The sequence below is a fragment of the Streptomyces sp. NPDC047869 genome, from assembly GCF_040704065.1.
Classification (GTDB): domain Bacteria; phylum Actinomycetota; class Actinomycetes; order Streptomycetales; family Streptomycetaceae; genus Streptomyces.
The window spans coordinates 1-57,671 of record NZ_JBEYRK010000029.1 but is presented as its reverse complement, the minus strand read 5'-3'; the positions used below and the strand labels follow the sequence as shown (position 1 = coordinate 57,671).

Below are 57,671 nucleotides of genomic sequence, written 5' to 3'. Positions count from 1 at the left end.
CGCCCCGGCCGCCCGCCCCGGCATCCCGCGCGCCGACCGGGACCGCCCGCTGCCGCTGTCGTTCGCGCAGCAGCGCCTGTGGTTCCTCGACCGGCTGCGGCCCGGCGACGCCCGCTACAACAGCGCGGTCGCGGTCCGCCTCACCGGCACACCGGACCACGAGGCCCTGCGGGCGGCGCTGAGCACCGTCGTGGCCCGGCACGAGGCCCTGCGCACCACCTTCGAGGAGACCGACGGCCGCCCGGTGCAGCGCGTGCACCCGGCGGCCCCCGTCCCGCTGCCGGTCCGTGACTGCGCCGACCTGGACGCGGACCTGCCGGCGGAGTACTCCCGGCCCTTCGACCTGAGGCACGGGCCCCTGCTCCGCGCCCTGCTGCTGCGCGAGTCCGCCACCTCGCACGTCCTGATGCTGACGGCCCATCACATCATCACGGACGGCTGGTCGATGGGCGTCGTCCTGGACGAACTGTGCACCGCCTACGACGCCCTCGTGCACGGCGCCGCACCGCAGCTGCCCCCGGTGGCCACGCAGTACCCGGACTTCGCGGTGTGGCAGCGCGACCTGCTCTCGGGCGCCCGCCTCGACGGCGAACTCACCCACTGGAAGGGGAAGCTGACCGGGGCGGTGGCACCCGAGCTGCCCCTGGACCGGCCGCGGCGCGGCGAGGAGGCGGGCGCGGGCGCCGTCCACACCTTCGCCGTACCGGCCCGCCTGACCTCGCGCCTGCGCGACCTCGCCAGGGAGCGGCACAGCACCCTGCACACCGCGCTGGTCGCCGCCGCCCAGGCGCTGCTGGCCCGCTGGTCCGGCCAGGACGACATCACCGTCGGCTCCCTCACGCCGGGCCGCTCCCGCACCGACCTCGAACGGGCCGTCGGCTTCTTCGTCAACACCGTCGTGCTGCGCACCCCGGTGGACACCTCCGGATCCTTCCGCGACCTGCTGGCGGCGGCGGCCGACACGGTGGGCGACGCCTTCGCCCACGGCGACACACCGTTCGAGCGGATCGTGGAGGCGGTGGGCGCGCCCCGCGAGGCCGGCCGCAACCCGCTGTTCGACGTGATGGTCCTGCTGCACCCCGACCCGCCCGCCGCCTCCGCCCCGCGCGGGCTCACCACCACTCCGGTCACCGTGCCCCGGCAGGCGGCCACCTTCGACCTGAGCATCGAATTCGTGCCGGACGGGGACGGCCTGACCGGCCTGCTGGAGTACCGCACCGACCTGTTCGACGCGGCCACGGCCGAGCGGATGGCCGGACAGCTGCTGCGCCTGCTGGAGGGGGCCTGCGACACTCCGGACCGCCCGCTGGGCAGCCTGCCCCTGCTGTCCGACGAGGAGACGCGGCGGGTCGTCCACGACTGGAACCCCGCCCCGCTGCCCGTCGCCGACACCACGTACCCCGGCCTGTTCGAGCGCCGCGCGGCCCGGACCCCTGCCGCCCTCGCCCTGGTCGCGGGCGGCGAACAACTGGACTACGGCACGCTCAACGCGCGCGCCAACCGGCTCGCCCACCACCTCGTCGACCGAGGCGCGGGCCCCGAACGGCTGGTGGCGCTCCGGCTGCCGCGCACCGCCGACATGATCGTGGCGATCCTCGCCGTCTGGAAGTCCGGCGCCGGCTACCTCCCGCTGGACCCGGCCCTGCCCGAGGAGCGCGTCCGGTTCCTGCTGGACGACGCCCGCCCGGCCCTGGTGCTCGACGAGGCGGCCCTGCGCGCCGTGCCCGCGACCGCCCCGGACACCGACCCCACCGACGCCGACCGGCTCGCCCCGCTGCACCCGGACCACACCGCGTACGTCATCTACACCTCCGGCTCCACCGGCCGCCCCAAGGGCGTCGCGGTGTCCCACCGTTCGGCGGTCCACCTGCTGGCCGCCCACCGGGCCGGCTTCGTCGCCGAGGTGGGTGGCGGCCCGCTGCGGGTCGCGCTCACCGCCGCCTTCTCCTTCGACACCTCCCTCGAAGGCGTCCTGCTGATGGCCGACGGCCACCCGCTGCACCTGGTCGACGAGGTCACCCGGATGGACCCGGCCGCACTGGTCGAGTACGTCGTCGCACACCGCGTCGACTTCCTCGACGTCACCCCGTCCTACCTGCGGCAACTGCTGCCCGCGGGACTGCTCACGGACCCCCGGCACCGCCCCCGGGTCCTCATGCTCGGCGGCGAGGCGGTCGGGCCCGCCCTCTGGCGTGAGCTGGCCGCCCACCCGGACGTGGCGGCCCACAACTTCTACGGCCCCACCGAGTGCACGGTCGACGCGTTGTCCTGCCGCATCGACGGCGGCGACCGCCCGCTGGTGGGCCGGCCCCTGCCCGGGGTGCGGGCCTATGTGCTGGACGACCGGCTCCAGCCGGTGCCGCCCGGCGTCGGCGGCGAGCTGTACCTCGCGGGCGCCCAGCTCGCCCGGGGCTACGCCGGCCGGCCGGGCCTGACCGCGGCCCGGTTCCTGCCCGACCCGTTCGGCGGCCCGGGGGAGCGGATGTACCGCACCGGCGACCTCGCCCGCTGGACCGCCGACGGCCGCCTCGACTACCTCGGGCGCGCCGACGACCAGGTGAAGGTGCGCGGCCACCGCATCGAGCCCGGCGAGATCGAGGCCGCGCTGCTCGCGGTGCCCGGCGTCGCCGCCGCCGCGGTCGCCGCCGTGCCCGACCCGCACGGCCACAGCCGCCTCGTCGCCTACGTCGTCCCGGCGCCCGGCGCGCCCCTGCCCGCCCCCGCCGACCTGCGGGCGGCCCTGCGCCAGGTGCTGCCCGACGCCCTGGTGCCGTCCTCGTTCACCGCACTGGACGCGCTGCCCCTGACCACCAGCGGCAAGCTGGACCGCCGCGCCCTGCCGGCCCCGGAGAACACCGCGGGCGAACGGGAGTTCGTCGCCCCGCGCACCCCCGGCGAGGAGACCCTCGCCGGCATCTGGGCCGAGGTGCTCGGGGTGGCCCGGGTGGGTGTCACGGACAACTTCTTCGAGCTGGGCGGCGACTCGATCCTCAGCATCCAGGCCGTCTCCCGCGCCAGAGCCGCCGGCCTGCACATCGGGTCGCAGGACGTCTTCCGGCACCAGACGGTCGCCGACCTGGCGGCCGCCGCGTCCCGGCGTACCGCCGCCGCGCCCGCGCCGCCCCGGCGCCCGCACCGGGACGGACCCGCCCCGCTCACCCCCGTCCAGGAATGGTTCCTCGCCACGCACGGACCGCTGCGGCACTTCAGCATGTCGATGCTCCTCGACCTGCCCCGCGACCTCGACGAGCGGGCCCTGGACCGGGCCCTGGACGCCGTGGTGGCCCGCCACCCGGCCCTGCGCACCCGTTTCACCCGCACCGGCGGCACCTGGCGGCAGCACCCCGGCGCCGGCCCGGCCACCGGACTCCTGACCCGCCACGACCCCGGCACCCCGCCGGCCGAGGCCGCGGAGGCCGCCCGCGCCGCCCTCGACCCGGGCACCGGCGCACTGCTGCGCGCGGCCCTGCTGACCGGCGGGGAACGCCCGCGCCTGTTCCTCACCGCCCATCACCTGGCGGTCGACAGCGTCTCCTGGCGGGTGCTGCTCGCCGACCTGGAACAGGCCTACCGGCAGGCGGCGGCGGGCGATGACCCGCGGCCGGAACCCGAGCACACCCCGTTCGCCGACTGGGCGCACACCCTGGCGGACCGCGTCCGGGCCGGCGACCTCGACGACGACCTGGCCCACTGGACCGGGGAAGCCGCGCTGCCGGGCGCCCCGCTCCCCGTCGACCTGCCCGGTACCCCGCTCGCCGGGTCCGTGCGCACCGTCCGCACCCGGGTGGACCGGGAGACCACCGAGGCCCTGCTGCGCCGCGTGCCCGGCGTGTACCGCACCCAGGTCAACGACGTGCTGCTGAGCGCGCTGGGCCGGGTGCTGGCGGACTGGACGGGCGCCGACCGGGTGACCGTCGCCCTGGAGGGCCACGGCCGGGAGGAGGAGCTGGCCGAGGGCGCCGATCTGTCCCGCACCGTCGGCTGGTTCACCACCCAGTACCCGGTCACCCTGACCCCGGCCGGAGCGGACGACTGGGGCGCCACCCTCAAGTCCGTCAAGGAACGGCTGCGGGCCGTGCCCCGCCGCGGCCTGGGCTACCAGGCGCTGGGCCACCTCGGCTCGCCCCGGCCCGAGGCCCGCGCCCTCGGCGAACGGCCGCTGCCGCAGGTGTGCTTCACCTACCACGGCCAGTGGGAGGCGCCCGCCGGAGGCGACTTCGCGCCGGTCGCCGACGTACCCGGCCGGGACATGGACCCCGGCGCGCCGCTGGACCACCTGCTCGACGTGTCCGCCCTGGTGGCCGACGGCGAGCTGGAGATCACCTGGCACTACAGCGACCAGGTGCACCGGGAGGGCACCGTCCGGGACCTGGCCGAGGGCATGGCGCGGGCGCTCGCCGCCATCGCCGCGCACTGCGCCCGTCCCGGCGCGGGCGGCCGCACCCCCTCCGACTTCCCGCTGGCCCGCCTCGACCAGGCCGCCGTGGACCGCCTCGCCGGCGACGGCCGGGACGTCGAGGACCTGCTGCCGCTCACCCCGCTCCAGGAGGGCATGCTCTTCCACCGGCTGGTCGGTGGCCCCGACGACCTGTACGTGGACCAGGCCGCGCTGCTGCTGGACGGGGTGACCGACCCCGACGCCCTCGCCCGGGCCTGGCAGCGGGTGACCGACCGCACCCCCGCCCTGCGCACCTCGGTGGTGTGGGAGGGCGTGCCGGTGCCGCTCCAGGTCGTGCACCGCCGGACCGAGGTGCCGGTCACCCGGCTGGACTGGCGGGAACTGGACGAGACGGAGCGGGCCGAACGGCTGGCCCGGCTGCGCGCCGACGACCTCGCACGCGGCCTCGACCTCGGCACGGCACCCCTGATGCGGCTCACCCTGGTCCGGCTGCCCGGCGCCCGGACCCACCTGCTGTGGACCTCCCACCACCTCATTCTGGACGGCTGGAGCCTGGCCCAGGTCCTCACCGAGGTGTTCGAGGAGTACGCGGCCCTCACCACCGGCGCCGCCTCCCGGCCCCCGGCGCGCCGGCCGTTCGGCGACTACGTGCGCTGGCTGGCCGGCCAGGACTCCGCGGCCGCGCACGCGCACTGGCGGACCGTCCTCGACGGGTTCGCCACGCCCACCGCGCTGCCCGCCGACCGCCCGCGGCGCCCAGGGCACGAGACCCGGTCCGCGGGCGTCCACACGGCCGCGCTGTCCGAGGAGGTCTCCGCCCGGCTGGCCCGCACCGCCCGGACGGCCGGCCTCACCCTCGGCACCGTGGTGCAGGGCGCCTGGGCGCTGCTGCTGTCCCGCTACAGCGCCGAGCGGGACGTCCTGTTCGGGACCACCGTCTCCGGACGCCCCGACGACCTGCCCGGCGCCGAGTCGATGGTGGGCATGTTCATCAACACCCTGCCCACCCGGGTGCGCGTGGACGGCGGCCGCGGCGCCGTCGCCTGGCTCCGGGAACTCCAGGAGGAGCAGGCCGAGGCGCGGCGGTTCGCGGCGGTGTCCCTCGCCGAACTGACCTCGCTCAGTGATGTGCCCGCCGGGAGCGCGCTCTTCGACAGCATGGTGGCCTTCGAGAACTACCCCTTCGACGACGCGCGTTCGGCCGGCACCGGGATACGCCTGGCGGACGTCTCCTCGCGGGACGCCACCAACTACCCGCTGGTGCTGCGGGCCTACCAGGGCGAGCGGTTCGGCTTCGACCTCGCCTACGACCCCGAGCTGTTCGACGCCACGACCGTCCGCGACCTCGCCGGCCGGCTGTGCCTGCTGCTCACCGAGCTGGCCGACGACCCCGGCCGGCCCGTGCGCGACCTGGCCTGGACCACCGCCGGGGAACAGCGTCGGATGCTGGCCGACTGGAACGGCACCGAGGAAGGACGCCCCGACGGCACCCTGGACGCCCTCTTCGCCGCCCAGGCCGCCCGCACCCCCGACGCCGTGGCCGTCACCTGCGGCGACGAGCGGCTCGACTACGCCACCCTGGAGGCGCGGGCGGGCCGCCTCGCCCACCGGCTCGCCGAACTCGGCGCCGGACCGGAGAGGTTCGTGGCCCTCGCGCTGCCCCGCTCCACCGATCTCGTCGTGGCCGTCCTCGCCGTCCTGAGAACCGGCGCCGCCTACCTGCCCATCGACCCGAACCTGCCCGCGGAACGCGTCCGGCACCTGCTCGCCGACGCCCGGCCGGTCGCACTCGTCACCACCGGGCAGGGCGCGCCCGGCCCGGACGTCCCCCGCCTGCTGCTGGACGACCCCGGCGTGCGCGCCGACCTGGCCCGCCGGCCGGCCACCGGCCCCGCCCGCCGCGCGCTGCCCGAGAGCCCCGCCTACGCCATCTACACCTCCGGCTCCACCGGCCGCCCCAAGGGCGTCGTCGTCCCGCACGCCAACGTGGTCCGCCTGTTCGGCCGCACCCGGCACTGGTTCGGCTTCGGACCCGACGACGTGTGGACCATGTTCCACTCCTACGCCTTCGACTTCTCGGTGTGGGAGCTGTGGGGCCCCCTGCTGCACGGCGGGCGGCTCGTGATCGTCCCCGAGGACACCGCCCGCTCCCCGGAGGACTTCCTGCGCCTGCTCGCCGACGAGCGGGTCACCGTCCTCAACCAGACCCCGTCCGCGTTCTATCCGCTGATCCGCGCGGACGCCCGGCTCCGCGACGTCGGCGCCCGGCTGGCGCTGCGCACGGTGATCTTCGGCGGTGAGGCCCTCGACGTCGGCCGGCTCGACGACTGGTACGCCCGCCATCCCGACACCGCGCCGCGCCTGGTGAACATGTACGGCATCACCGAGACCACCGTGCACGTCACGTACGCCGCGCTGGACCGCTCCACCGCCCGCCCGGACACCGCGAGCCCCATCGGCACCGGCATCCCCGACCTGCGCCTCTACGTCCTCGACGACACCCTGCGGCCGGTGCCGCCGGGCGCCGTCGGGGAGCTGTTCGTGGCCGGCGAGGGGCTGGCGCGCGGCTATCTGAACCGGCCCGGCCTGACCGCGACCCGCTTCCTGGCCGACCCCTTCGGCCGGCCCGGCACCCGTATGTACCGCACCGGGGACCGGGCCCGCTGGCGGGCCGACGGCACGTTGGAGTACCTGGGCCGCGCCGACCAGCAGGTGAAGATCCGCGGCTACCGCATCGAGCCCGGCGAGATCGAGGCCGTCCTGCACAGTCATCCGGGTGTCGCCGCCGCCACCGTCGGCGTCTACGAGGACACCGCCGGGACCCGCCGGCTGGTCGCCCACGTCGTCGGCACCGGCGACGGCGCCGCCCAGCCCCCGTCCGCCGCCGAACTCCGCGCCCATCTACAGGACTTGTTGCCCGCGCACATGGTGCCGGCCGCCTACGTGCCGATGGCCGCGCTGCCGCTCACCGTCAACGGCAAGCTCGACCGGCGCGCCCTGCCCGCGCCCGGCCCGGACGGCTTCGCCGCCGACGGCACCCGGACCCCGCCGCGCACCCACGCCGAACGGCTGGTCGCCGCCGCCTGGACGGACGTGCTGGACACGGACGAGGTCGGCGCCGACGACGACTTCTTCGCCCTCGGCGGTGACTCCATCCTGGCCGTCCGCGTCACCTCCCGGCTGCGTGCCGCCTTCGGCACGGACGTCTCGCCCCGGCTGCTGTTCACCCACTCCACGCTGTCCGGCCTCGCCGCCGCCCTGGGCGAACCCGGCGCCGGGGACACCGCCGACACCATTCCGGCCGCCGCCCCCGGCACGCCGGCGCCGCTGTCGTACGCGCAGCAACGCCTGTGGTTCCTCGACCGGTTCGAACCGGGCAGCACCGAGTACACGACCCTGTCCGTGCTCCGGCTGCGCGGGCCGCTGGACACCGCCGCCCTGCGGAGCGCCCTGGACGGCCTGGTCGTCCGGCACGAGGCGCTGCGCACCACGTTCGCCGAACAGGACGGCCAGGCACGGCAGATCGTCCACCCGCCCCGCCCCGTCGACCTGCCGGTGACGGACGTCCCGGACGGTGCCGCCCTGGACGGCCTCCTGGACCGGGAGGCCGCCGAGCCCTTCGACCTGGCCACCGGCCCCCTGCTGCGGGCCCGCCTGGCGCGGCTCGCCGCCGACGAGCACGTACTCGTCCTGGCCGTGCACCACATCGTCACCGACGGCTGGTCCACCGGCGTACTCGCCCGCGACCTGGGCGAGATGTACGCGGCGGCCCTGACGCACCGTGCCCCCGAGCTGCCCCCGATCCCCGTCCGCTACGGCGACTTCGCCGCCTGGCAGCGCTCCCGCGCCGACCGTGCCGAGGCCGAACTCGCCCACTGGCGCCGCGCCCTGGACGGTGTGACCCCGCTGGAGCTGCCCACCGACCGGCCCCGCCCGGCCGTCCGCACCCGCGACGGCGCCCTGGTGACCTTCACCCTGCCCGCCGCGCTGACCGAGCGGCTGCGCGAACGGGCACGGGAGTCCGACGCGACCCTCTACATGGCCCTGGTGGCGGCCTGCCAGACACTGCTCGCCCGCTGGGCGGACCAGGAGGACGTCACCGTCGGCACCGTCACCGCCGGCCGCGAACGCCCCGAACTGCACGACGTGGTCGGCATGTTCGTCAACACGCTGGTGCTGCGGGCCCAGGTCCGTCCCGACCTGTCCTTCCGCGAGCTGCTGGCCGAGGTGCGCACGACCGTCCTGGAGGCGTTCGCCCACCAGGAGGTGCCGTTCGAGCGCGTGGTGGACGCCGTCCAGCCCGAGCGGGACACCAGCCGCACCCCGCTGTTCCAGGTCATGGTCGCCCTGCACAACCTCGACGCCGAGCCGCCCCGGCTGCCCGGTCTGACGGCGGAGCCGGTCACCCCGCCGGTCCGCAGCGCCACCTTCGACCTCGCCTTCGACTTCGTGGAGGGCGACGACGGCCTCACCGGGCACCTGGAGTACAACACCGGGCTGTTCGACGCCGACACCGCGGCACGGCTGGCCGACCGGCTGCGCACCCTGCTGGAGGCCGCCGCCGACGACCCCGGGCAGGCCGTCGGCCGCCTGCCGCTGATGACCGGGGACGAGCGGCGCCAGGTCCTGCGCCACGGGCGGGGCCCCCGGCTGCCCGAGCCCGACACCACCTTCCCGGCCCTGTTCGAGGCCCAGGCCGCCCGCACCCCCGAGCACACCGCCCTGGCCGCCCGTGACACCACCCTGGACTTCGCCGCGCTGAACACGCGGGCCAACCGGCTCGCCCACCACCTCATCGCCCGGGGCGCCGGTCCCGAGGACGTGGTCGCCGTACGGCTCCCGCGGACCTCCGACCTGATGGTGGCGCTGCTCGCGGTCCTCAAGGCGGGCGCCACCCTGCTCTGCCTCGACCCCGGACTCCCCGACGAACGCCAGGAGTTCCTGCTCACCGACGCCCGCCCGCACACCCTGCTGACCGATCTCGCCGAGGTGCCCTGGGACCGGCTGCCCGGCCACGACCCGGCCGACGCCGACCGCGTCCGGCCCCTGCTGCCGCGGCACACCGCCTACATCGTCTACACCTCCGGCTCCACCGGCCGCCCCAAGGGCGTCGCCGTCGAACACCGCCAGCTCGTCAACCTCTGCCAGGACCACCGCGCGAACCTGCTCGCCCCGCACACCACCGGCGGACGGCGGCTGCGGGCCGCGCTCAGCGCCTCCTTCTCCTTCGACACCTCCTGGGAAGGACCGCTGCTCCTCGCCCTCGGCCACGAGGTCCACCTGATCGACGAGGACACCCGTCTGGACCCGGACGCGTTCTGCGGCCGGGTCACCGCAGACCGCCTCGACCTGGTCAACGTCACCCCGTCCTTCCTGCGCGAACTCACCGCCGCCGGCCTGCTCGCCCCCGGCCGTCACCACCCGGGCCTGCTGCTCGTCGGAGGCGAGGCCGTCACCCCGGCCGACTGGCGCGAACTCCTGCGCGCCGAACGGGAACTGGGTGTCGCGGTCTACAACATGTACGGTCCCACCGAGACCACCGTCGACGCCGTCTACGGCCGCCGCGCCGACCTGCCCGACCGCCCGGTCATCGGCCGCGCCGGCGGCAACCTGCGCGCCTACGTCCTCGACGGCGCCCTGCGCCCGGTACCGCCCGGGACACCCGGCGAGCTGTACCTCGCCGGCGCCCAAGTGGCCCGCGGCTATCTGAACCGCCCCGGCCTCACCGCCGCCCGCTTCGTCCCGGACCCGTTCGGGCCGCCCGGGGAGCGGATGTACCGCACCGGCGACCGGGCCCGCTGGGACCGGGACGGACTGCTCGAGTTCCTGGGCCGGGTGGACGAGCAGGTCAAGATCCGCGGGTTCCGTGTCGAGCCCGGCGAGGTGGAGGCCGCCCTCCTGGACCACCCCGACGTCGCCGACGCCGCCGTCACCGTCCGCGAGCACGCCGGCCGGCTCATGCTCGTCGGCTACGTGGTGCCCGCCGCCGGCCGTGTCCTGTCCGCCGACGCCCTGCGCCTCGCTCTGCGCCGCACCCTGCCCGACCACATGGTGCCCGCCGCGTTCGTCCCGCTCGACCGCGTTCCGCGGACCGCCACCGGCAAGACCGACCGGCGCGCCCTGCCGGCCCCGCCCGCGCAGCCCGACAGCGCCACCCCGTACGTCGCCCCCCGGCCCGGCACCGAGGAGCGGCTGGCCGGGATCTGGGCGGAGGTGCTCGGCGTCGAACGCGTCGGCGCCCGCGACAACTTCTTCGCGCTCGGCGGCGACTCCATCCTGAGCATCCAGATCGTCTCCCGCGCCCGGCAGGCCGGACTCACCGTCACCACCAAGGACGTCTTCCGCCACCAGACCGTCGCCGAACTCGCCCTGTGCGTGACCGAGTCGGCCCCGGACCAGGACGCGGCCGAGGAGCCCGCCGAGGCGCCCCTCACCCCGATCCAGCACTGGTACCTGGACGGCCGCGAGCCCGGCGGACCGCTCCGGTTCACCATGACCCAGCGCCTGGAACTCGCCCCCGGCACCGGCGAACCGGCGCTGCGGGCCGCCACCGACGCCCTCGTACGCCACCACGCCGCCCTGCGCACCCGGTTCCGCTCGACCGCCGACGGCCGGCGCCAGGAGGTCCTGCCCCAGGCACCGGACGCGGTCCTCACCCGGCACGACGTGACCGCGCTCGACGGTACGGCGCTGGAGGCCGAGGTCCAGCGGCTCACGGACGAGGCGCAGGCCGCCCTCGACCCCACCACCGGGCGGGTCGTGCGCGTGCTGTTCCTCGACCGCGGTCCGGGTCTGCCCGGACAACTGGTGATCACCGCGCACCACTTGGTCATCGACGGCGTCTCCTGGCGCATCCTGCTCGCGGACCTGGAGACCGCCCACCGGGCCGCGGCGGCCGGCCGGCCCGTCGAACTGCCCGCCACCGGTACGTCGTACGGCCGCTGGGCCGCCAGGCTCGACCGGCACACCCGCTCCGGCGCGCTCGACGCCGACCTGGCGTACTGGACGCGCACCGCGGCGGCCCCGGCGGCCCTGCCCGCGGGACAGCCCGGCCCGAACACCCACGGCACCGCGGACACCCTCACCGTCATCCTGGACGCGGAGACGACCGACGCCCTGCTGCGCAAGGTGCCCGGGACCTACCGCACCCAGGTCAACGACGTCCTGCTCAGCGCCCTCGGCCGCACCCTGGCCCGCTGGTGCGGACGGGACACCGTCCTGCTGGGCGTCGAGGGCCACGGCCGGGAGGAACTGTTCGCGGACGTGGACCTGTCCCGTACCGTCGGCTGGTTCACCGCCGAGTTCCCCCTCGCCCTGCGCGTCGCCCCGGACGCCGGCTGGCACGACACCCTCCGCTCGGTCAAGGAGCAACTGCGCGCGGTGCCGCTGCACGGCCTGAGCCACGGCGCCCTGCGCCACCTCGTGCCCGGCAGCCCGCTCGCCGACGCCCCCGCCCCGCAGATCGGCTTCAACTACCACGGCCAGTGGGACACGGCCGGCGCCGGCACCGGCGGCCTGCTCCGCGGCGCGCTGCCGTCGGCCGGCCGGGACACCGACCCGGACGAGACACGGCCCTACCTCCTGGACATCACCGGCGTGGTCCAGCAGGGCCGCCTCGAACTCGGCTGGACCTACCCGCCGGCCGTCTACGACCCGGCCACCGTCCACCGGCTCGCCGACGACACCCTCGCGGCCCTGCGGGAGATCGTCGAGCACTGCGCCGGAGCGGAGGCGGGCGGCCGCACCCCCTCCGACTTCCCGCTCGCCGGCCTCGGCCAGGACGAGCTGGACCGGCTCGTCGGCACCGGCCGGCACGCGGAGGACGTCCTGCCGCTGACCCCGCTCCAGTCCGGCATGCTCTTCCACGGCCTCGTGGACACCGAGCACGCCTACTTCGACCGCACGGCCGTGAGGCTTTCCGGAGTCGCCGACCCCCGGGCCTTCGCCGCCGCCTGGCAGCAGGTCGCCGACCGCACCCCGGCGCTGCGCACCAGCGTCCACTGGCACGGCCTGCCGCACCCGGTGCAGGTGGTCCACCGCCGCGCCGAACTCCCCGTCACCCGCCTCGACTGGCGCGCGCTCACCGCCGCCGAGCGCGCCGAGGCCACCGAGCGGCTGCTCGCCGAGGACCGCGCGGCCGGCATGGACCTCACCACCGCGCCGCTCACCCGGCTCACCCTGGCCGCGCTGCCCGGCGACGAGGTGCTGCTCGTGTGGTCCACCCACCACATCGTCCTCGACGGCTGGAGCACCGGGCAGCTCCTCACCGAAGTGTGCGAACGCTACGCGGCGCTCACCGGAGGACCGGACCCGGCGCCCCCGGTACGGCGGCCCTTCGCGGACTTCCTGCGCTGGCTGCGCGAGCAGGACGAGACGGCGGCCGAACGGCACTGGGCCGACGCCCTCGCCGGGTTCACCGCCCGCACCCCGCTGCCGTACGACCGCACGCCCGCCGAGGCCCACCGCGCCCGCTCCGCCGCCACCGTCCACCACGAGCTGGGATCCGGGGTCTCGGGGCGGCTGCGGGAGACCGCCGCCCGTGCCGGAGTGACCGTGAACACCGTGGTGGAGGGCGCCTGGGCGCTGCTGCTGGCCCGCATCGGCGGGCGGGACGACGTGGTGTTCGGCACCACCGTCTCCGGCCGCCCGGCCGAACTGCCCGGCGTCGAAGGCATGATCGGCATGTTCATCAACACCGTGCCGACCCGGGTCCGCATACCCGCCGGGCCGGTGCTGCCGTGGCTGCGCGACCTCCAGGAGAGGCAGAGCGACGCCCGCCGCTTCGACTTCCTCGCCCTGCCCCGCATCCGAGCCGTCGCCGAAGTCCCCGCCGGCGAGGCGCTGTTCGACAGCATGGTGGTGTTCGAGAACTACCCGGTGGACGAGTCGGCGACGGCCCGCACGGGCGTCCGGGTCGAGGAGGTGCGCGCCGACGACGCCACCACCTTCCCCTGGTGCCTCCGCGCCCACCTGGCCGAACGGCTCGGCTTCGACCTCGCCTACGACCCGGCCCTGTTCGACCCCGCCACCGCCGAGCGCGCCGCGGCCCGGCTGGCCGGACTGCTCACCGCCCTCGCCGACGGGTTCGACACCGATCTGGCCGACCTCGACCTGCTCACCGCCGCCGACCGCGAGCTGCTGGCCGCCTGGAACACCCCCGCCCGCCGGGCCGCCCCGCGCAGCCCCGTGGACCTGTTCGCCGAGCAGGCCCGCCGCACACCGGACGCGGTCGCGGTCCAGGACGGCGAACTCCTGCTGACGTACCGCCGGCTCGACGAGTGGGCCCACGCGCTGGCGGCACGGCTGCTGGCCGGCGGGCTCGCCCCCGAGGACCGGGTGGCGCTGCTGATGGACCGCTCCACCGAACTGGTCGTCGCCCAGCTCGCGGTGCTCCTGGCCGGCGGGGCCTACGTCCCCGTCGACACCCGCGCCCCCGAGGAGCGCAGGCGGACCCTGCTCGCCCATTCGGGCGCGACCGTCCGGCTCACCACCACGGAGGTCACGGCCGCGCGCGGCGGAACCCCGGAGGAGGGGACGCCACCCGTGCGCGCCATCGGCAACGGAACGGCGGACCGGCGGAACCCGCTCCCGGGCCCCGTCCCGGTGCCCCACGGCACGGGTGCCACGGATGAGGGGACACCGGCCGCGCCTCCCGCCGAGGCCGTACCGGCCACCGGCGCCGGCCGGGCGCCGCGCGGCACCGGGGCCGTGAAGGAGCAGACGCCGCCCGCGGACACCGCCGGCCCCCTGGCGGCGCCGCTGCCCGCCGCCGAGCCCGACCGGCTGGCGTACGTGATGTTCACCTCCGGATCCACCGGCCTGCCCAAGGCCGTCGCGGTGCGGCACCGTGACGTGGCGGCGCTGGCCACCGACAGCCGGTTCACCGACGGCGCGTGCGACCGGGTGCTGCTGCACTCGGCGGTGGCCTTCGACGCCGCCACCTTCGAGGTGTGGGCGCCGCTCCTCAACGGCGGCCGCGTGGTCGTGGCCCCGGGCGGCGGCGTCGACGCCGCCCTGCTGCGCCGGCTGGCCGCCGACGGCGGACTGACCGCGGTCTGGCTGACCGCCGGCCTGTTCCGGCTACTCGCCCAGGACGCCCCCGACTGCTTCCAGGGCCTCGCACAGGTCTGGACCGGCGGTGACGTCGTACCGGCACCGGCCGTGCGCCGGGTACTGGCCGCCTGCCCCGGCCTGACCGTCGTGGACGGCTACGGGCCCACCGAGACCACCACCTTCGCGACCTCCTGCGCCCTCACCGACCCGGCCGCGGTCCCGGACACGGTCCCCATCGGCCGGCCGCTGGACGACATGCGGGCGCTCGTGCTCGACGCCCGGCTGCGGCCCGTACCGCCCGGCTGCCCGGGCGAGCTGTACCTGGCCGGCGAGGGCGTCGCCCGCGGCTACCTGGGCCGCCCCGGTGACACCGCCGCCCGCTTCCTCGCCGACCCGCTCGGCCCGCCCGGCGCCCGCATGTACCGCACCGGCGACCTGGCCCGGCGGCGCCCGGACGGCACCGTCGAGTTCCTCGGCCGCGCCGACGACCAGGTGAAGATCCGCGGCTTCCGGGTGGAGCCCGGCGAGGTCGAGGCCGCGCTCGCCGCCCACCCGGACGTCGTGGACGTGGCCGTCCTGGCCCGCGAGGACCGCCCGGGCGCCAAGCGGCTCGTCGCCTACGTCGTGGGACCGGCCGGCCAGGACGGCGAGGAACTGCGGGCCTTCGCCGCCCGCACCCTGCCCGACTACCTCGTACCGGCCGTCGTCGTCCCGCTCACCGCCCTGCCGCTCAGCCGGAACGGCAAGGTCGACCGGGCCGCCCTGCCCGCACCGGACGCCGTGCCGGGCCGTACCCGGATCGAGCCGCGCACCGAGGCCGAGCGCCGCACGGCGGCCGTCTTCGGTGAGGTGCTGGGCAGTGAACCGCCCGGCGTGGAGGACGACTTCTTCCAGCTCGGCGGCGACTCGATCCTCAGCATCCGGCTCGCCTCCCGCCTCGCGGAGGACTTCGGCACCGACCTCACGCCACGCGCGGTGTTCACCCACCCGACGCCGGCCGCCCTGGCCCGCCTGCTCGGCGACCGGAGGGGCTCCGGCCGCCCGGCGCTCGTCCCGGTGGCCCGGGACGCGGTCGCGCCGATGTCCCACGCCCAGCAACGCCTGTGGTTCCTGCACGAGTTCGACCCGCATGGCGCCGAGTACGTCACCGCGCTCGCCCTGCGGCTGCGCGGCACCCTGGACACCGGCGCGCTCCGCGCCGCCCTGGCCGGCGTGGTGGCCCGGCACGAGTCGCTGCGCACGACCTTCGACAGCGTCGACGGGCACGGCATCCAGCGCGTCCACCCGCCGTCCGACGTGCCGCTGCCCGTGCACGACCTGTCCGGGCACGCCGACGCGGCACGGGAACCGGCGCTGCGCCGCCTGCTCGCCGAGGAGCGCGCCCGCCCCTTCGACCTGCGCGAGGGCCCGCTGCTGCGGGCCGGCGTGGTCCGGCTCACCGAGGACGACCACGTGCTCACCCTCGCACTGCACCACATCGTCACCGACGGCTGGTCGACCTCCGTACTGCTCGGCGACCTCGCCCACCTCTACCGCGCCGCACTCGGCGCCGAGCGGACGGAACTGCCGCCGCTGCCGGTGCAGTACGCCGACTACGCCCACTGGCAGCGCACGACCGGTGACACCGAGGCCGGTGAGCACCTCGCCCACTGGAAGGAGCGACTCGCCGACCTCGCACCGCTGGAGCTGCCCACCGACCGGCCCCGGCCGCCGGTGCGCACCAGCGCCGGCGCGACCACCCGCCTGGTGGTGCCCGCCCCGGCCGTGCGGCGGCTCACCCGGCTCGCCCGGGACCACGGCACCACCCTGTTCACCACGCTCGTCGCCGCCGCGCAGGCCTACCTCGCTCGGCTCTCCGGCACCGAGGACATCGCCGTCGGCACCGTCACCTCCGGCCGTGACCGGCCCGAGACCCAGTCCCTCGTCGGGTTCTTCGTCAACACCCTCGTGCTGCGCTCCCGCGTCGGGGCCGGGCAACCCTTCACCGGGTTCCTCGGCGACGTACGGCGGACCGTCCTCGACGCCTTCGCCCACCAGGACGTGCCGTTCGAACGGGTCGTGGACGAGGTGCAGCCCGTCCGCGACACCAGCCGCAGCCCGCTGTTCCAGGTGATGGTCGTCCTCCAGAACACCCCGGCCGCCGCCCTAGACCTGCCCGGCCTCGACGTCACCGACGTCGAGCCGGAGTCGGAGCACGCCGCGTTCGATCTCACCCTGGAGTTCGCCGAGAGCGGCTCCGGATCCCTGCACGGCCTGCTCACCTACAACACCGACCTGTTCGACGCGGCCACGGCCGAACGGATGGCCGGGCAGCTCGGCGCCCTGCTGCGCGCCGTCGCCGAGGACCCCGGCCGCGCGCTCGGCGCACTGCCGCTGACCTCGGACGACGAGGTGAAGACCCTGCTGGAGCAGGGCCGGGGAACCTTCCGCGCGGTGCCCGAGAGCACCCTGCCCGCGCTGTTCGAACGGCAGGCGGCCCGTACCCCGGACGCCGTGGCGCTGATCGACGGCGACCGTGAGCTGACCTACGCGGAGACCGACCGGGCCGCCAACCGTCTGGCCCACCGGCTCGTCCGGGACGGCGTCGGACCAGAGCGCGTGGTGGCCCTCGCACTGCCCCGTTCGGCGGCGGCCGTGGTCGCGCAGCTCGCCGTGGCCAAGGCCGGCGGCGCGTTCCTGCCCGTCGACCCCGGCTACCCGGAACAGCGGCGGGAGTTCATGATCCGGGACGCGGGCGCGCACCTCGTCCTCGGCGATCCGGCCGAGGTGTGGTCCGCCGACGGGCCCGGGACCGCGCCCACGGACGCCGACCGCACCACCGCGCTCACCCCCGCCCACCCCGCGTACGTCATCTACACCTCCGGCTCCACCGGCACCCCCAAGGGCGTCGTCGTCACCCACCGGGGACTCGCCTCCTTCGCCGCGGCCGCCGCCGAGCGGTACGCGGCGGGTCCCGGCGACCGGGTGCTCCAGTTCGCCTCCCCGAGCTTCGACGCCTCCGTGCTGGAACTGTGCGTCTCCCTGCTCAGCGGGGCCGCGCTGGTGACGGGCGAGGAGGGGCCGCTGGTCGGGGAGCGGCTGGCGGAGGTGCTCACCGAACGACGCGTCAGCCACACGCTGATCCCGCCCGCGGCGCTGGCCACCGTCCCGCCGGAGACCGCCGCCGGCCTGCCCCACCTGCGCAGCCTCATCGTGGGCGCCGAGGCCTGCCCGGCCGATCTGGTCGACACCTGGGCCCCCGGCCGCCGCATGATCAACTCCTACGGCCCCACCGAGGCCACCGTCGTCGCCACCTGGACCGGGCCGCTGACGCCCGGCGCCGGCGCTCCGCCCATCGGCCGCCCCTCCGGCGGCACCCGGGTCCTGGTGCTCGACGCCGCCCTGCGGCCCGTACCGCCGGGGGTGACCGGCGAGCTGTACATCGCCGGGCCCGGCCTCGCCCGCGGCTACCTGGGCCGGCCGGGACTCACCGCCCAGCGGTTCCTGCCCGATCCGTTCGGCGGGCCGGGGGAGCGGATGTACCGCACCGGGGACCTGGTCCGCTGGACCGCCGACGGCCGGCTCAGGTTCGCCGGGCGCGCCGACGACCAGGTCAAGCTGCGCGGCTTCCGCATCGAGCCCGGTGAGATCGAGGGCGCGCTGCGCCGCAGCCCCCTGGTGCGGGACGCCGTGGTCGTCGTCCGGGCGGGGGAGACGCCCGGCGCGCCGGCCCGGCTCGTCGCCTACGTCGTACCGGCACGGCCGGCCGGCCCCGAGCCCGTCCCCGGCGAACCGTCCGGGGCCGGGCCCTCCGCCACCGCACGGTCCGGGACCGAGGCCCCCGGCGGGGCCGCGTCCGCCGTCGCCCTGCCCGTCGGTGAACTGCGGCTGCACCTGGCCGGAGAGCTGCCCCCGCACATGGTGCCGTCCGTGTTCGTCCCCCTCGACCGGCTGCCGCTCACCCCGAACGGCAAGACCGACCGCAGGGCCCTGCCCGCGCCCGGGCCCACCCAGGCCGCGGACGGGCCGCGGACCGCGCCGCGCACCGACACCGAACGCCGTGTCGCCCGGATCTGGGCCGACGTGCTCGGCATCGAGGAGGTGGGTGCCGACGACAACTTCTTCGCGCTCGGCGGCGACTCCATCCTGAGCATGCAGGTCGTCTCGCGGCTGCGCCGTGACGGCCTGCACGTGGCCACCCGGGACCTGTTCACGCACCAGACCGTCGCCGAACTCGCCACCGTCGTCCGCACCGCGCCCCAGCGTGCCGCCGAAGGTCCGGTGACCGGCGAGGTGCCGCTCACACCGATCCAGGAGTGGTTCCTGACCACTCCCCGCGCGGCCCACCACCACTTCAACCAGTCCGCGCTGCTGGAGCTCGACGGCACCCCCGACCCGCGGGCGCTGAGTGCCGCGCTCGACGCCCTGCTGGAACACCACGACGCCCTGCGCATGCGGTTCACCCGGCACGAGCACGGCTGGCGGCAGTTCAACCCGCCGCCCGCCGGCGGTCACGACCTCCTCGGCCGGCACGACCTGTCCGGGCTGTCCGCCGAGGACGCCGACGCGGCCATGGCGAAGGCCGCCGACGAGCTGCACGCGAGCTTCGACCTGGCCCACGGCCCGCAACTGCGGGCGGCGCTGTTCACCGGGAGCCCGGACCGGCCCGCGTTCCTCCTGCTCGTCGTCCACCACCTGGTGGTGGACGCGGTCTCCTGGCGCGTCCTGCGCGACGACCTGGAGACCGCCTACCGGCAGGCGGCCCAGGGCGAACCGGTCACCCTGGGGGAGCGGGGCACCAGCTTCCGCGAATGGTCCCGGCGCCTCGCCGCCCACGTCGCCGAGGGCGCCCTCGACCACGAACTGGCCCACTGGGAGCAGGCGGTCGCCGTCGAACCGGACGCGGCGGTCCCGGCCCCCGCAGCCGAGGCCGGGCCGGCCGCCACGGTCGGCGTGGAACTCGACGAGGACGACACCACGGCCCTGCTGCGCTCCGCGCCCACCGCCTACCGCACCCGGGTCAACGACGTGCTGCTCGCCGCCCTGGCCCTGGCGCTGGCCCGCTGGACCGGACAGGACCGGGTCCGCGTGGACCTGGAGGGCCACGGCCGGGAGGACCTGCTCGACGGCGTCGACCTCTCGCGCACCGTCGGCTGGTTCACCACCGTCTACCCGGTCGCCCTCCAGGTGCCCGACCCCGGCGAGAGCGGAGCGGACCGCGACTGGCGGTCCCTGGTGAAGTCGGTGCGCCGCCAGCTGCGCGCCGTACCCGGCAACGGCATCGGCTACGGCGCCCTGCGCACCTTCGGCACCCCGGAAGTCCGCGGCCGCCTCGGCGCCCACGCCCACAGCCAGGTGGTGTTCAACTACCTCGGCCAGTGGGACGCCCGCCCCGAGACCGACGGCGGCGGCCTGGTCCGTGCCGAACACGGCTCCTTCGGGCAGGACCACGACCCCCGGGACCCCGGCTCGCACCCGGTGGAGGTGGTGGGCGCGGTGCAGCACGGCCGGCTCGCCTTCACCTGGCACCACCGGCCCGGCGTCCACGACACCGCGACCGTGCGCCGGGTGGCCGAGGAGTTCGCCGAGGCCCTGCGCCACCTCGCCCGGCACGCCCGGGGAGGCAGGTGACGACACTCCCGGCCCGCGAGGCACCGCCCCGGCGCACCGCCCGGCACGGCCCTCGCGCCCCACGCGCCCCGACCGCCCGCCACCACCGCGCCCCGACGACGACCGGGGCGACAGGCAGGCCGAAGACCGACCGAAGACCGACCGAAGACAGACCGAAACCGAGAAAGAAGGCGACATGGACGAGAACACCCGCTACCAGGTGCTGCGCAACGACGAGGAGCAGTACTCCCTCTGGCCCGCCGACATCGAGGTGCCCGCCGGCTGGCAGCCCGTCGGCAAGGAGGGCACCGAGGCCGAGTGCTCCGCCTACGTGGACGAGGTCTGGACCGACATGCGGCCCAAGAGCCTGCGTGAGCGCATGGAGAACGCCGGCGCCTGACCGGCGCACCCGCACCGACACGCCGGGCCGGCCGCACCCGCGCCGGCCCGGCACCCCCTCACCCCCACGCGTCGCCGTCCCGGCGCCCCACCGCCCTCGGCCCCACCGCACCGCAACTCACCCGAGGAGCCCTTCATGACCCCCGTCCTGCGCACCGAGCGCCTGGAATTCCTCCCCTACCGGCCCGAACACGAGGATCACTTCGTCGCGCTGTTGCGCAACGAGGAGGTGTGCCGCTGGATGGGGCAGGACCTCGTACCGGAACCGCAGCTGCGCGAGCTGTTCCGCGCCATCCTCACCGACGTCTACCCCCAGCGCCGCTTCGACGTGTGGGGCCTGTGGCTGGACGGCACCTACGTCGGGCACGCCGAGGTGAAGCCGACCGGCAACGTCGACGGCCACGAACTCGTCACCGCGCTCGTCCCCGGCCACTGGGGGCGCGGCCTGGGCGGCGAGACGGTGCGCGGCCTGCTCCGGCACGCCGCCGACGACCTGGGGCTGACCGAGGTGTACGGCATGGTCGGCGCCGAGAACACCGCCAGCCTGGCCCTGTGCCGCCGCCTTGGCTTCCGGCACGTCCGGGACGTCGTCGGTGACGACGGTTCCGTGACGAAGCTGATGGCCATCCGCACGAAGGATCCGGAGCCGGAGACCGGGGCTTCGACCGTGCCCCACGCGGCCGGGGCGGCGACCGCCGCGGACGGAGCCGGTGCGGCGGCCGTCGAAGACCCCGTGTGAGCCGGCCGCCGCTCGCCGGGTGAGCCGCCGAAGCGGCGGAGACCGGGCCCGCGCCGGAACCGAGGCGCGAATTCGGTCCGCCGCCGTGGTGACGGCCACCCCCGGCAGGGGCCCGCGGAGCCCGTCCGCTTTGTCCGCGTCCGCAGGGGCTGCGCAGTCGGCTCATACGCGCTGTAATGGCGAACGTGGCGAGTGAGGGTGCTGTGGTGCGCAGATCGAGGAGCGAGCGTGCCGGACTTGCCCTCGACACGCTCGCGGACGTGCCCGCTTCGCCGGACCGGCTGCGGCGTGTCCTGGAACAGGCACTGGTGTTCGCCGGGGCCGCGTTCGCCGGCGTGTACACGCCGTGCGACGACCCCGCGACGCTCTGCCTTGCCGAGTCGGCCGGTCTGCCCCGCACGCTGTACGGACTGCGCGACGGCTATCCGGCCGCGGGCGGCTCCCCGATGGCCGAGGCCCACCGCACCCGGCGGCCGGTGTGGCTCGGTCCGGCCGAGCTGGCCGGGTGCGCCGAGGCACGCCGGGCGCCGTCCCCGGACTTCTCGCTGGCCGCCCTGCCGCTCGGCCCGGCAGGCGGCTGTCTGCTCGCCGTCACCGAGCAGCCGGGCGGCTTCGGCACCGACGACCGCGACTGCCTGGAACTGGTCGCCCGGGCCGTCGCCGTACCCGCGCCGGCCGGGGCCGCCACCGAGACGGGCGAGCTGCCCGCCGACGCGTTCAGCGTGGTCATGGACACCGGCCGGGTCGAGGTCGGCGACGGGATCCTCGGCCTGTTCGGCATCGGCCGGCCGGAGTTCGACGGCAGGGTGGAGACACTGCTCGGTCTCACCGTCCCCGAGGACCTGCCCTCCCTGATGTCCGTCGTCGAGGCCGACCACATGTCGATCGGCGAACGCGAACTGGAGTTCCGCATCCTCCAGCACTCCGGCCCGCCCAAGTGGGTCCGGCTGCGCGGCCGGCTGGTGCCCGGCGGCGAGGGCCGTTCCGCCCGGCTCGCCGGCACCGTCGCCGACGCCTCCACCCTGCGCTCCGACGTCACCGACGTGGCCCGGGTCCAGCGGCTGGCCGCCGCCCTCGCCACGGCCGGCACCGTCAAGGACGTCGGGCACGCCGTCGTCGCCGCCCTGCGCGTCCCCCTCAACGCCGACCGCATCGCGCTGGCCGAACTGGAGAACGACCGCCTCGTCGTCACCGTCCTCGACCCGCCGGAACCCGAGGCCTGGCCCGAGCTGTGGCGCACCGAATGGCGCACCGAATGGCCCGACGCGCCGGTGCGGGCGATGCCCACCCTCGCCGCCGCGCTGCGCGAGGGCCGCTCCCGCATCTGGCCCGCCGGCACCCCGCTGGAGCCCGCCCTCGCCGAGGTCGGCCCCGGCGGCCTCGCCGTGCTGCCGCTGCCGGCCGGCGGCCGCATGGCCGGCGCCTGCCTGATCGGCTGGGACCAGCCGCACGAGTTCGCCCCCGACGAGCGCGCCCTGCTCACCGCCTGCGCGGGCCTCACCGGACAGGCCTTGCTGCGCGCCCACGCCTTCGACGCCGAACACGAACTCGTCGGCATGCTCCAGCGCACCCTGCTGCCCCGTCGGCTGCCCCGGCTGCCCGGCGCGGTCGCCGTCGCCCGCTATCTGCCCACCACCGCCGGTCTGGAGGTCGGCGGCGACTGGTACGACGTGATCCCGCTCGCCGACAACCACGTGGCCCTCGTCATCGGCGACGTGCAGGGCCACAACGCGGGCGCCGCCACCCTCATGGGGCAGATGCGCACCGCCCTGCGCGCCTACGCCGCCGAGGGCCACTCCCCGGACGTCGTCGTCTCGCACGCCAACCGGCTGCTGCTGGACATGGAGACCGACCTCTTCGCCACCTGCGCCTACGTCGACGTGGACATGGAGCAGGGCACCGCCCTGTGCGTGCGCGCCGGCCATCTGCAGCCCGTGCTGCGGCACCCGGACGGCAGCACCGAGATCGTGCAGGCCGAGGGCGGCCCGCCGCTCGGCGTGCTCGGCCAGGCCGAGTTCCGCATGACCCCGCTCCGGCTCCAGCCCGGCACGGTCCTCGCGCTCACCACCGACGGCCTGGTGGAGTCCCCGGGCGTTGACATCGACGAGGGCATGGACCGGCTCGCCGCCGAACTGGCCGCCGCCGACCCGGGCCACCTCGGTCTGGTCGCCGACGCCCTGCTCACCGGCGCCCACCGCGGCGACGACGTCGCCCTGCTGCTGATGCGCTACGACGGCATGGCCGTACGCCCGCTGCGCGAGAGCTGGACGGTGTGGCGGGTCCCCGAGGCCGTCCGGCACGCCCGCCGCTTCAGCCGGCGCACGCTGCGCACCTGGGGCGTCTCCCCGGACACCGTCGACGCGGCCCTCCTCGTCGTCTCGGAACTGGTCACCAACGCCCTCGTGCACACCGGCGGGCCGGTCCGCCTCGACCTCAGCCTGGTCAACCACCGGCTGCGGCTCGCCGTCGCCGACACCTCGCCGCGCAGCCCCGTCCAGCCGACCAGCATCGGCTGGGAGGCCACCGGCGGCCGCGGCATCCTGCTGGTGGAGGCGGTGTCGGCGGCCTGGGGGACGGTGCCGGTCAGCGGCGGCAAACAGGTCTGGGCGGATCTCGTACCGCAGGACTGACCCGCCACTCGGGTACCGGTGCCGCCCGCGCACGGCAGGTCAACAGGCGCCGCGCGCCGACCGTGCCTAAGGTCGGTGGGGTGGCACACACCTTCGAGGAACTGGTGGCGAAGCAGCGCGCCGCCGACGCGGCACACCGCATGGTCGAGGAACTCCGGGACGCGTACGGGCCGCCCGCCGGGCGCCAGATGACGGGCGCCCAGTCCGGCACCTACGAGACGGCGCTGCGCGCCTGGCGGGACCTGGACCGGGAGGCGCAGACGGCGGTGAGCGAGTACGCGAAGGAGACCGGCAGGCCGCGGGCCGACGTGGAGGCGGAGGTGGCGCGGGCGGCCGCACCCCAGGACTCGTGAGACCCGGCCCCCGCGCGGCCGCCCGCGGCGCCGAACGCCTCGCCGACGCGGCGGACGCCCGCCTCCCGGTGCTGGAGGGAGGCTCGCTGCTGCGCAAGGCGTTCCCCGAGCACTGGTCCTTCCTGCTCGGCGAACTCGCTCTTTACAGCCTGCTCGTGCTGATCCTGACCGGGGTGTGGCTGACGTTCTTCTTCCAGCCGGAGATGCGCGAGGTCGTCTACCAGGGCTCCTACGTGCCGCTGCGCGGGGTGCTCATGTCGTCCGCGTTCGACTCCACCCTGCGCATCAGCTTCGACGTCCGCGGCGGACTGCTGATGCGGCAGATGCACCACTGGGCCGCGCTCCTCTTCATCGCCGCGATCGGCGCGCACATGCTCCGGATCTTCTTCACCGGAGCCTTCCGCCGGCCCCGCGAGCTGAACTGGGTCATCGGGGTCACCCTGTTCGCGCTGGCCCTCGCGGAGGGCTTCGCCGGCTACTCGCTCCCCGACGACCTGCTCTCCGGCACCGGACTGCGCATCGCCCAGGGCATCATGACGTCGATCCCGGTCGTCGGGACGTACCTGGCCTTCTTCGCCTTCGGCGGCCAGGTGCCCGGCCACGACATCGTCACCCGGCTCTACCCGGTGCACATCCTGCTGGTCCCGGGCGCCCTCGTCGCCCTCGTCTCGGTGCACCTGATGCTGGTCTTCCACCTCAAGCACACCCAGTGGCGCGGCCCCGGCCGCACCAACCGCAACGTCCGCGGCAAGCCGCTCTTCCCGCAGTTCAGCGCCTCCTCCATCGGCCTGTCCCTGACGGTCGCCGGTCTGCTGGCGGTGCTGTCGGCCGTCGCCCAGATCAACCCCGTGTGGGTGTACGGCCCGTTCCGCCCCGACCAGGCCTCCACCGGCTCCCAGCCCGACTGGTACGTCGGCTTCCTGGAGGGCGCCCTGCGGCTGGTGCCGTCGTGGGAGACCACCTTCGCGGGCCACACCGTGATGTGGAACGTGCTGCTGCCGGCCGTGGTCCTGCCCGCCGTGCTGTTCGCCGTGCTCTACGCCTACCCCTTCGTCGAGCAGCGCCTGACGGGGGAGTGGCACCAGGAGCGGCATCTCGCCGACCGGCCGCGCGAGCGTCCCGTGCGCACCGGCTTGGGCGTGGCGGCCACCGTGTTCTACGCCGTGCTGCTGCTGGAGGGCGCCAACGACGTCACCGCCCAGACGTTCCGCGTCTCCGTCAACGGGCTGACCTACGTGTACCGCGTCGCCCTCGTGGTGGCGCCCGTCCTCGCCTTCCTGCTGACCTGGTGGCTGTGCCGGGCCCTGGCGGCGGCCGAGCGCGAACGCCTTGCCGAGGGCGTGCCGACCGGCGACATCCGGCAGAACGTCGCCGGGGGCTACGAGACCGACCACGAACCGGTTGAGTCGTTCCAGCCCGGAGCGCCGCGCAGGGAGCTCAGCGACGCGCGTACTGGAACACCATCCCGAACACCCCGCGCACCAGGACGGCGAAGCCGATGAGGAACAGCCACAGCCCGTAGACGACGCCGGTCGCCGTCACCGCGAAGCCCAGCGCGGTGACGACCGGCCAGGGGCTCTCGTCCGGGAAGAACGCCACCGGCCCCGCCCCGTCGGCCACTTCGGCGTCCCTGAGGTCCTGCGCCCGCCTCCCCTTGCGCCGGTACTGCACCAGGCAGAAGAACGACACCAGCGCCGCCATGCCGCAGGCGACCACCAGCGCCGCCGTACCGGCCGGCTCGCCCGACCACACCCCGTACAGGGCCGCGGTCCCGCCGAAGAACACCGCCACACCGCCGAACAGCATCGCCTCGGTCCTCATCGTTTCCCTTCCTCCTGGGCCTCGCGCACGACCTCCGGATGGTGCAGGTCGAAGGCGGGCGACTCGGACCGGACCCGGGGCAGCGCCACGAAGTTGTGCCGGGGCGGCGGGCAGGACGTCGCCCACTCCAGGGCCCGGCCCCACCCCCAGGGGTCGTCGATGTCCACGCGCTCGCCCTTGGCCGCGGTGCGCCACACGTTGTAGAGGAACGGCAGGGTGGAGACGGCGAGCAGGAACGCCCCGGCGGTGGAGACGCTGTTGAGCAGGGTGAAGCCGTCACCGGGGAGGTAGTCCGCGTAGCGGCGGGGCATGCCCTGCTCGCCGAGCCAGTGCTGGACCAGGAAGGTGAGCTGGAAGCCCGGGAAGAGCAGCCAGAAGTGCACCTTGCCGAGGCGTTCGTCGAGCATCCGGCCGGTGAACTTGGGCCACCAGAAGTAGAACCCGGCGAACATGGCGAACACGACCGTGCCGAACAGGACGTAGTGCAGGTGGGCGACGATGAAGTAGGAGTCGGTCAGGTGGAAGTCCAGCGGGGGTGAGGCGATCAGCACCCCGCTGAGCCCGCCGAGGAGAAAGGACACCAGGAACCCGCAGGACCACAGCATCGGGGTCTCGAACGACAGCGAGCCGTACCGCATGGTGCCGATCCAGGCGAAGAACTTGATGCCGGTGGGGACGGCGATCAGGAACGACATGACGGAGAAGAACGGCAGCAGCACGGCGCCGGTGGCGAACATGTGGTGGGCCCAGACGACGGCCGAGAGCATGGTGATGGCGATGGTCGCGCCGATCAGCGGGAGATAGCCGAACAGGGGCTTGCGGGAGAAGACCGGCAGGATCTCGGAGACGATACCGAAGAAGGGCAGCGCGACGATGTAGACCTCGGGGTGCCCGAAGAACCAGAACAGGTGCTGCCACAGCAACGCGCCCCCGTTCGCCGCGTCGAAGACGTGCGCGCCGAACTTGCGGTCGGCCTCCAGGGCGAGGAGGGCGGCGGTCAGCACGGGGAAGGCGGGCAGCACCAGGATCGAGGTGAACAGCACGTTCCAGGTGAAGATCGGCATCCGGAACATGGTCATGCCGGGAGCGCGCAGGCACATGATGGTGGCGATGAAGTTGACCGCGCCGAGCGTGGTGGAGACACCGGTGACGACCAGTCCCATGACCCACATGTCGCCGCCGGCGCCTGGGGAGTAGTAGGCGCTGTTGAGGGGGGCGTAGGCGAACCAGCCGAAGGAGGCGGCGCCGCCGGGGATGATGAAACCGGAGACCACCATCAGGCCGCCGAGCAGGTACATCCAGTACGACAGCGCGTTCAGCCGGGGGAAGGCCACGTCGGGCGCGCCGATCTGCAGCGGCATGACCGCGTTGGTGAACCCGGCGAACATCGGTGTGGCGAACAGCAGCATCATGATCGTGCCGTGGATCGTCACGAACTGGTTGTAACCCTGCTCGCTGAGCACCTGCAGCCCCGGCCGTGCCAGCTCCGTGCGCATGGCCAGCGCGAGGAGTCCGGCGAGCAGGAAGAAACAGAACGCCGTGACCATGTAGAGCCGGCCGATCACTTTGTGATCGGTCGTCGAGAGCCAGCGCAGCAGGACCCGGCCGGGCCGGGGAGCGGTGGCCGGGTACCGTGCGGTGATCTCCGCGATCTCTGACATCTCCGGTGTTTCGGTCATCGCGGGCGACGCTACTCCCGGGACCGATGGGCCCGCCCGCGCCACGCCCCGCACGCCCACGGTCGGGTCCGCCGCCCGCTGCGCCGATCGGTTGAAGCGCCCCGGGCCAGGCATCCGGCGTCCGGTCCCGGGTACCCGCAGGTCATGAACACTGCCATGTACGAAGCAGCCACAGGCGCTCAGGTGTTCGGGTACGTCCTCGTCCTCGTGGTCGGCGTCGCCCTCGTCGCCGGGCTGCTGTGGGCGTTCCGGCTGGGCGTCGCGGTGCGCAAGCGCGAACCGGCTCCGCCGCTGCCCGAGGAGCAGCCCACGCTGCCGCCGTCCGGTCCGGTCCGTGAGACGAGCGAGATGCGCGAGCCGCACGAGGTGCCCCGGACCGAGGACGGGAACGACCGGCTCACCCCCCATCAGCTCGGCAACGTCGGTTCCACGCGGGCCGAGGACCAGCGGCGTCCGCGCTGGTCGCCCGGGTCCAGCGGCTCCTTCGGCGGCGGTGGCGGCGGCCGGACCTGAGCCGCGCCGCCCGCGGGTTTACCCGTCATGGGCGCGGGGACCCGGGCGGACACACCGCAGACGCCGGGCCGGCTCACCGGCCGGCCCGGCGGCAGGGCAGAAGAGAGAAGATGAGACACCGTGACCGCGCACATCAGTGACAGGCCCGCACTTCCCTATGCCGAGACCGGCTGGTCCAAGGCCCGCGGCAGGCGGGGCGGCAGCGTGCGCACCTGTCGGCCGGCCATCGCCGAGCGCACCGGTCCGCGGCAGGAGAGCGCGGAGCGGGACGGCAACATAGTGCGGGGCGAGGACTGAGGAACACCGGGGCGGGCGGCGGAGCCCGGCGGGAATCCGGGGGCCGGCCCAATAAGGCGAACAAGGGTCCGGACCGGGCAGTCCGCCGTTAGGGTATGGCCAATATGAACCTCCTCGTCACCGGCGCCGCCGGGTTCATCGGCTCCCATTACGTACGCGGCCTCCTCGCCGACGACTCGCCCGACGCGCCGAGCGTCACCGTGCTGGACAGGCTGACCTACGCCGGCATCCGCACGAACCTCCCGAGCGGCCATCCCCGCCTCGACTTCGTGCACGGCGACATATGCGACGCCGCCCTCGTCGACAAGCTCATGGCCGGCGCCGACCAAGTGGTGCACTTCGCCGCCGAGTCGCACGTCGACCGGTCGATCGACGGGGCCGGCGAGTTCGTCCGCACCAATGTGGTGGGCACCCAGACCCTGCTGGACGCGGCGCTGCGAAACGGCGTCGGCACCTTCGTGCACGTCTCCACCGACGAGGTCTACGGTTCCATCGAGTCCGGCTCCTGGCCCGAGGAGCACCCCCTCGCGCCCAACTCCCCTTACTCCGCCTCCAAGGCCTCCTCCGACCTGCTGGCCCTCGCCCAGCACCGCACCCACGGCCTCGACGTCCGGGTCACCCGCTGCTCCAACAACTACGGCCCGCGCCAGTTCCCGGAGAAGGTGATCCCGCTCTTCGTCACCAACCTCCTCGACGGCCTGACCGTCCCGCTCTACGGCGACGGACGCAACGTCCGCGACTGGCTGCACGTCGAGGACCACTGCCACGGCATCGAACTGGTCCGCACCAAGGGCCGGGCCGGCGAGGTCTACAACATCGGCGGCGGCACGGAGCTGAGCAACAAGGAACTCACCGGACTGCTCCTCGAGGCCTGCGGCGCGGACTGGGGCCGGGTGGAGCACGTCACCGACCGCAAGGGCCACGACCTGCGGTACTCGGTCGACTGGAGCAAGGCCCGCGACGAACTCGGCTACCGCCCGCGCCACGACTTCTCGACCGGCCTCGCCGGCACGGTCGCCTGGTACCGGGACAACCGCTCCTGGTGGGAGCCGCTCAAGCGGCGGAGCGGCCGATGAGGTGGCTGGTCACCGGCGCGAGCGGCATGCTCGGCCAGGACACCGTCCAGGAACTGCGTGAACGCGGCGAGGACGTCACCGGGCTCGGCCGCGCGGCGCTCGACATCACCGAACCCGGCTCCGTGCGGGGGGCGTTGGAGACCCACCGCCCGGACATTGTCGTCAACTGCGCCGCCTACACGGCCGTGGACGACGCCGAGACCGACGAGGCACGCGCGCTGCGCGTCAACGGCGAGGGCCCGCGGCTGCTCGCCCGCGCCTGCGCGGCCCACGGCGCCCGGCTGGTCCACGTCTCCACCGACTACGTCTTCTCCGGCGACGCCCGCGACACCCCCTATCCCGAGGACCACCCTCCGGCTCCGCGCACCGCCTACGGCCGCACCAAACTCGCCGGGGAGCGCGCGGTGCTCGCCGAACACCCGGACGGCGCCGTCGTGTTGCGCACCGCCTGGCTGTACGGCGCCCACGGCCGCAATTTCGTGCGCACCATGCTCGAACTCGAGGCCCGCCGCGACACCCTGGACGTCGTGGACGACCAGCGCGGGCAGCCGACCTGGAGCGCCGACGTGGCCGGCCTCGTCGCGGACCTCGGCGCCGGGGACGTCCACGGCGTCCTGCACGCCACCAACTCCGGTGAGGCCACCTGGTTCGAGCTGGCCCGCGAGGTGTTCCGGCTGACCGGCGCCGACCCGGAGCGGGTACGCCCCACCGACAGCCGGTCCTTCACCCGGCCCGCGCCCCGGCCCGCCTACAGCGTGCTCGGGCACGCGCGATGGCGGGGGACCGGCCTGGAACCGCCGAGGGACTGGCGGTCCGCCCTGTACGAAGCCCTGCCTCACATCCGCAAGGAGATGTCCCAGTGAAACGGCACGAGTTCCTGCGGGAGCTCCACAAGGTCACCGCGAACCGCAACTACCTGGAGATCGGCGTCAACGACGGCCGCAGCCTGACGCTGTCCCGGGTACCCAGCGTCGCTGTCGACCCCGCGTTCAAGGTGGTCACGGAGATCCGCTGCGACGTGCACCTCGCCAAGGCGACCAGCGACGACTTCTTCGCCCGCGACAACCCCCTCGCGCACCTCAGGGGCGGCCGCCACCCGCTGCGCAACCTGGCCCGCAACCGCAGCCCGTTCGGCTACTGGAGGCGCACCACGCTGGACCTGTCGTTCATCGACGGCATGCACCTGTTCGAGTACGCGCTGCGGGACTTCATCAACATCGAGAAGCACGCGGACTGGGCGAGCGTCAGCGTCTTCGACGACATGCTGCCGCGCAACGTCGACGAGGCCGCCCGCGACCGGCACACCGACGCCTGGACCGGTGACGTCTACAAGCTCGTCGAGATCCTGAACCGTCACCGCCCCGACCTGGTCACGGTGCTGGTCGACACCGCGCCCACCGGCCAGCTGGTGGTCTTCGGCGCCGACCCGTCGAACACCGTGCTGAAGGACCGCTACGACGAGATCATCGCGGAGTTCGAGGTCCCCGACCCGCAGAAGGTCCCCGAGCCGGTCCTGGAGCGCACCACGGCCGTCAAGCCCGAGGACTTCCTCGGCGCCGGCTTCTGGAAGCCGCTGGCCGCGGCGCGCAACCGGGGCACCAAGCGGGCCCGCGGCTGGGAACCGCTGCGGCGCGCGCTGGAGCCCTACTCCGTCACCCGCTGAATCGGCCGCGCAGCCGCGCGTAGTGGGCGGAGCAGTCCGCGTAGGAGGGCAGCAGCCCGGACCGCTCCGCCTCGGCCAGCGTGGGTGCCTCGGCGTCCTTGGGAGACAGCACCGGCTCGATGCCCTCGGGCCAGGCGATGCCGAGACCGGGATCGAGCGGGTGCACCCCGTGCTCCCGGCCCGGCGCGTACCCGGCCGAGCACAGGTAGACCACGGTGGCGTCGTCGGTCAGCGCCATGAAGGCGTGCCCCAGACCCTCGGCGAGGAACACCGCGTGCCGGGTGTCGTCGTCCAGTCGTACCGCCTCCCACCGCCCGAAGGTGGGGGAGCCGACCCGGATGTCCACCACCACGTCCAGCACGGCACCGCGCACACAGGTGACGTACTTGGCCTGCCCGGGCGGTACGTCCGCGAAGTGGACGCCGCGCAGCACACCCCGCCGCGACACCGAGCAGTTGGCCTGGGCGAGGCCCAGGTCGTAACCGGTGGCCTCGCGGAACTCCGCGCCCCGGTACCACTCGTGGAAGCTGCCCCGGTCGTCCGGGAACACCTTGGGCTCCAGCACCCACGCGTCCGCTATCTCCAACTGCCGCACCGGATCAGGCCTTTCGTGTAGTCGTCGGTCCCAGCATTCCGCCCAGCACGCGCCGGGCCCTCCCGAGGATCCGCCGCAGCAGCCCGCGCGGCGCCACCCGGACCACCCGCACGTCGTCACGGCCCGCCCGCAGCAGCAGCGGCAGCGTCAGCGCGCGGCCGCCCGGCAGGCAGAGCGCCGTGCGCCAGGCGGCGTTCCGCAGCTCCCGCACCGGCACCCGGGCCGCGAGCAGGCCGTGGGCGCCGTCGGCGGGGGTCAGCACGGCCTCCGCGTCGAACGTGCGGCCGGAGGCGGTGCCGGTCAGCCGGAGGGTGATCGCGGTGCTGTCGGGGACGTACAGCGGCAGCGCCAGGGAGAGCACCTCGTGGTCCGACAGCGCCGCGTCGGCCGAGGTGAGCCGGTGCAGACCGAGGGACTTCACCGCCCGGTCCACGTCCAGCGAGAGGTTGGCGTGCGCCTTGGTCCAGTACGGCAGCACCACCCGGCCGGCCACGATCCCGGCGGGCGGCAGCGCATCGCCGTGCGCCGGCGCGGGCCCCAGCCGGCACTCCTTGGTCCAGCCGCCCAGCGAGAGGCGGACGTAGGTGTCCCACAGCCCGCCGGTGAGCGGGCCGCCCCCCGCCGCCGTGGCCGGGTCGACGGTGGCCGTGCCGCGCAGCACCAGCCGGGTCCGGCCGTCGGCGGCCGGGACGCGCTCCCGGTCGGTCTCCACCGGCTGGAAATAGGAGGCGCCGGTCTCCCGGTCGCGCAGGATCAGGTCGGCGGTCGCCCTGCCGAAGCCGTCGGCGGCGGCCGCGGTCAGCCGGGACACGGCCTCGGCGAGGTCCGCCGGCGCGTCGTCCGCCGGGGCCCGGGACCCGTCCGCGCGGACGGTCAGCGGGCCGTCGGCGTCGGTGTACTCGGCGGTGAAGCGCACGCGCAGGCTTCCGTCGTGCCATTCGACGGCGGCCGGGACGGCCCGGGGCAGGACGCCGGCCTCCCACTCGGCGTAGGCGACGAGGTCGTCGTAGCGGTCGTCCCGGATCAGCGCGGCGACGATCCGCTGGCCCGGCCGCATGCCGGGGGCGACACCCGGGCCGAAGCGCTCCTTGACCACCGCGTGGGTCTCCCGGAACACCTCGCGCCGGTAGTCGTCCGGCATCGCCAGCAGCCGGCGCCCGCTCATCCGGTCGACGATCTCCACCCGCAGCCAGCGGCGCAGCAGCCGGTCGCGCAGCGCGCCGGGCTCGGTGTACCGCTCGACGACGTCCAGGGCCTCGCGGAGGTTCTGGAAGTAGCCGACCGGGTCGAAGCTCTGGAAGCCGGCGTTGGCGGCGTCGTCGCGTTTGACGTGGTAGTAGCAGACGTAGTCGCTGAGCACGGAGACGTTGTCCGCGCGCAGATAGGCCTCGGTGACGAAGACGTGGTCCTCCAGGCGCCGCCGGCCCTCCGGAAAGCGCAGCCCGGTGCGGTCCAGGAAGGAGCGCCGGAGCATCTTGTGCGGGGTGAGGCTGTCGATCAGCGGGGCGTCGGCGACCGTGGCGCGCGGGTGGTTGCGGCGGAACAGCTCCACCGGCACCGGGCGGCCCTTGCCGGCCATCTTCCCGACGACCACGTCGGCCTTGTTGGCCACGCCGTACTCGTACATCCGCTCCAGGGCCTCGTCGCCGAGGTGGTCGTCGTTGTCGACGAACATCACGAACTCGCCCCGGGCGGCGTCGATCCCGACGTTGCGGGGCTTGCCGGACCAGCCGGAGTTCTCCTGGTGGACGACGTGGAAGTGCGGGTGCTCGGCGGCGAGCGCGTCCAGTCTGGCGGGGGTGGCGTCGGTGGAGCCGTCGTCGACGAAGACGACCTCGAACTCGTCGGGGGGCAGCGACTGGCGCAGCAGCGAGGCCACGCAGTCCTCGATGTACGGCCCGGGGTTGTAGACGGGTACGACGACGCTGACCTTGACCGGCATCCGGTTTCCAAGCCCCCTTGGTTCGCTTTCCGTTGCCTGAATGGCACGGCGCGTGGCCGAATGTTAACCCGCTGCCTTGTGCGGGCGAAGTCAAGCCCGCACAAGGCACCGTGGCGGGTGATCAGGCGTGGGTCTTGGCCAGCAGCTCCAGGATCTCGGCCGTCGTGCCGCTCTCGCCGAGCCGCGGGAAGATCCGCTCGACGCTGCCCGCGTGCGCCGCGGGGTCGCTGTCGGTCATGGCGTCCGTGGCCAGGGTGACGTGGTAGCCGTGGGCGTAGGCGTCGCGCGCGGTGGACTCGACGCCGATGCTGGTGGCGATGCCGGCCAGCACGATCTGCGTGATGCCCCGGCGGCGGAGCTGGGTGTCGAGGTCGGTGCCGTGGAAGGCGCTCCAGTTGTGCTTGGTGACGCGGATGTCGCCGGGGTGGCCGGCCAGTTCGTCGACGACGACGTCCCAGCCCTCCGGGAAGGCGAGGCCGCGCGCCTGCCGCTCGGTCCGGCCGGGGACGGCGTCCGCCCCGTCGGGTGCGAAGGACACCCGGACCAGGACCACGGGGAGGCCGCGGTCACGGAAGGCGCCGGCGAGTTCGGCGCCGCGGGAGACGACGTCGGCGGCGGAGTGCGGCTGGGTGGGCATGGCCACGATGCCGTTCTGCAGGTCGATCGCGACGAAGGCGGTGCGGGGGTCGAGCGTGGTGACGGACATGGGGTGGATCAGGCCTTTCGAGGGGTGAGCCGGCCGAGGGAACGGTCGGGGAGGGTCGTCGCCAGCAGCAGAGCCGAGCCGGCGAGCATGAACAGGGCCAGGCCGTGCAGCCCGGCGGTGTCGGCGCGGTGCGGGTAGAACGCCGCCGTGGCGGCGGACGCGCCCAGCGCCCCGAGGTACATGAAGGTCCGCAGCAGCCCGGCGGCCGACGCGATCCGTTCCGGATCGGCCTGCCGGTACAGGGCGTTCTGCGCGGCGAGGCCGACGAGGCCCTGCGGGACGCCGAGAAGGGCACCGACCCCGAGCAGCAGCCACGCCGGGCTGTCGGCGCCGACCAGCAGCAGGGCGGCGGATCCGCCGATCTGCAGCGCGGAGCCGGTGAGCAGCTTGGCGCGCACCGCCTCGCGCCGCCCGGTGAGGGCGGAGACGGTGAGCGCCGTGGCGGACAGCGGCAGCAGCACCAGACCCGCCGTGGCGGCGCTCAGTCCGCGGCCCTGCTCCAGCCACTGCGTGTAGCCGTACATGAAGGCGTAGGACGTGGTGTAGGCGAGGAGCTGGCGCAGATACGTGGCGAGCAGCGGGCCGTTGCCGCCGAGGACCCTGAGGTCGATGAACGGGTCCGGGGTGCGCAGCTCGCGCAGCGCGAACGCGGCGGCAGCGGCGGCGGCCAGCAGCGGCAGGTACCAGCGGTCGAGGCGCGGGCCCATCAGGAACAGCATCAGCGCGACCAGCATGGCCGCGAACAGCGCCATGCCGGGCAGGTCGGCGCCCCGGCGCCCGCCGCGTGACGGCCGGGTGCGCGGCAGCCGCAGCGCGCCGAGGACCAGACAGGCCGCGGACAGCGGCACGTTGACGGTGAACACGGCGCGCCAGCCGCCCAGCCCGATCAGCAGTCCGCCGAGCGCGGGCCCCACCACGGCCACCGTCTGGGCGGCGACGGCCAGTGCGGCCAACACACCCGCCGGACTGTCCCGCCCGGTGCGCTCGGCCTCGGCGCGGGTCAGCCGCATGGCCGCCGGATACGCGGCCGACGTACCGAATCCCAGCAGCACGCGGGCCGCGATCATGGCGCCGAGCGAGGGCGCGAGCGCGCCCAGCAGACCGGCGACGCCGACCAGGGCGGTACCGGTGAGATAGAGCCGGCGCGGCCCGTACGTGTCCACCAGCCGCCCGATCACGGGCTGGCCGACGGCCGTGGCCAGATAGAGCGCCGAGACCAGCCACACCGTCTCGGCGGGCGGCGCCCCGAACGCGACGCCGATCGGCACCAGGGCCACGGCGATCATCGAGGAGTTGACCGGGTTCAGCACCGAGCCGAGCACCATCGGCGCGATCAGCCGGCGGTCGAATCCGGCGGGGGAGGGACGGGCGGTCCGGCCGGTGCGCGGGGTGAGCCTCGGTATCACGGCCGCGAGAGCCGTTCCAGCAGCTCCAGTGCCGTCAGGACGGTTCGCCGCTCCTCCTCGGTGTAGCGGTCCTCGAAGGCGCGGGCCAGCCACTCCTCGCGGAGCGCCTTGTTGCCCTCGACTCGGGACCGGCCGCCCTCGGTGAGGGTGACCAGCTGGCGGCGGCCGTCGTCGGGGTCGGGGGCGCGCCGGATCAGGCCGTGCTGCTCCAGGGCCGCCAGCGTGGTCGCCATCGACTGCGGACGTACGCCCTCCGCGCCGGCCAGCGCGCTGGCCGTGGCCGCGCCGTGCTTGCCGACCAGGGAGAGCGCCGACTCCTGCGACGGGGTGAGGTCGGCGTCCTGCGCGACCTCGCGGATCCGGCGCCGCAGCCGGCTGAACACCACGCGCAGGTCCCGCGCGGCGCGGACGGCGGATTCGGAGATGACGGGCATGCCGTCACCCTAGGACCGGCAGGAGAAACTGTCCAGTCACAACTGTTCAGCTTTGCCTGTCGAACAGTCGGGTACTCGGCCGTTCCGGGCACGGGGCGGCACAGCACCTAGGCGAGTTCAGGGAGCGCGGATGACCGGGTGGGACATCTCCGGCCTGCGGGCGGCGCTGACGGGCGAGGTGGACGGCGAGGTCCGCTTCGACGCGGGGAGCCGCGGGGCCTACGTCACCGACGGTTCGAACTACCGGCAGGTCCCGATCGGTGTCGTCGTACCCCGCACGGTGGAGGCGGGCGCCCGCGGGGTGTCCGTCTGCGCGCGCCACCTGGAGTGGTTCCACGACCACGTCCGCATCGAACGGCTCCTCTTCGACGGCGTCCTCGACCCCGGCGGCGGCGCCGTCACGCCGGGCGCCGACGGGGCGCCGGGCCACGGACTGACCCTGGCCGAGGAGCGGGCCCGCCCCTACCGGGTGGACTGAGAGACCGGCACCCGCCGTACGAGAGGAGACATCATGCCCCCCACCGTCGTCATCACCGGTGCCAGCGCCGGGATCGGCCGCGCCACCGCCCGCCTCTACGGCCGGCGCGGCGCGAACGTCGTCCTGGTGGCGCGGGGCGAGGGCGGCCTGAACAACGCGGCCGACGAGGTCGCGGCCCTCGGCGGACGGCCTCTGGTACAGGTCGCCGACGTGGCCGACCCGGCCCAGGTGGAGGCCGCCGCGGACGCCGCGGAGAAGGACTTCGGCCCGGTCGACGTGTGGATCAACTGCGCCTTCGCGTCCGTGTTCGCGCCGTTCGACGAGATCGGCCCCGAGGAGTTCGCGCGCACCACCGAGACGACCTACCTGGGTTTCGTCAACGGCACCCGCTCCGCCCTGAAGCGGATGCTGCCCCGCGACCGGGGCACGATCGTGCAGGTCGGCTCGGCGCTCGGGGAGAGGTCCATCCCGCTGCAGTCGGCGTACTGCGGTGCCAAGCACGCCATCAACGGCTTCACGTCCTCCGTCCGCGTCGAACTCCTGCACCGCGGCAGCAACGTGCACATCACCGTCGCGCAGATGCCCGCGGTCAACACCCCGCAGTTCGACTGGGTGCGCTCCCGGCTGGCCAGGCACCCCATGCCGGTGCCGCCGATCTACCAGCCGGAGGTCGCCGCCCGGGGCGTGGCCCACGCGGCGGACCACCCGCGCCGCAAGCAGTACTACGTCGGCGCCTCCACCCTCGCCACGCTCTGGGCCAACCGGCTCGCCCCGGCCCTGCTCGACCGCTATCTGGCCCGCACGGGCTTCGGATCCCAGGGGACCGACAGCGTCCCGCCGACCGGCCTGGACAACCTCTTCGAGCCCGTCGACCGGGCGCCCGAGGACGACCAGGGCGCCCACGGGGCCTTCGACGACACCGCGCACGCGCGCTCCTGGCAGGAGATCCTGGTCCGGCACCCGGCCGCCACCGCCCTCGGCGCGAGCGCCGCCGTACTGGGCGCCGTACGCGGCGTCCGCCACCTCACCTCCCCGACTCCCTAGTGTGGCCGTGTGCGACTGCTCCTGATGTCCGACACCCACCTCCCCAGGCGCGCCAAGCGGCTCCCGGACCCGCTGCTCGCCCAACTCCCGCGCGCGGATGTGGTGTTCCACGCCGGGGACTGGGTCGACACGGCCACCCTCGACCTGCTGGAGGACCGCAGCCGCCGGCTGGTCGCGGTGTACGGCAACAACGACGGCCCCGAGCTGCGGGCCCGCCTCCCCGAGGTGGCGTACGCCGAACTGGGCGGCCTGCGCTTCGGCGTGGTCCACGAGACCGGGCCCGCGCGGGGCCGTGAGGCCCGGTGCGCCGCCCGCTTCCCGGAGCTGGACGTGCTGGTCTTCGGCCACAGCCACATCCCCTGGGACACCGTCGCCCCCGGCGGACTGCGGCTGCTCAACCCCGGCTCCCCGACCGACCGCCGCCGCCAGCCGCACCACACCTACCTCACCGCGGCCGTCACCGACGGCGCCCTCACCGAGGTGACCCTGCACCGCATCACCTAGGGCTCCGCGTCCCGAACCCCCCGCTGTTCCCCTGTGGCAGGATGCGGCGATGACCTCCCACCCCGGCGCGCCGGCCGCCGCATCCGCCGTCGTGCCCGCGGGCCGGCTCGCTGCCGGCGACCAGCCCGTACTGCCGCTGGGCGGCGGACTGGAGCTGCGGCCCTGGCGGCTCGACGACGCCGGTGCGCTGCTCGCGGCCGGCCAGGACCCGGACATCAGCCACTGGAACCTCTTCCGCGTCGACAGCCGTACGGAGGCCCGCGACCGGATCGCACGCATGCACCACCGCCGCACGGCCGGGACGGGCGCCGTCTGGGCCGTCGCGCCCCCCGGCGGTGCGGCGATCGGGCTGGCCGGGCTCAACGACGTCGACCCCGCGGACGGCTCCGCCGAGGTCGTCTACTGGGTGCTGCCCGAGGCCCGCGGCGGCGGCATCGCCGTCCTGGCCGCCCGGCGCCTCGGCCGGTGGGCCCTGGACGAGCTGGAACTGCGCCGGCTGACCCTGCGGCACTCGACCGCCAACCCGGCGTCCTGCCGGGTGGCGGAGAGGGCCGGGTACGCCCTCGAGGGCACCATGCGCGACGCCCTGGCACACGCGGACGGCCGCCACGACGTCCATGTGCACGCCTTGGTGGCCGGCGAAGCCTGACCACCGCTCCGGGGGACTGGCGGCGCCGTGTGGTCTCCGTGGACACTGCCCGCCCAGGGGCGGCACCTGACGCCTGGCGTGACCGCCGGGCCGTCTCCCCCGCGGCTTCCGTGCCGTGGCCGAGATTCGCGTGCCTTTGTACGGCGGCCGCGGTCGTCGCCTCGGCGCCGCTGCCGGGGACCCTGCTTTCCTCGCGGGCCGTCGCGGGAGGCGTCAGCGCCTGCCGCGGGGCCGGCGGGCCCTGCGGCCCCGCCGGGAGCGGCCGTGTCGGAGCCGGGTGGCGGCAAGCGCCAGCAGGGCCAGTGCCGCCGCGGCCGTGAGGGCGCGCTTGGCCACCGGGAGGCCCGCCGTGCGCAGCAGGTCCAGGGGTTTCGGCTCCTCCCGGCCGGCGGCCGGTGCGGCCTCCTGCGCGGGGGGCCCGGGCTCCGGGCCGCCCAGCCGGTCCGCGAGGCACGCCGCGAACTGCCCCACCAGGCGGTCGCCCACCTCTCCCAGCACCCCGCGCCCGAACTGGGCCGGACGCCCGGTCACCTTCAGATCGGTGGTCACGGTCACCGCCGTGCCGCCGTCACGCTCGCTCAGCACGGAGGTGACCGTCGCCCTGGCCGTGCCCTGTCCCCGGGTCTCCCGGCCGCTCGCCGCGAGCACCATCCGGTGGGCCGCCGCGTCCTGCTCCTCGAAGACAGCGGTGCCCCGGTACGTCACGGTGACCGGGCCGACCTTGACCTTCACCGAGCCGGTCACGGTCCTGCCGTCGAACTCCTCCACCACCGCGCCCGGCAGGCACGGGGCGACGCGTTCGATGTCGAGGAGCGCCGGCCAGGCCTCGTCGACGGGGACGGGGACGGTGAACTCGTGGTGCAGTTCCATGGGTTGCTCCTCGCACTCAGGGGGCGGCGGCCGGGTGGATGGCGCCGGCGGTCGTGGTCAGCGGCGCGCCGCTGCCGCCCCAGCGCAGGGCGACGATCTCGGCGGCGACGGACACCGCGACCTCCTCCGGCGTCCGGGCCCCGAGATCGAGCCCGAGCGGCGAGCGCAGCCGGGCCAGCTCGGCCTCGGTGACACCGGCCTCGGCGAGCCGTTCGCGCCGCTCGTCGTGGGTACGCCGGCTGCCCATCGCCCCGATGTACGCGGCCGGCCGGCGCAGCGCCTCCTCCAGCAGCGGCACATCGAACTTCGGGTCGTGGGTGAGGACGCAGATCACCGTGCGCCCGTCGGTGCCGGTGGCGGCGAGATAGCGGTGCGGCCAGTCGACGACGACCTCCACGCCCTCCGGGAAGCGCTTCGGGGTGGCGAAGACCGGGCGGGCGTCGCAGACGGTGACCCGGTAGCCGAGGAAGGCGCCGACACGGGCCACGGCGGCCGCGTAGTCGATCGCGCCGAAGACCAGCATCCTCGGCGGCGGCGCGAACGACTGCAGGAACACCGTGACGGAGTCCTCGCGGCGTTCCCCGTGCGGCCCGTAGTGCCTCAGCCCCGAGGCGCCCAGGGCGAGTTCACCGCGGGCGTCGGCGGTGACCGCCACGTCGAGCCCGGCAGCGCCGAGGGTGCCCCCGACGCCGTCCGGCCAGACCGCGCGGGCGGCCCCGCGCGGTGCGGGCCCGTCGACCACCATGGCCACGGTCACCGGATCGCCCGCGGCCACGGACGCCGCGACGCGGCCGAACGCCGGGTCCGAGCCGGGCGTCACGGGCCGTACCAGGAGCGTGATCTCGCCACCGCAGGTGAGCCCGACGGCGAAGGCGTCCTCGTCGCTGTACCCGAAGGTCACGAGCCGCGGCTCGCCGCTCGCCACGACCTCCTGGGCGAGTTCGAACACCGCCCCCTCCACACAGCCACCGGACACGCTGCCCACGACCTCGTCGTCCGGCCCCACGGCCATGGCGGCACCGGGGCCGCGCGGCGCGCTGCGGCTGACCGCGACGACCGTGGCGAGCCCGAACGGCACTCCCGCCCGGTACCAGCGCTCCAGCGCCGGGAGGATGTCACGCACCTTCCGCTCCCTTCACCGGGACCCGGCCGTCCGCGGCCCCGCGCACCACCGCCGCCGGCGGTTCAGGAACTCGCGCGGCGGCTCGCTCAGCGGGGTGCCGCCGTACCGTCCACATCGCCTTCGATGTGGGTCAAGCGCCCTCCGGACCGTGCGGGCAGGAGAGGGAGCCGAACAAATCCCTCAGACCGGTACGATGTAGATCACTCTAAGGCGGTGCACCGGCCCCGGCGAGTGCTACGGCGGGGGTTTGCCGAGTATGGCTCCATCGTCCCGGTGGGACCGGCCCCTGGTGCACGAGCCCCCGGCCGGAACCGGGAGCGGTCACGCGCGCGACGCCGGTCGGGGGGCCGGCCCGGGGGAGACGTGGCGGTCCTGTCCGCCGAGGTCCTTCCGGAAGACCGTGGAGCTGTGCCGGACCGTCATGCCGACCCGCAGGTGGAGGTCGAGCGCACCGGTGTCCGAGTGGGTCCACAGCGTGCAGGAGCGAAGGCCCGTCCGGTGGAAGGCCCGGAACGTGTGGCGCAGCAGCAGCCGGGCGATGCCGCGGCCGCGGTGGTCGCGCCGTACGGCGACCTGTTCGAGGTGGCCCTCGTCCGTGCCCGGCGCGTCCAGCGCCAGGACGGGTTCGACGAGCGGCAGGAGCGGCGGCAGGCGTACGAGGAGTGGGCCGCCCACACCGTGGAGCGGCGGACGTTCGCCCCTCAGTGGGTCGTTCGGTACGGCACCGGTCAGCGGCCCGGCGGCGTCTCCGCTCGGGAAACCGCATCGGCGTGGCACGGCCTCCGGGGTCATGGGGGCACCCCGGGGGCCGTACGCCGCTCAGTTTCCGCCCGGGCCCGTCCAGCCGTCCCGCACATGCCCCAGCCGGACGCGCTGCGGATGGTCGCCGACCGGGACCGACGTGACCTTCCGGCCGGTGCCGAAGTCGATCGCGGTGACCTGGTCCGCGCCGGACTCGGAGACCACGCAGTCCTTGCCGTCTCCGCTGACCGTGGCCCAGTACGGCTTGGACGCGGTGACGAGCGGGCCCTCCTGGAGGGTGGCGCGGTCGACCACCGTGGCGTAGTCGTCCATGGTGCCCGCCAAGCAGAGCTTGGTGCCCGAGGGATTCATCGAGAGCCCGTGGTGGCGGGAGTCGTTGACCCAGGTGGTGCGGTCCGCACTGGTCGCCGGGTTCTTCGGCAGGGTCTTCAGCCGGGTGATCCTGTCGGTGGCGACGTCGTATTCAAGGAAGCCGTTGAAGAACGACACCTGGAAGTACAGCTTGGACTCGTCGGGGGAGAAGACGGCGGGGCGCACGGCGTCGGAGAAGTCCTTCAGTCCGTACGCGTCGAGGCGCTGCCGCATGTCGACGACCTTGACCTGCTTGAAGGTCGTCGCGTCGACGACCGTGATGTGCCGATCGCCCTTCGTCCAGTCCCAGATCGGGTCGTCCAGGGCGGTGTTGACGTCACCGATGGACATGTTCCAGATGTACTTGCCGTCCCTGGTGAGGATGTTCTCGTGCGGTTTGTCGCCGGTGGCGAACGAGCCGAGCTGCCTGCCGGTCTCGATGTCCAGCACGTGCACGGTGTTCGCGGTCGACGCGGACACCGCGACGCGGGTGCCGTCCGGCGAGACCGCCATGTGGTCGGCCCGGTAACCGGACACAGGGAAGCGCCAGTTGACCTTCCCGGTGGCCAGGTCGATCGAGACGACGTCCGCGAAGCTCGGGCGGGAGACCACGACGGAGCGGCCGTCCGGGGTGGAGTACATGTCGTCGGCGAACTGGTCGTGTCCCTCGCCCACGCTGTTGCGGATGGCCTGGAAGTAGATCCACTTGATCGGGTCCGCGTTGATCTCCGCCATCCGCTGGTCCTTGTCCGGGACCACGTCGATCCGGCCGATCTTCGCGAAGTCGCCGGAGGACTTGATCACATCGGCGGTGCCGTCCCAGTTGTTGCCGACGAACAGCACCTCCCGCAGTCCTGCGGCGTCGGGGGCGGACGCGGACGCGGTGGCGGCGGTGGTCACCGGGCCGGCGAGGGTCAGCGTGAAGGCGGCGGCCATGGAGCAAAGGTGCCTGGTTCTGGAGGCAGGCATGACTGCTCTCTTTCCTCGGGGAATCTGAACACGGGCGCTTTCACTATGAACTTACTGAAAAGTAAGGAAGGGGCGGCCTTCTCGACAAGATGTGTGCACGACAAGATTGGGGGAGCGGTGGGAACGGGAGGGGACAGCGTGACGGGCAGGCTCAGGGCGCCGACGGGCCGTTACGGCGGCAGGTCCGCCGAGGAACGGCAGGCCGAGCGGCGCCGCCGCTTCCTGGACGCCGCGCTGCGGCTGTTCGGTGACACCCCCGGCTACCGGGCGACCACGGTCGCCGCCCTGAGTCAGGCCGCCGGCCTGTCCACCCGCCAGTTCTACGAGGAGTTCCGAACCCTGGAGGACGTCCTCGCCGCCCTGCACCTGGAGGTCAACGGCTGGGCGGAACAGGCCGTGCTGGACGCGCTCGCGGCGGCCGAGGGGCTGCCGCTGGCCGAGCGGGTCGCCGTGCTGTTCCGTGCCTACGCCCGCGACGTCACCAGCGATCCGCGCCGCATCCGTATCGCCTTCGTGGAGATCATCGGCGTCAGCCCCCGGCTGGAGGAGCAGCGGCTCGCCCGCCGGGCCCGCTGGGTCGACCTGATCCGCGCGGAGGCCGACGCGGCCGCGGCCCGCGGGGAGGCGGCGGTGCGCGACTACCGCCTGGCGGCCACCGCCTTCATCGGCAGCGTCAACGGCCTGCTGCACGACTGGAGCACCGGCTGGGTGGACGCGACCCTCGACGAGGTCGTCGACGAACTGGTCCGCCAACTGCTGGACATCCTGCGCCCGGAAGGCCGCCAGGCCCGGCGGGGATGAGCGGGGCGCGGTGAGGGGGACGGGGTGAGCGGGGCGCGGGCCTGAGGCCGGGATGGTCCTGGCCGGCCGGGCCCGGCCGGCCCACCGCGGGCAGACCGGAGCCGGGTGCCGGCCGCTGCCGCCAGCCGGGGCCGCAGGCCCGTCGGCCGAAGTCGCAGGCCGGTCGGCCGAAGTCGCAGGCCGGTCGGCCGAAGTCGCAGGCCCGTCGGCCGGGGCGGGACCGGCTCGACGCGCGGCATCCGGCCGTAGCTGGTCTGCTGGTTCAGGGGACCGTCGTATCCGTTCTCCGGAGATGCAGATGAGTACCTACCGAGTCGCGCAGGTGACCGCCCCGGACGGCACGTTCGAACTGGCCGAGCGAGAGGTGCCCCGGCCCGGGCCCGGACAGGTCCTGATCGCCGTGGAGGCGTGCGGGATCTGCCACAGCGACGCCCTCTTCGTGAGCGGTGGACTACCGGGCGTGTCGTTCCCGGAGGTGCCCGGGCACGAGATCGCCGGGCGGATCGAGGAACTGGGCGAGGGGACCGGGGACCGCGGATGGCGGACCGGTGACCGGGTGGCCGTCGGCTGGTTCGGCGGCAGCTGCGGCCACTGCGTGCCCTGCCGCGAGGGCGACTTCATCGTGTGCCGGAACCTCAAGGTACCGGGCTGGGCGTACGACGGTGGCTTCGGCGACAAGGTGCTGGTGCCCGTCGACGCCCTGGCCCGGATCCCCGAGGGGCTGGCGGCGGGCGACGCCGGGCCGATGGCCTGCGCCGGTGTCACCACGTACAACGGGCTGCGGCGCAGCTCCGCCAGGCCGGGCGACCTGGTCGCGGTGCTCGGACTCGGCGGCCTCGGGCACCTCGGGGTGCAGTACGCGGTCGCCATGGGCTTCGAGACCGTGGCGATCGCCCGGGGCGCCGAGAAGGCCGACTTCGCCAAGCGGCTGGGCGCCCACCACTACGTCGACAGCACCTCCGGCACCCCGGTCGCCGAGTCCCTGCAGTCCCTCGGCGGAGCCAAGGTCGTCCTCGCCACCGCCGGGCACTCCGAGGCCATCACGGCCACCGTGGACGGACTGGCGCACCGCGGCGAGCTGGTGGTCATCGGAGCGGACACCGAGCCGCTGGGCATCAGCCCGGTCCAGTTGCTCATGAGCGGCCGGGTCGTGCGCGGCCACCCCTCCGGCACCGCGAAGGACGTCGAGGACACCATGGCGTTCAGTGCCCTGCACGGCATCCGCCCGATGACGGAGTCCGTGCCGCTGGAGCAGGCGGACGAGGCCTACCGGAAGATGCTCGCCGGCCGGGCCCGCTTCAGGATGGTGCTGACCACCGGCTGAGGCGTCCTCCCAGCGGCCGGAAACCCCTGCTCGCCATGGTTCGAAATCACCCTTTCGGGGAGCGGGGACGAGGTTTCCGCGGGCGAAATACCGAACCCGACCGGAACGAGTCACCGCGCGGGTGAAGGAACGGCGGCTTCCGTTCCATTTCCCGCTGTTTCCTGGCTCGCGATACCGGCCGGAAAGCGGAACCCGGGCCGCCTCACGTGCTTTTCGGTCAAACTCCCGATGCCTTCTGTGGGCGGGTGACAGGTGTCCCCTAGCATCAATTGGGAGCGCTGCGGGGATGGGCCTGTGGTGCCCTGTTTCGGAGGGAGACGCAATGGGCGAGTCGAACACCGACCAGAAGATCCTCGAGGAGATCGAGGACCTCGACTCTCTGGAGGTCCTGGAGGCCGAGGACCTGGACGACAGCGTGGCGTTCCACGCGTTCCGGTTCCGCAGCTAAGGCCGGCCCGGACCGGACATGAGAACGGGTGGGCGGCCCGGTTTTCCGGCCCGCCCACCCGTTGTCGTCGTGCGGATCATTTTCGAGGAATGAATCCCGGCGTCATCGGCGAGAAAGGTTTTACGGCCCCCCGTGGCAATTTATGTACGGCTGTTGCGGCACCGGCGGTTCGCCGGTCTTTGTTTTGGGCAGATAGTCTCCCTTCTCGGTGACGCGTTTTTTCCTATCATCGTCGTGGTGGCGGCCGCGAAGGCGGGCACGCCCGCCGAGACCATCGGCGCCGTCTTCGCCGCACGCTTCGTCGCGCTCGGCGGAGTGGTGCTGTTCAGCGGAGCCCTCCTGGACCGGTTCGACCCGGTCCGCGCGGCCGTGGTCGCGGACTCCACCCGCGTCGCCGCGCTCGTCGCGCTCGCCCTGGTGTGGGACGGCGGGCTGGACGCCGTCGTCATCGTCGTCGCCGTACTGATCGGACTGTGCGAGGCGGTCAGCGAGCCGGCGCTGCTCGTCGTCGCGCCCCGGGTCCTCCCGGACCGCGATCCCCGGAGCGCCGCCGACGAGGAGGAAGCCGAGGTCACCGCCGCCTACGGCCTGCTGGAAGGCATGCGCAACAGCGCCGGCATGGTCGGCCCCACCCTGGCCGCCGCCGTCGTCGGCGCACTCGGCGCGCCCACGGGCGCCGTGCTCGCCGCGTTCGCCTTCGGCGTCTCCGCCGCCGCCACCCGCTGGGCGGGCGCGCACATGAGGACCCGGTCCCAGGCCGGCCCCGCGGTGGCCGAACCGGCGTCCGGGAAGTCCGGGCCCGATCCGGAGGGCCCGCCGAACGACCAGCGGGCCGGGGGCGCGGACGAAGCCGAACCGTCGCTCCTGCGCACCGCGCTCCAGGGCCTCGCCGTACTGTGGCGCATCCCCTGGCTGCGCTACGTGCAGCTCCTCGCCGTTGTGCACGTGGTGTTCGCCGTCGGCCCCTGGATGGTGGCCCTGCCCGTCTTCCTGATCGAGCGCGGTCACAGCGCCACCGTGTACGGGTTCGTCCTGGGCGCCTTCGCCGTCGGCAACGCCCTGGGCGCCCTCGTCGGCGGCCGGATCGGCGGCCGGCACCGCGGCCTGTACGCGCTCGCCCTGCTCGCCCTGTACGGCGTGACCGTGCTGGCGCCCGTGGTGACCGGGTCCGTCGTGCTGCTCGCCGCCGCCTTCTTCGCGGGCGGTGTCGGTCAGCAGGCATTCGACATCGTCAAGATGACCGGGCTGCGCCGGGACGTGCCCGAGGACCTGCACGGCCGTGCCTTCTCGGCGGACTTCTTCTTCTCCTTCGCCTCCCTGCCGCTGGGGCAGTTGCTCGGCGCCGCACTGCTCCGCTTCGCCGACGCCCGCTCGATCATGCTGTGGGGCGGCGCCCTCGTGCTCGTCTCCACCGCCGCGGTGGCCGTGCGGCCGGACGTCCGCCGGTTCGCCTCCGCGGGGCCCGCGGACACCGTCCCGGCACCGGGAACACCTCTCATGGAACGGTCGCAGGATGCCGGCACACGTTGATCTCTTCGAAGAGCACGGCGAGGTCGCGGCACTGTGGTCCGCCCGTCCCTACAGCGGCCGCACGGTCGTGTGCTTCGACCGTCACCTCGACCTCAAACCTCTGGCTCCGGGCGGCGCCGAGGCGCTGCGGGCCGCCGCCGAAGAGGGCCGCTCCCCGGCCCCGCTGGTGCGCCGGCTGCCGGTCCGCGGAGTGCCCGGCGCCTTCGGCCTCGACGACTTCTGGTCCGCCGCCGCGATCACGGCCGGCCTCACCGACCTGGTCTGGGTGCCCAGTTGGCGTTCCTCCGACGGCTGGGTGGAGCACGCGCTGGACGCCGTCTCGCTGATCAGCACCGCGGGCGCACCGGCCGAACCGCGCGCGGAGCGCTGCTGCCTCTCGGTCACCCTGTGCGGAGTACGGCTCTGCGTCGTGCCTCCCGACCTGCTCGTCGGCCACCTCGGCCGGCACGTGCGCACGGACGTCGTCACGGACATCGACCTGGACTGGCTGGTGGACGAGCAAGGCCGGTCCGAGCACAGCACGGACGAACTGGCCCGCCTGGTCGACGCCTGCGGGGGCGAACTGACCGCGATGACCTGGTCCACCCGGTCGGGGTTCCTGCCGTCCGAGTACCGCACCGTGGGCGCGGACGTCGCGGCGCGGCTCGGACTGCGCGCGCGCCGGTCCTCGTACCTGCCCGCGACGCCGTGGCCGGAGGACCTGATGCTGCGCGTCCACCAGGGCGCCGCACCGCCCGGACCCGAGGCGGGCGGCGACGGTCCGGAGGCGGGCATCGTCACCGCCCTGCGCGGCCTGGCGCACACGGAGCGGCAGCCCGAAGAGGCGGAGAAGTGCTTCGAGCGGGCCGCCGCGCACGGCTACCGCTCCAGCTGGCTCGCCTACCGCATCGGCGCCGCCCACTTCGCCCTGGGCGACCATCGCACCGCCCGCTCGTACCTGCGGGAGGCGGCGGCCATCGACCCCCAGGACACCCTCGGCGCACATGCCCGGATCATGGGCGCGCGGGCCACCCTGCGACTGGACGGCCCCGGCGCGGCCCTGGACGAGTTCCGCGCCCTCGCGACCGAACTGCCGCTGCGCGAAGGGGTCTGGAAGACGCTGCGCGTGCTCGCCCGCGCCCAGGGCGACCCGGACACGGCGGAGTCGGCCGAGCGGGAGCTGCGAGGCCTGGCCCGCCTGACCGGGCCCGGCGCCGCGGCCGGGCCGGAGGCGGACCTGCCATGACCGACGTACTCCTGGTGATGCCACCGGTCAGCGAGGCCGTGCAGTTCCCGTACCTGGCCCTGCCCCAGCTCACCGCGGCCTGGACCGCCCAGGGGCACCGGGTGCGCAACCTCGATCTGAACCTGGAGTACCGCGACGAGGTGCTCCTGCGCCGCCCGTCCGCCCCGGAACGGAGGGAGGCCGACGGCGCGCCGACCGCCGCCGCCATCTACCGCGGAGTCAGCGAGGACTACCGGGCCGCCCACGGGGACCTGCTGCTGCGCACCGCCCGGGACCGCTCCGCCGGGTTCGCCCAGGAGACGGCCATCACCGCGACCGGCCGCTACGTCCTGCAACAGGCCGCCCGGGACGGCTGGATCCTCCCCGGCACGCCCCGGCTGGGGCGGATCGACGAGCTGGTCCAGGCGTCCCTGGGTACCTGGTCCGCCCGCTGGTGCGCCGACCGCCTCGACGCGCTGCTCGCCGAACACCGGCCCCGCCTCCTGGCCTTCACGGTCCCGTTCTTCAGCCAGGTGGTCCCCACCCTCGCGCTGACCACACTGGTCAGGCGGCGCCGGCCGGACGTCCGGATCGCGCTCGGCGGACCGACCGTCCAGATGTGGGCCGCGCTGCTGCGCCGCCGGACCGCGGCGGCCGGCACGGTCGACCACTGGTGCGTGGGCCACGGTGAGGACTTCCTGACCGACGTACTCGGGACCGGCCGGGCCCGCGGCCGGAAGGTGCCGGAGCGGCCCGCGGACGGCCTGCGCGACGGCTTCGTGCTCAACGGCCAGCCGGCGCCCGACTTCCGGCAGTTCGACTTCGCCGACTACAGCAACCAGGCCCACCAGTTCCCCTACCGCCTGACCGTGGGCTGCTACTGGGGAAGGTGCACCTTCTGCTCGTACGGCAACCGCTACCGGGACGCCCGGGCCTTCCAGCAGATCGACCCGGGCACCGCGGCCCGGCACCTCGTCGGACTCGCCCGCCGGCTCGGCATCACCGACGTGGCCGTGGCCGACGAGAACACCGGCCTGCGGCACCTGTTACGGGTCATGGACGCCGTGCGCCGCGGCGGAGCGGACCTGACCTTCCGGGTCCGGGCCCGCCTGGAGCCGGAGCTGGCCGACCCCGGCTTCTGCCGCCGGCTGCGCGAGGCCGGCTGCGTGCAGATCTCGACCGGTTTCGAGACGGCCCACCAGGACATACTCGACTCCCTGCACAAGGGACAGGACGCGGCCCACGCCGAGCGGGCCGTGCTCAACCTGACCGGCGCGGGCATCGTCACCAACCTCTCCTTCATGGACGGCTACGACCACCTCCTGGCCGTCGAAGGCCATCACGACACGGTCGGCGTCATCCAGCGCCACCCCGCGGACATGGGCCTGGACACCCTGCAACTGGTCGTGGCGGAGCCCGGCAGCTACCTGTGGGCGGACCGGCGGCGCGATGACGACGACCCGCTCGTCACCAACGACGGACTGGCCTTCGCCGCTGGACGCGTCGGCGGCGCGGTCCTCGACGACACCGCGACCGGCGAGGCCCGCGACCGGCTGCTGCGGATGACCGTCGAGGCCGTACCCGACGCCGAACGCGCCGGCCGCCCCGACCTGCCGCAGCACACGGACGGCCGGCCGGACGCGACCGGTGACCGGGCGACGGCGGCCCGGCCGCGGTTCGCCGTCGCCCTGCGCCGGGTGGGCGGCCGCTGGTTCCTGGCCGACGTGGCCTGGCCGCGGATGGCGGCCGTGCCCGCCGGCCTGACGCCCGGCCCGGACGGCCGGTTCCGGGCCGAGGACCGGGACGGCCGGCGCTGGCTGCACCGGATGCTCGACAAACGCCTGCTGGAGCCCGACGGGCCCGACACGTCCACGGCACCCGGCCCCCGCCGGGCAGCCGCGGCGTCCGAGGCCCTCGGAGGGAGGAGCGTGTGATGGAGAAGCTCGGACTGGGGCTGGGCATGGACCTGGTCTGGGGGGAGCGGATCGGCTTCGAGAAGACCGGCCCCGGCCGGCCCACCGACCAGGTGGCCGCCTTCCTGAGACACAACGCCCCCGCCTACGACTACATGTTCGTCGCCTTCCAGCCCATCGACTACGGGCCCCTCGCCCCCGAGCGCTACTTCCCGGCCTACGACCGGCTCTTCGAGCTGTTCGGCGCCGACCGGCCCCGCGCCTTCCACCACACCATGCTCAACACCGGGAGCCCGGAGCGCTACGGCCGCGCCGAGATCGCGGACTTCACCAACGCGCTCATCGAACGCTACGGATTCCGCTGGATCATCGAGGACCTCGGCATCTGGTCCCTCGCGGGCCGCAGTCTGCCCTACCCCATGCCGCCCGTCCTCACCGCGGAGGGCCTGGAGCACTGCGTGACCGGTGTGGCCGACTGGGTGGGGCGACTGCGGGCGCCCCTCTCCGTGGAGTTCCCCGGCTTCACCGAGGGCGGCAGCTTCCTCGTCGGCGACCTGGACGCCTTCGCCTTCTACGACACGGTGATCCGGGAGACCGGCGCCCTGGCGACCATCGACATCGGGCACATCCTCGCCTACCAGTGGCTGACGGGGCGCACCGGGCCGCGGATGTTCGAGGGCCTGGACGCACTGCCGCTCGACCGCTGCCACGAGGTACACCTGTCGGGCTGCCAGATCGTCGGCGGACGCTTCCGCGACCTGCACCACGGAGTACTGCTCGACGAGCAACTGGCCCTGCTGGAGCACCTGCTGCCGCGGATGCCGAACCTGACCGGAGTCACCTACGAGGACCCCAAGTTCACCCCCGACGGACAACTCGTCCCGAAGTCGCGGCCCAACGCGGAGCGGCTGTTCGCGCTCGTGCGGTCCTGGAAGGAGGGCGGCGCCCGTGCCGCATGAGACCCCGGCAGCCGTCCTCGGTCCGCCCACACGGCACGAGCGGATCCTGAAGGTCCTCGACCGGCTCCTGTACGACCGGGACTTCCGCGACGCGTTCACCGCCGAGGGCCCCACCAGCGGCCGGCTGGCGCTCGACGCCGACCTCGTGGACGCCTTCGGCCGGGTGGACGTGCACGAACTGGCGCTGGTGGGGCGGAACATACGCTCCGAGGTGGTCTCCGGCGGTACCGGCACCGGACCCGGCCTCAAGGGCGCGTTCCCCCGCACCCTGGACGAGCTGCGGGAACGGCACGGGGTGGCGGTCAACCAGGTGGCGGAGCGGTTCATCGCCTCGCCGTCCTTCCAGCGGTTCCGCGACGTCCCGTTCTCCCCGTACGGCCGCGGCACGACCCTGCCCGAGTGCTTCCACCGCTTCATGGCGGGGCGGCCACCGGCGCTCGACCCGCTCGGCGAACTGGAGCCGCTCGTCCACCACGAGGCCGCCGCCGCCGTCGTCCGCGCGGTCGCCACCGGCGCCCATGCCACCTTCGACGTCACCCTCGCCCACATGGCCTTCCACGGCGGCGTCCTGTGCGGGTTCCGCGCGTACGACGAGGCGCCCGAGGCGTGGCTGCTGAAGCCGACGATGTTCCTGGCGGGAGGCGGCCGCTGCGTCGTCGGCCCCGCCCGCCGCCCGCTGTACGAGGCCCTGACCACCTTCCTGGACGGGCGCCTCGACGCGCTCGCACCACGGGTGCGGACCTCGCTGGAGGACCGAGTGCACGCATGGGGGCTGCGATGAACACCCGGCGAACCGAGCGGACGGACGGCCACCGGCCGGACGAGACGGACCGGCTCGACCTCGACCGCTTCCGACGCGACCACTGGCGCCGCCGGCCCGTCGTCCTGCGCGGCTGCGGCCCGCGGTTCCTGGCACCGGCGCTGACCTGGTCCGACGTCACGGCACTGGAAGCCCGCCTGGACGGGGACACCTCCGGAGCGGGCGTGCACCGGCGCCCCGACGGAACCGTGCTGTTCGTCAACCAGGCGCAGCACACCGTGCCCGAACTGGCGGCCGCCTGCCACAAGCTGGCCGGTCTCTTCGGCTGGGACGAGTGCACCGCCGATCTGTCGGTCACCCGCGGCGGCGGCGCCGGAATCGGCTGCCACTTCGACCACAGCGACAACTTCGTCGTACAGCAGCAGGGCTCCAAGAGCTGGCGCGTCGGGCTGCCCGGGCACACCAGCCGCGACCGGCAGCGCAAACGCATGCTGGAGACCAAGGGGTTCGTCCCCTCGGGCCAACTGCCCGGGCGGCCCTGGGAAGTGGTGCTGCGCCCCGGCGACGTGCTCTACCTGCCGCTGTTCGCACCGCACGAGGGCGTCGAGAACCCGGACGGCGCCGGCGAGGGCTCGGTCAGCGTCTCCTTCTCGTACAACGCGCGCAGCGCGCTGGGCACCCACCTCAAGCCGCTGCTGCGCGCACTGGCCGCCCAGGACGCCTGGTGGGAGCCGCTGCCTCTCGACGGCGCGGACCCCGAGCGGCTCGAAGCGGCACTCGTACGGGCCCTGCGCACCATCACGAGACCGGAGCCGGAACCGCCGGAACAGCGCGCGGAACCGGCGGCACTGCGGGCGGAACCGGCGGGACAGGGGGAAGCATGAGACTGAAGGAACTCGCGGCGGACAGGTCGGCGGCCGGACTGCCCGATCTGTCGCTGATCGTCCTGGCCGAGGACGACGCCGCCGTCGCCGCCGGCGAACAGGTGCGCCGGGTCGTGGCCCGGCAGTACCTCGTACGGCTCCTGCGCGCGGTCAGGGCGCTGCGCGAGGACCGTCCCGACGCCCCCGAGGTCGCCCGCGCCCTGGAACTGCTGGACGCCTGGGACGTCGACGAGGCCCTGGACCGGGCGCTGCGCCCGGACATGACCGGCTGGATCTGGCGCAGCACCAGGCCCGGCACCGACCCGGAGACCCTGCTCACCCAGCTCGGCCGGTGCCTGGATCCCGAGCGGCCGGGCGCGACGGCCCACGTCGGCCTCGGCGCCCGGCGCCCCGCGGCACCGGTCGTCACCACCGCCGCCGGAAGCCGCTCCGCCCAGCTCTTCGGATGGGCCGGCGAAGGAGACGAGGTCCCGCTCGACCTCACCCCGGAGCGGGCGCGGGAGTTCGCCGCGGCCGTGCAGCGGGGAGCCGACGCGCTGGCGGCCGTGTGGCCCGAGGGCCGGGAGATGGCGGCGATCGACATCCAGGCGTTCGCGGCACTGGGCGGCCACCGCGGCCTGCGGCCCCTGAACTTCAGCGTCCACGGCTTGCGGGGCCTGGTTCTGACCAGCGAGCGGCCTGCCTACATGCTGGCCCAGACGCTGGTCCACGAGGCCACCCACCAGCGTTTCAGCGGCATTCTCGACTGTGTGGCGGTGGTCCGCAATCCCGAGGCGCGGCACCACTCGCCGTTCGTCGACGCCGAGCGCCCGCTCGGGCACATCGTGCACGGCATCCTCTCCTTCATCAACGACGTCCACGTGGCCGGCCGCCACCTCGGGACCGAGCGCGACCCGGCCGAACGGGCTCGCATCCAGCGGTACCTCGCGCTGAAGACCGATCAGCTTCGGGTGGCCGAGAAGAATCTGCTCGAGGTGGCCGAGCCCACCGAGCACGGCGCCCGGCTGCTCGCGGGGTGCCGGAGCGCGATCGACCGGCTCGACCGTGGCTGAGCGCGAATCCCACGGCCCACCCACCGTCCTCACCGGCCCCGCCGAGGACACCCTCGGGGCGGCACTGGCGCGGGCCCGCGCCCGGCTCGGCCCCGGGGCGCACGTCGAGCACGACGAACACGACGGGCTGTGCCGGGTGCGGATCCGTCTCGGCCCGGCCCGGCACGGCCACACTCCGCAGTGGGGCGTCGCCGCCCACGACAGCGCCTACGTGGCGGCCGGGCTGGACGACGGTGTGGCCCGGCTGCTCGACGACCGCGCGCTGCTGGCCCGGCGCCGTCCGCTGCCCGGCCCGCTGTCGGGTCCGGCGCTGCTCACGCCCCCGGTGGCCGGGATCCTGGTGCACGAGTGCTTCGGGCACACCAGCGAGGCCGACAACTACCTGGCCCAGCGGCAGGCCCTCGGCCGGTCCCTCGGCGACGAGTGGACCCGGGCCCGGCTGACGGTAAGGGACCGCCCGACGGCCCGTCCGTACGCGGGCAGCTACCTCCGGGACGACGAGGACACCGCCCCCCGGACCGTCACGCTGGTCCGCGACGGCCGCTGGAGCGCGCTGCTCACCTCCCGGGCGACCCAGGCCCTGAGCGCGGGCAGCAGCACCGGACACGGCCGCGGCGTCCGGGACGCGGTCGTACCGCGCTGCAGCGTGCTCGACGTGGCACCGGGCCCGCACACCGGGGCGGAACTGCTCGAACGGGTCGGCGACGGCTGGCTCCTCGGAACCGCCGTCGGCGGCTTCTCCGTGCGCGAACACCTCATCCTCGAGGCGCTGTGGGCACGGCGGGTGCGCGACGGACGGCCGACGGACGACATCGTGGGGCCGGTGGCCGTCTGCGCGCCGAAGGCGGCGCTGGCGCGGCAGATCACCGCGGTGGGCAGCGACGTACGCGTGCACAGCTCGCCGTACACCTGCGTCAAGGACGGCCACGAGGTCGGCTCGACCCTCATCAGCCCCTCCCTGCTCCTGGCGCGATGCGTGGTACGGCCGCTGGAGCAGGTGCGGCGACTGGTCCGTCGTACGGAACCCTCCGCCTGAGCCGCTCTCCGGGGCCGCGACGGCCGCCGCTCAGGTCTGCCGGGCGTTGACCGGACTGTTGGCGACCTCGTCGGGGCATTTCCGGCGCGGCCCGCGTATCCGCCGGTCACGCCGCCAGTCGGACGTCGCGAGGGCCAGGGAGGCCGCCATGCCGACGAGGGCGGCGCCCAGCGCGGCGAAGAGGGCGCCCCGGTAGTCGTGGCTCCTGCCGAGCACCAGGTAGAAGAGCCCGGGCAGGGCGGCGGTGCCCACCGCCGCGCCGAGCCGCTGGCCCGTCTGCAGGGCGCCGCCCGCCGCGCCCGCCATGCGCACCGGCACGTCCCGCAGGGTCATGGTGATGTTGGGGGAGACGACGAAGCCGCCGCCGACGCCGCCCAGGAACAGCAGCGGGGCGGCCAGCCAGGGAGCGCTGTCCGCGGGGCCGTGGCGCAGCATCAGCGCGGTGCCGCCGAGGCCGAGGATCACGCCCGTGAGACCGCACACCGTGAGCAGCCGGCCGAACCGATCCACCAGCCGGCCGGCGAGCACGGCGGTGATCGCCGAGCCGACGGCGAACGGGGTCACGGCCAGGCCCGAGCGCAGCGGGGAGAAGCCGAGGCCGTGCTGGTAGAAGAGGGCGAAGACCAGCCAGACGCCGCTGAAGCCGATGAAGTACAGCGTGCCGACGCCGGCCCCGACGGCGTAGCCGCGCACGGTGGTGAACAGGCGTGGGTCGAGCAGCGGCTGCGCGCCACGGGCGACCAGGCGCCACTGCCACCGGGCGAAGACGGCGAGAACCGCCACTCCGACAGGGAACAGCCACCACAGCTGCCCGATGCCCCCCGAGTCCGCCTGCACCAGCGGATACATGAGGCAGAGCACGCCGAGCCCCAGCAGCAGCACCCCGGGCACGTCCACGTGGCCCCGGCCGGACCGCCGGGTCCGGGGCAGCAGGCGCCGGCCGAGCAGCACCGCGAGGATGCCGATGGGGACGTTGACGTAGAAGATCCACCGCCAGCCCTGCGCGCCGGAGGCGAGGGCGAGGATGACACCCCCGGTGATGGGGCCCACGGCCGAGGAGATACCGACGACCGAACCGAAGAGCCCGAAGGCACGACCGCGTTCGGCGCCGCGGAACAACTGCTGGATGAGCGCGGAGTTCTGGGGGGCCATGAAGCCCGCCGCCAGGCCCTGGGCCAGTCGGGCCGCCACCAGCAACGTGATGTCGGGAGCGGCGCCGCAGGCCGCGCTGAAGATCACGAAGCCGCTGAGGGCGACCAGGAAGATCCGCCGCCGGCCCAGGGCGTCGCCGAGCCGCCCGGCGGTGACGAGCGCGAGGGCGAAGGTGAGGGCGTATCCGGAGACCACCCACTGCACCTGCGCGGCGGAGGCGTGCAGGTCGCGCTGGATGGTGGGCAGGGCGACCGCCACGATGGTCACGTCCAGCAGGCTCATGAAGCCCGCCACCAGAGTGACCCACAGGGCCCGCCACCGGCGCGGGTCCGGCTCGTACCCGGCCTCCTGGGTGGCCGGGCCCCGACCGCCCGCCGCCGACGCTGTCACAGGGGCTGCTCCTCTCACCCGCCCGAACCCGGACGAACCAGGTTCCCCCGCCGGGCGCGCCGCACACCTGGCCACCACCACGGACGAGGGTAGGCAGGGCGGGGCACGCCCCTAGACGGCCGCCAGGACCAGCAGGCCCGCAGCCGCCACGAGGGCACACCCGAGGACGCAGCAGGCCGCCAGCCGCAGGCGCAACGCCCGGTACCGGCGCTCGTAGGCCAGCCGCAGTTCCTCGGCGCGGTGAGCGGTGCGCCGCCATGAGGAGCGGGCCAGTGTGAGGTACTCCGCCTCGAACTGCTCCTCCAAGTCGTCCCGCTGGGTGTCCGTGAGCCGGCCCAGCCGGGCGGTCAGCCGGGCCGCCGCCGCACGGCCCTCCTCGCGTGCGGCGGCGAGCAGCAGATGGCCCTCGATCTCCCGGACCAGTGTCCGGCCCTCGTCGGCGCTCATCGCGCGGTCAGCTCCCGCTCCGGCGCCGGCAAGCGCGGATGGTGCAGGTCGAACGCCGGGGACTCGCTGCGGATCCGCGGCAGGGTGAGGAAGTTGTGCCGCGGCGGCGGGCAGGACGTCGCCCACTCCAGCGAGCGGCCGTAGCCCCACGGGTCGTCCACGCCGACCGGCTCGCCGTACCTGGCCGTCTTCCACACGTTGTAGAAGAACGGCAGCATCGACGTGCCGAGCAGGAAGGAGAAGACGGTCGACACGGTGTTGAGCGTGGTGAGCCCCTCGACCGCCAGGTAGTCCGGGATCCGGCGCTGCATCCCGTTCACGCCCAGCCAGTGCTGGACCAGGAAGGTGCCGTGGAAGCCGGTGAACAGCGTCCAGAAGGTGATCCTGCCGAGGCGCTCGTCCAGCATCCTGCCGGTCATCTTCGGCCACCAGAAGTGGAAGCCCGCGAACATGGCGAAGACGACGGTGCCGAAGATGACGTAGTGGAAGTGGGCGACGACGAAGTAGGTGTCGGAGGCCGGGAAGTCCAGCGGCGGCGAGGCCAGCATCACCCCGGTGAGTCCGCCGAAGACGAACGTCACCAGGAAGCCCATCACCCAGAGCATGGGTGTCTCGAAGGAGAGGCTGCCGCGCCACATGGTGCCGATCCAGTTGAAGAACTTCACACCGGTCGGGACCGCGATCAGGAAGGTCATGAAGGAGAAGAACGGCAGCAGCACACCGCCGG

General features: G+C 74.5%; 39 protein-coding genes and 2 pseudogenes (1 of these 41 running past the window's edge). 27 read left to right on the top strand and 14 right to left on the bottom strand.

Features of this window, described 5'->3' with window-relative positions; translation table 11 throughout:
- The 6 genes from AB0924_RS29655 to AB0924_RS29630 form a co-directional block, all read left to right on the top strand.
- Window positions 1-20,062 carry the 3' portion of a non-ribosomal peptide synthase/polyketide synthase gene (locus AB0924_RS29655; RefSeq protein ID WP_366913002.1) on the top strand. Its footprint begins 137 nt before the window's first position, so the window shows 20,062 of its 20,199 coding nt (coding positions 138-20,199); the start codon falls outside the window, past its left edge; it ends in the stop codon at window positions 20,060-20,062.
- A 175-nt stretch (window positions 20,063-20,237) separates the two neighbouring features.
- Complete coding sequence (locus tag AB0924_RS29650; protein ID WP_067045059.1) at window positions 20,238-20,441, top strand: MbtH family NRPS accessory protein; 204 nt, start codon at window positions 20,238-20,240, stop codon at window positions 20,439-20,441.
- 135 nt (window positions 20,442-20,576) lie between these two features.
- On the top strand, window positions 20,577-21,179 hold the full coding sequence (locus AB0924_RS29645) for a GNAT family N-acetyltransferase (protein ID WP_366913001.1): 603 nt from the start codon (window positions 20,577-20,579) through the stop codon (window positions 21,177-21,179).
- 176 nt (window positions 21,180-21,355) lie between these two features.
- Window positions 21,356-23,809: a SpoIIE family protein phosphatase gene (locus AB0924_RS29640; RefSeq protein ID WP_358933298.1), complete on the top strand. Its 2,454-nt coding sequence runs from the start codon at window positions 21,356-21,358 to the stop codon at window positions 23,807-23,809.
- Window positions 23,810-23,889: 80 nt separating this feature from the next.
- Window positions 23,890-24,162, top strand: coding sequence for a hypothetical protein (locus AB0924_RS29635; protein ID WP_358933300.1), 273 nt, complete (start codon window positions 23,890-23,892; stop codon window positions 24,160-24,162).
- Window positions 24,159-25,664 (top strand): ubiquinol-cytochrome c reductase cytochrome b subunit, encoded by a 1,506-nt coding sequence (locus AB0924_RS29630; RefSeq protein WP_366913000.1) that lies wholly within the window; start codon window positions 24,159-24,161, stop codon window positions 25,662-25,664. The genes AB0924_RS29635 and AB0924_RS29630 overlap by 4 nt, the downstream gene beginning before the upstream one ends.
- Here the strand turns inward: AB0924_RS29630 and AB0924_RS29625 are convergent.
- Window positions 25,600-25,983, bottom strand: coding sequence for a cytochrome c oxidase subunit 4 (locus tag AB0924_RS29625; protein ID WP_358933304.1), 384 nt, complete (start codon window positions 25,981-25,983; stop codon window positions 25,600-25,602). The genes AB0924_RS29630 and AB0924_RS29625 overlap by 65 nt on opposite strands.
- Window positions 25,980-27,644: a cytochrome c oxidase subunit I gene (gene ctaD, locus AB0924_RS29620; protein ID WP_366913013.1), complete on the bottom strand. Its 1,665-nt coding sequence runs from the start codon at window positions 27,642-27,644 to the stop codon at window positions 25,980-25,982. Before ctaD ends, AB0924_RS29625 begins: the two co-directional genes overlap by 4 nt.
- A 162-nt stretch (window positions 27,645-27,806) precedes the next feature.
- Here ctaD and AB0924_RS29615 point away from each other — a divergent pair, with 162 nt between their 5' ends.
- The 5 genes from AB0924_RS29615 to AB0924_RS29595 all read left to right on the top strand — a co-directional run bounded on the left by AB0924_RS29615 (window position 27,807) and on the right by AB0924_RS29595 (window position 31,211).
- Window positions 27,807-28,175: a DUF6479 family protein gene (locus AB0924_RS29615; RefSeq protein ID WP_366912999.1), complete on the top strand. Its 369-nt coding sequence runs from the start codon at window positions 27,807-27,809 to the stop codon at window positions 28,173-28,175.
- A gap of 120 nt (window positions 28,176-28,295) precedes the next feature.
- Window positions 28,296-28,472, top strand: coding sequence for a hypothetical protein (locus tag AB0924_RS29610; protein WP_358933309.1), 177 nt, complete (start codon window positions 28,296-28,298; stop codon window positions 28,470-28,472).
- 104 nt (window positions 28,473-28,576) lie between these two features.
- Complete coding sequence (gene rfbB, locus AB0924_RS29605) at window positions 28,577-29,548, top strand: dTDP-glucose 4,6-dehydratase (RefSeq protein ID WP_358933383.1); 972 nt, start codon at window positions 28,577-28,579, stop codon at window positions 29,546-29,548.
- Window positions 29,545-30,411 (top strand): dTDP-4-dehydrorhamnose reductase, encoded by an 867-nt coding sequence (rfbD, locus tag AB0924_RS29600; protein WP_366912998.1) that lies wholly within the window; start codon window positions 29,545-29,547, stop codon window positions 30,409-30,411. The genes rfbB and rfbD overlap by 4 nt, the downstream gene beginning before the upstream one ends.
- Window positions 30,408-31,211, top strand: coding sequence for a class I SAM-dependent methyltransferase (locus tag AB0924_RS29595; protein ID WP_366912997.1), 804 nt, complete (start codon window positions 30,408-30,410; stop codon window positions 31,209-31,211). The genes rfbD and AB0924_RS29595 overlap by 4 nt, the downstream gene beginning before the upstream one ends.
- On the opposite strand, the gene rfbC is transcribed toward AB0924_RS29595, so the two are convergent.
- The 5 genes from rfbC to AB0924_RS29570 all read right to left on the bottom strand — a co-directional run bounded on the left by rfbC (window position 31,201) and on the right by AB0924_RS29570 (window position 36,294).
- The gene (gene rfbC, locus AB0924_RS29590) at window positions 31,201-31,806 is read right to left on the bottom strand and encodes a dTDP-4-dehydrorhamnose 3,5-epimerase (RefSeq protein ID WP_358933315.1); all 606 of its coding nucleotides are present in this window, start codon (window positions 31,804-31,806) and stop codon (window positions 31,201-31,203) included. The genes AB0924_RS29595 and rfbC overlap by 11 nt on opposite strands.
- A gap of 4 nt (window positions 31,807-31,810) precedes the next feature.
- On the bottom strand, window positions 31,811-33,748 hold the full coding sequence (locus AB0924_RS29585) for a glycosyltransferase family 2 protein (protein ID WP_366912996.1): 1,938 nt from the start codon (window positions 33,746-33,748) through the stop codon (window positions 31,811-31,813).
- A gap of 121 nt (window positions 33,749-33,869) precedes the next feature.
- Window positions 33,870-34,454 carry an isochorismatase family protein gene (locus AB0924_RS29580; RefSeq protein ID WP_366912995.1) on the bottom strand — a complete coding sequence of 195 codons (585 nt, stop codon included), beginning with the start codon at window positions 34,452-34,454 and terminating at the stop codon, window positions 33,870-33,872.
- 8 nt (window positions 34,455-34,462) lie between these two features.
- Window positions 34,463-35,860 (bottom strand): MFS transporter, encoded by a 1,398-nt coding sequence (locus AB0924_RS29575; protein WP_366912994.1) that lies wholly within the window; start codon window positions 35,858-35,860, stop codon window positions 34,463-34,465.
- Window positions 35,857-36,294, bottom strand: coding sequence for a MarR family transcriptional regulator (locus AB0924_RS29570; RefSeq protein ID WP_358933323.1), 438 nt, complete (start codon window positions 36,292-36,294; stop codon window positions 35,857-35,859). The genes AB0924_RS29575 and AB0924_RS29570 overlap by 4 nt, the downstream gene beginning before the upstream one ends.
- A 130-nt stretch (window positions 36,295-36,424) precedes the next feature.
- Between AB0924_RS29570 and AB0924_RS29565 the strand changes: the two are divergent.
- From AB0924_RS29565 to AB0924_RS29545, 5 genes and pseudogenes are all read left to right on the top strand, one after another.
- Window positions 36,425-36,613 (top strand): annotated as a pseudogene (locus tag AB0924_RS29565) (hypothetical protein); the annotation flags it as partial.
- A pseudogene (locus tag AB0924_RS29560) lies at window positions 36,611-36,772 on the top strand (mandelate racemase); the annotation flags it as partial. The pseudogenes AB0924_RS29565 and AB0924_RS29560, both read left to right, overlap by 3 nt.
- Window positions 36,773-36,805: 33 nt before the next feature.
- Window positions 36,806-37,816, top strand: coding sequence for an SDR family oxidoreductase (locus AB0924_RS29555; protein WP_366912993.1), 1,011 nt, complete (start codon window positions 36,806-36,808; stop codon window positions 37,814-37,816).
- Window positions 37,817-37,825: 9 nt separating this feature from the next.
- Entirely contained in the window at window positions 37,826-38,320 is a 495-nt protein-coding gene (locus AB0924_RS29550; protein WP_358933328.1) for a metallophosphoesterase, read from the top strand.
- 49 nt (window positions 38,321-38,369) lie between these two features.
- Complete coding sequence (locus AB0924_RS29545) at window positions 38,370-38,969, top strand: GNAT family N-acetyltransferase (RefSeq protein WP_366912991.1); 600 nt, start codon at window positions 38,370-38,372, stop codon at window positions 38,967-38,969.
- Window positions 38,970-39,182: 213 nt separating this feature from the next.
- Here the strand turns inward: AB0924_RS29545 and AB0924_RS29540 are convergent, their stop codons facing one another.
- The 4 genes from AB0924_RS29540 to AB0924_RS29525 all read right to left on the bottom strand — a co-directional run bounded on the left by AB0924_RS29540 (window position 39,183) and on the right by AB0924_RS29525 (window position 43,044).
- Window positions 39,183-39,839 (bottom strand): SRPBCC family protein, encoded by a 657-nt coding sequence (locus AB0924_RS29540; protein WP_358933333.1) that lies wholly within the window; start codon window positions 39,837-39,839, stop codon window positions 39,183-39,185.
- A 16-nt stretch (window positions 39,840-39,855) separates the two neighbouring features.
- Window positions 39,856-40,962 carry an XdhC/CoxI family protein gene (locus AB0924_RS29535; RefSeq protein WP_358933335.1) on the bottom strand — a complete coding sequence of 369 codons (1,107 nt, stop codon included), beginning with the start codon at window positions 40,960-40,962 and terminating at the stop codon, window positions 39,856-39,858.
- Window positions 40,963-41,283: 321 nt separating this feature from the next.
- Window positions 41,284-41,637: a GNAT family N-acetyltransferase gene (locus AB0924_RS29530; RefSeq protein WP_366912990.1), complete on the bottom strand. Its 354-nt coding sequence runs from the start codon at window positions 41,635-41,637 to the stop codon at window positions 41,284-41,286.
- Window positions 41,638-41,781: 144 nt separating this feature from the next.
- The gene (locus AB0924_RS29525; RefSeq protein WP_366912989.1) at window positions 41,782-43,044 is read right to left on the bottom strand and encodes a YncE family protein; all 1,263 of its coding nucleotides are present in this window, start codon (window positions 43,042-43,044) and stop codon (window positions 41,782-41,784) included.
- 138 nt (window positions 43,045-43,182) lie between these two features.
- Between AB0924_RS29525 and AB0924_RS29520 the strand changes: the two genes are divergently transcribed.
- From AB0924_RS29520 to AB0924_RS29470, 11 genes are all read left to right on the top strand, one after another.
- The gene (locus tag AB0924_RS29520; RefSeq protein WP_358933341.1) at window positions 43,183-43,845 is read left to right on the top strand and encodes a TetR/AcrR family transcriptional regulator; all 663 of its coding nucleotides are present in this window, start codon (window positions 43,183-43,185) and stop codon (window positions 43,843-43,845) included.
- A gap of 298 nt (window positions 43,846-44,143) precedes the next feature.
- A complete protein-coding gene (locus AB0924_RS29515) occupies window positions 44,144-45,169 on the top strand; it encodes an alcohol dehydrogenase (protein ID WP_358933343.1) in 1,026 nt (341 codons plus the stop codon).
- A 322-nt stretch (window positions 45,170-45,491) separates the two neighbouring features.
- Entirely contained in the window at window positions 45,492-45,617 is a 126-nt protein-coding gene (locus AB0924_RS29510) for a hypothetical protein (RefSeq protein WP_351673548.1), read from the top strand.
- A 132-nt stretch (window positions 45,618-45,749) separates the two neighbouring features.
- Window positions 45,750-47,147 carry an MFS transporter gene (locus AB0924_RS29505; RefSeq protein WP_366912988.1) on the top strand — a complete coding sequence of 466 codons (1,398 nt, stop codon included), beginning with the start codon at window positions 45,750-45,752 and terminating at the stop codon, window positions 47,145-47,147.
- Window positions 47,131-48,372 carry a hypothetical protein gene (locus AB0924_RS29500; RefSeq protein WP_366912987.1) on the top strand — a complete coding sequence of 414 codons (1,242 nt, stop codon included), beginning with the start codon at window positions 47,131-47,133 and terminating at the stop codon, window positions 48,370-48,372. Before AB0924_RS29505 ends, AB0924_RS29500 begins: the two co-directional genes overlap by 17 nt.
- Window positions 48,369-50,285: a radical SAM protein gene (locus AB0924_RS29495; RefSeq protein WP_366912986.1), complete on the top strand. Its 1,917-nt coding sequence runs from the start codon at window positions 48,369-48,371 to the stop codon at window positions 50,283-50,285. The genes AB0924_RS29500 and AB0924_RS29495 overlap by 4 nt, the downstream gene beginning before the upstream one ends.
- Window positions 50,285-51,223, top strand: a complete 939-nt coding sequence (locus AB0924_RS29490; RefSeq protein WP_358933352.1) for a DUF692 family multinuclear iron-containing protein — start codon at window positions 50,285-50,287, stop codon at window positions 51,221-51,223. The genes AB0924_RS29495 and AB0924_RS29490 overlap by 1 nt, the downstream gene beginning before the upstream one ends.
- Complete coding sequence (locus tag AB0924_RS29485) at window positions 51,213-52,004, top strand: hypothetical protein (RefSeq protein WP_358933353.1); 792 nt, start codon at window positions 51,213-51,215, stop codon at window positions 52,002-52,004. The genes AB0924_RS29490 and AB0924_RS29485 overlap by 11 nt, the downstream gene beginning before the upstream one ends.
- Window positions 52,001-52,867, top strand: a complete 867-nt coding sequence (locus tag AB0924_RS29480; protein WP_366912985.1) for a cupin domain-containing protein — start codon at window positions 52,001-52,003, stop codon at window positions 52,865-52,867. The genes AB0924_RS29485 and AB0924_RS29480 overlap by 4 nt, the downstream gene beginning before the upstream one ends.
- Window positions 52,864-53,919 carry an HEXXH motif-containing putative peptide modification protein gene (locus AB0924_RS29475; protein WP_366912984.1) on the top strand — a complete coding sequence of 352 codons (1,056 nt, stop codon included), beginning with the start codon at window positions 52,864-52,866 and terminating at the stop codon, window positions 53,917-53,919. The genes AB0924_RS29480 and AB0924_RS29475 overlap by 4 nt, the downstream gene beginning before the upstream one ends.
- Window positions 53,912-54,955, top strand: coding sequence for a metallopeptidase TldD-related protein (locus AB0924_RS29470; RefSeq protein WP_366912983.1), 1,044 nt, complete (start codon window positions 53,912-53,914; stop codon window positions 54,953-54,955). The genes AB0924_RS29475 and AB0924_RS29470 overlap by 8 nt, the downstream gene beginning before the upstream one ends.
- A gap of 30 nt (window positions 54,956-54,985) precedes the next feature.
- Here the strand turns inward: AB0924_RS29470 and AB0924_RS29465 are convergent, their stop codons facing one another.
- From AB0924_RS29465 to AB0924_RS29455, 3 genes are all read right to left on the bottom strand, one after another.
- Entirely contained in the window at window positions 54,986-56,497 is a 1,512-nt protein-coding gene (locus AB0924_RS29465; RefSeq protein WP_358933362.1) for an MFS transporter, read from the bottom strand.
- 111 nt (window positions 56,498-56,608) lie between these two features.
- Window positions 56,609-56,944, bottom strand: a complete 336-nt coding sequence (locus AB0924_RS29460) for a hypothetical protein (RefSeq protein WP_366912982.1) — start codon at window positions 56,942-56,944, stop codon at window positions 56,609-56,611.
- Window positions 56,941-57,671 (bottom strand): cbb3-type cytochrome c oxidase subunit I (locus AB0924_RS29455; protein ID WP_358933366.1); only part of this gene is annotated, 731 nt, incomplete at its 5' end. The genes AB0924_RS29460 and AB0924_RS29455, both read right to left, overlap by 4 nt.

Coding starts and splice junctions, on each gene's coding strand:
- AB0924_RS29650 (WP_067045059.1), top strand. CDS start 20,238: ATGGACGAGAACACCCGCTACCAGGTGCTGCGCAACGACGAGGAGCAG.
- AB0924_RS29645 (WP_366913001.1), top strand. CDS start 20,577: ATGACCCCCGTCCTGCGCACCGAGCGCCTGGAATTCCTCCCCTACCGG.
- AB0924_RS29640 (WP_358933298.1), top strand. CDS start 21,356: ATGGCGAACGTGGCGAGTGAGGGTGCTGTGGTGCGCAGATCGAGGAGC.
- AB0924_RS29625 (WP_358933304.1), bottom strand. CDS start 25,983: ATGAGGACCGAGGCGATGCTGTTCGGCGGTGTGGCGGTGTTCTTCGGC.
- ctaD (WP_366913013.1), bottom strand. CDS start 27,644: ATGTCAGAGATCGCGGAGATCACCGCACGGTACCCGGCCACCGCTCCC.
- AB0924_RS29615 (WP_366912999.1), top strand. CDS start 27,807: ATGAACACTGCCATGTACGAAGCAGCCACAGGCGCTCAGGTGTTCGGG.
- rfbB (WP_358933383.1), top strand. CDS start 28,577: ATGAACCTCCTCGTCACCGGCGCCGCCGGGTTCATCGGCTCCCATTAC.
- rfbD (WP_366912998.1), top strand. CDS start 29,545: ATGAGGTGGCTGGTCACCGGCGCGAGCGGCATGCTCGGCCAGGACACC.
- AB0924_RS29585 (WP_366912996.1), bottom strand. CDS start 33,748: ATGCCGGTCAAGGTCAGCGTCGTCGTACCCGTCTACAACCCCGGGCCG.
- AB0924_RS29580 (WP_366912995.1), bottom strand. CDS start 34,454: ATGTCCGTCACCACGCTCGACCCCCGCACCGCCTTCGTCGCGATCGAC.
- AB0924_RS29570 (WP_358933323.1), bottom strand. CDS start 36,294: ATGCCCGTCATCTCCGAATCCGCCGTCCGCGCCGCGCGGGACCTGCGC.
- AB0924_RS29555 (WP_366912993.1), top strand. CDS start 36,806: ATGCCCCCCACCGTCGTCATCACCGGTGCCAGCGCCGGGATCGGCCGC.
- AB0924_RS29545 (WP_366912991.1), top strand. CDS start 38,370: ATGACCTCCCACCCCGGCGCGCCGGCCGCCGCATCCGCCGTCGTGCCC.
- AB0924_RS29540 (WP_358933333.1), bottom strand. CDS start 39,839: ATGGAACTGCACCACGAGTTCACCGTCCCCGTCCCCGTCGACGAGGCC.
- AB0924_RS29525 (WP_366912989.1), bottom strand. CDS start 43,044: ATGCCTGCCTCCAGAACCAGGCACCTTTGCTCCATGGCCGCCGCCTTC.
- AB0924_RS29515 (WP_358933343.1), top strand. CDS start 44,144: ATGAGTACCTACCGAGTCGCGCAGGTGACCGCCCCGGACGGCACGTTC.
- AB0924_RS29510 (WP_351673548.1), top strand. CDS start 45,492: ATGGGCGAGTCGAACACCGACCAGAAGATCCTCGAGGAGATCGAGGAC.
- AB0924_RS29500 (WP_366912987.1), top strand. CDS start 47,131: ATGCCGGCACACGTTGATCTCTTCGAAGAGCACGGCGAGGTCGCGGCA.
- AB0924_RS29495 (WP_366912986.1), top strand. CDS start 48,369: ATGACCGACGTACTCCTGGTGATGCCACCGGTCAGCGAGGCCGTGCAG.
- AB0924_RS29490 (WP_358933352.1), top strand. CDS start 50,285: ATGGAGAAGCTCGGACTGGGGCTGGGCATGGACCTGGTCTGGGGGGAG.
- AB0924_RS29480 (WP_366912985.1), top strand. CDS start 52,001: ATGAACACCCGGCGAACCGAGCGGACGGACGGCCACCGGCCGGACGAG.
- AB0924_RS29475 (WP_366912984.1), top strand. CDS start 52,864: ATGAGACTGAAGGAACTCGCGGCGGACAGGTCGGCGGCCGGACTGCCC.
- AB0924_RS29460 (WP_366912982.1), bottom strand. CDS start 56,944: ATGAGCGCCGACGAGGGCCGGACACTGGTCCGGGAGATCGAGGGCCAT.